At 73.5% G+C, this 45,037-nt stretch carries 38 protein-coding genes and 1 pseudogene; 14 read left to right on the top strand and 25 right to left on the bottom strand.

Annotation, left to right across the window (positions count from 1 at the left end):
* Positions 1–868 (bottom strand): acyl-CoA dehydrogenase family protein (locus tag IE249_RS18510; RefSeq protein WP_229858776.1); only part of this gene is annotated, 868 nt, incomplete at its 3' end.
* Positions 868–2,070, bottom strand: a complete 1,203-nt coding sequence (locus IE249_RS18505; protein WP_189705936.1) for an amidohydrolase family protein — start codon at positions 2,068–2,070, stop codon at positions 868–870. The genes IE249_RS18505 and IE249_RS18510, both read right to left, overlap by 1 nt.
* 206 nt (positions 2,071–2,276) lie before the next feature.
* Between IE249_RS18505 and IE249_RS18500 the strand changes: the two genes are divergently transcribed.
* Entirely contained in the window at positions 2,277–3,785 is a 1,509-nt protein-coding gene (locus IE249_RS18500; protein WP_189705935.1) for a class I adenylate-forming enzyme family protein, read from the top strand.
* Here IE249_RS18500 and IE249_RS18495 read toward each other — a convergent pair.
* Positions 3,764–4,276, bottom strand: coding sequence for an EF-hand domain-containing protein (locus IE249_RS18495; protein ID WP_189705934.1), 513 nt, complete (start codon positions 4,274–4,276; stop codon positions 3,764–3,766). The genes IE249_RS18500 and IE249_RS18495 overlap by 22 nt on opposite strands.
* Before the next feature lie 156 nt (positions 4,277–4,432).
* Positions 4,433–4,801 (bottom strand): STAS domain-containing protein, encoded by a 369-nt coding sequence (locus IE249_RS18490; protein WP_189705933.1) that lies wholly within the window; start codon positions 4,799–4,801, stop codon positions 4,433–4,435.
* A 337-nt stretch (positions 4,802–5,138) separates the two neighbouring features.
* On the opposite strand from IE249_RS18490, the gene IE249_RS18485 reads away from it, so the two are divergent.
* Both IE249_RS18485 and IE249_RS18480 read left to right on the top strand, forming a co-directional pair.
* On the top strand, positions 5,139–5,729 hold the full coding sequence (locus IE249_RS18485; protein WP_189705932.1) for a sigma-70 family RNA polymerase sigma factor: 591 nt from the start codon (positions 5,139–5,141) through the stop codon (positions 5,727–5,729).
* Positions 5,726–6,997, top strand: a complete 1,272-nt coding sequence (locus tag IE249_RS18480) for a zf-HC2 domain-containing protein (RefSeq protein ID WP_189705931.1) — start codon at positions 5,726–5,728, stop codon at positions 6,995–6,997. Before IE249_RS18485 ends, IE249_RS18480 begins: the two co-directional genes overlap by 4 nt.
* 38 nt (positions 6,998–7,035) lie before the next feature.
* Here IE249_RS18480 and purU read toward each other — a convergent pair whose 3' ends face one another.
* Both purU and IE249_RS18470 read right to left on the bottom strand, forming a co-directional pair.
* The gene (gene purU, locus IE249_RS18475) at positions 7,036–7,917 is read right to left on the bottom strand and encodes a formyltetrahydrofolate deformylase (RefSeq protein WP_189705930.1); all 882 of its coding nucleotides are present in this window, start codon (positions 7,915–7,917) and stop codon (positions 7,036–7,038) included.
* Positions 7,918–7,987: 70 nt separating this feature from the next.
* Positions 7,988–8,488: an SCO4402 family protein gene (locus IE249_RS18470; protein WP_189705929.1), complete on the bottom strand. Its 501-nt coding sequence runs from the start codon at positions 8,486–8,488 to the stop codon at positions 7,988–7,990.
* 117 nt (positions 8,489–8,605) lie between these two features.
* Here IE249_RS18470 and IE249_RS18465 point away from each other — a divergent pair, with 117 nt between their 5' ends.
* A complete protein-coding gene (locus IE249_RS18465) occupies positions 8,606–9,916 on the top strand; it encodes an ABC transporter substrate-binding protein (RefSeq protein WP_189705928.1) in 1,311 nt (436 codons plus the stop codon).
* Positions 9,917–9,919: 3 nt separating this feature from the next.
* Here the strand turns inward: IE249_RS18465 and IE249_RS18460 are convergent, their stop codons facing one another.
* A complete protein-coding gene (locus tag IE249_RS18460; protein ID WP_189705927.1) occupies positions 9,920–11,764 on the bottom strand; it encodes a hypothetical protein in 1,845 nt (614 codons plus the stop codon).
* A 178-nt stretch (positions 11,765–11,942) separates the two neighbouring features.
* Entirely contained in the window at positions 11,943–13,328 is a 1,386-nt protein-coding gene (locus IE249_RS18455) for an NsdA family TPR-like regulatory protein (protein WP_189705926.1), read from the bottom strand.
* 330 nt (positions 13,329–13,658) lie between these two features.
* On the opposite strand from IE249_RS18455, the gene IE249_RS18450 reads away from it, so the two are divergent.
* From IE249_RS18450 to IE249_RS18440, 3 genes are all read left to right on the top strand, one after another.
* Entirely contained in the window at positions 13,659–14,324 is a 666-nt protein-coding gene (locus IE249_RS18450; protein WP_189705925.1) for a bifunctional DNA primase/polymerase, read from the top strand.
* A 229-nt stretch (positions 14,325–14,553) separates the two neighbouring features.
* Positions 14,554–15,342, top strand: a complete 789-nt coding sequence (locus IE249_RS18445) for an ABC transporter ATP-binding protein (RefSeq protein ID WP_189705924.1) — start codon at positions 14,554–14,556, stop codon at positions 15,340–15,342.
* Positions 15,339–16,964, top strand: a complete 1,626-nt coding sequence (locus IE249_RS18440; RefSeq protein WP_189705923.1) for a transporter — start codon at positions 15,339–15,341, stop codon at positions 16,962–16,964. Before IE249_RS18445 ends, IE249_RS18440 begins: the two co-directional genes overlap by 4 nt.
* Positions 16,965–17,039: 75 nt before the next feature.
* Here the strand turns inward: IE249_RS18440 and IE249_RS18435 are convergent, their stop codons facing one another.
* Together IE249_RS18435 and IE249_RS18430 are read right to left on the bottom strand one after the other, a co-directional pair.
* The gene (locus IE249_RS18435) at positions 17,040–18,128 is read right to left on the bottom strand and encodes an alpha/beta fold hydrolase (RefSeq protein ID WP_189705922.1); all 1,089 of its coding nucleotides are present in this window, start codon (positions 18,126–18,128) and stop codon (positions 17,040–17,042) included.
* 623 nt (positions 18,129–18,751) lie between these two features.
* The gene (locus tag IE249_RS18430) at positions 18,752–19,444 is read right to left on the bottom strand and encodes an iron-dependent transcriptional repressor DtxR (protein WP_189705921.1); all 693 of its coding nucleotides are present in this window, start codon (positions 19,442–19,444) and stop codon (positions 18,752–18,754) included.
* A gap of 500 nt (positions 19,445–19,944) precedes the next feature.
* Between IE249_RS18430 and IE249_RS18425 the strand changes: the two are divergent.
* A pseudogene (locus tag IE249_RS18425) lies at positions 19,945–20,508 on the top strand (GNAT family N-acetyltransferase); the annotation flags it as partial.
* A 15-nt stretch (positions 20,509–20,523) separates the two neighbouring features.
* A complete protein-coding gene (locus IE249_RS18420; RefSeq protein ID WP_189706022.1) occupies positions 20,524–20,919 on the top strand; it encodes a RidA family protein in 396 nt (131 codons plus the stop codon).
* A 4-nt stretch (positions 20,920–20,923) separates the two neighbouring features.
* On the opposite strand, the gene IE249_RS18415 is transcribed toward IE249_RS18420, so the two are convergent.
* From IE249_RS18415 to pdxH, 4 genes are all read right to left on the bottom strand, one after another.
* Positions 20,924–22,372, bottom strand: a complete 1,449-nt coding sequence (locus IE249_RS18415) for a PAS domain-containing protein (RefSeq protein WP_189705920.1) — start codon at positions 22,370–22,372, stop codon at positions 20,924–20,926.
* A gap of 88 nt (positions 22,373–22,460) precedes the next feature.
* Positions 22,461–22,817 carry a GNAT family N-acetyltransferase gene (locus IE249_RS40055; RefSeq protein WP_373304412.1) on the bottom strand — a complete coding sequence of 119 codons (357 nt, stop codon included), beginning with the start codon at positions 22,815–22,817 and terminating at the stop codon, positions 22,461–22,463.
* Positions 22,763–23,518: an SIS domain-containing protein gene (locus IE249_RS18410; protein ID WP_189705919.1), complete on the bottom strand. Its 756-nt coding sequence runs from the start codon at positions 23,516–23,518 to the stop codon at positions 22,763–22,765. The genes IE249_RS40055 and IE249_RS18410 overlap by 55 nt, the downstream gene beginning before the upstream one ends.
* 173 nt (positions 23,519–23,691) lie before the next feature.
* Positions 23,692–24,369, bottom strand: a complete 678-nt coding sequence (gene pdxH, locus IE249_RS18405; RefSeq protein WP_189705918.1) for a pyridoxamine 5'-phosphate oxidase — start codon at positions 24,367–24,369, stop codon at positions 23,692–23,694.
* A gap of 306 nt (positions 24,370–24,675) precedes the next feature.
* Here pdxH and IE249_RS18400 point away from each other — a divergent pair, with 306 nt between their 5' ends.
* Positions 24,676–25,776, top strand: coding sequence for a citrate synthase 2 (locus IE249_RS18400; RefSeq protein WP_189705917.1), 1,101 nt, complete (start codon positions 24,676–24,678; stop codon positions 25,774–25,776).
* Positions 25,777–25,795: 19 nt separating this feature from the next.
* Here the strand turns inward: IE249_RS18400 and IE249_RS18395 are convergent, their stop codons facing one another.
* The 10 genes from IE249_RS18395 to IE249_RS18350 form a co-directional block, all read right to left on the bottom strand.
* Positions 25,796–26,452: a TetR/AcrR family transcriptional regulator gene (locus tag IE249_RS18395; protein ID WP_229858770.1), complete on the bottom strand. Its 657-nt coding sequence runs from the start codon at positions 26,450–26,452 to the stop codon at positions 25,796–25,798.
* Positions 26,440–27,174 carry an enoyl-CoA hydratase family protein gene (locus IE249_RS18390; RefSeq protein WP_189705915.1) on the bottom strand — a complete coding sequence of 245 codons (735 nt, stop codon included), beginning with the start codon at positions 27,172–27,174 and terminating at the stop codon, positions 26,440–26,442. Before IE249_RS18390 ends, IE249_RS18395 begins: the two co-directional genes overlap by 13 nt.
* Positions 27,171–28,772 (bottom strand): 4-coumarate--CoA ligase family protein, encoded by a 1,602-nt coding sequence (locus tag IE249_RS18385; protein ID WP_189705914.1) that lies wholly within the window; start codon positions 28,770–28,772, stop codon positions 27,171–27,173. Before IE249_RS18385 ends, IE249_RS18390 begins: the two co-directional genes overlap by 4 nt.
* 41 nt (positions 28,773–28,813) lie before the next feature.
* Entirely contained in the window at positions 28,814–29,974 is a 1,161-nt protein-coding gene (locus IE249_RS18380; RefSeq protein ID WP_189705913.1) for an acyl-CoA dehydrogenase family protein, read from the bottom strand.
* A gap of 55 nt (positions 29,975–30,029) precedes the next feature.
* Entirely contained in the window at positions 30,030–31,901 is a 1,872-nt protein-coding gene (locus IE249_RS18375) for an ATP-binding protein (protein WP_194523960.1), read from the bottom strand.
* Positions 31,902–31,912: 11 nt separating this feature from the next.
* Positions 31,913–33,511, bottom strand: coding sequence for an acyl-CoA carboxylase subunit beta (locus IE249_RS18370; RefSeq protein WP_189705912.1), 1,599 nt, complete (start codon positions 33,509–33,511; stop codon positions 31,913–31,915).
* The gene (locus IE249_RS18365) at positions 33,508–35,214 is read right to left on the bottom strand and encodes an acyclic terpene utilization AtuA family protein (RefSeq protein WP_189705911.1); all 1,707 of its coding nucleotides are present in this window, start codon (positions 35,212–35,214) and stop codon (positions 33,508–33,510) included. Before IE249_RS18365 ends, IE249_RS18370 begins: the two co-directional genes overlap by 4 nt.
* A complete protein-coding gene (locus IE249_RS18360; protein ID WP_189705910.1) occupies positions 35,211–36,026 on the bottom strand; it encodes a TIGR03084 family metal-binding protein in 816 nt (271 codons plus the stop codon). Before IE249_RS18360 ends, IE249_RS18365 begins: the two co-directional genes overlap by 4 nt.
* 104 nt (positions 36,027–36,130) lie before the next feature.
* On the bottom strand, positions 36,131–37,108 hold the full coding sequence (locus IE249_RS18355) for an EamA family transporter (RefSeq protein WP_189705909.1): 978 nt from the start codon (positions 37,106–37,108) through the stop codon (positions 36,131–36,133).
* A 244-nt stretch (positions 37,109–37,352) separates the two neighbouring features.
* The gene (locus IE249_RS18350; RefSeq protein WP_189705908.1) at positions 37,353–40,346 is read right to left on the bottom strand and encodes an FAD-binding and (Fe-S)-binding domain-containing protein; all 2,994 of its coding nucleotides are present in this window, start codon (positions 40,344–40,346) and stop codon (positions 37,353–37,355) included.
* Positions 40,347–40,491: 145 nt separating this feature from the next.
* Here IE249_RS18350 and serC point away from each other — a divergent pair, with 145 nt between their 5' ends.
* Positions 40,492–41,610 (top strand): phosphoserine transaminase, encoded by a 1,119-nt coding sequence (gene serC / locus IE249_RS18345; protein WP_189705907.1) that lies wholly within the window; start codon positions 40,492–40,494, stop codon positions 41,608–41,610.
* A 318-nt stretch (positions 41,611–41,928) separates the two neighbouring features.
* On the opposite strand, the gene IE249_RS18340 is transcribed toward serC, so the two are convergent.
* Entirely contained in the window at positions 41,929–42,984 is a 1,056-nt protein-coding gene (locus IE249_RS18340) for a WD40 repeat domain-containing protein (RefSeq protein ID WP_189705906.1), read from the bottom strand.
* An 88-nt stretch (positions 42,985–43,072) separates the two neighbouring features.
* Here IE249_RS18340 and IE249_RS18335 point away from each other — a divergent pair, with 88 nt between their 5' ends.
* The 3 genes from IE249_RS18335 to IE249_RS37705 form a co-directional block, all read left to right on the top strand.
* Positions 43,073–43,762, top strand: coding sequence for an SGNH/GDSL hydrolase family protein (locus IE249_RS18335; RefSeq protein WP_189705904.1), 690 nt, complete (start codon positions 43,073–43,075; stop codon positions 43,760–43,762).
* 87 nt (positions 43,763–43,849) lie between these two features.
* Positions 43,850–44,443 carry a Uma2 family endonuclease gene (locus tag IE249_RS18330; RefSeq protein ID WP_189705903.1) on the top strand — a complete coding sequence of 198 codons (594 nt, stop codon included), beginning with the start codon at positions 43,850–43,852 and terminating at the stop codon, positions 44,441–44,443.
* Between the two features lie 66 nt (positions 44,444–44,509).
* The coding region (locus tag IE249_RS37705; RefSeq protein ID WP_229858768.1) for an aldo/keto reductase at positions 44,510–45,037 on the top strand (528 nt) is incomplete at its 3' end.

The raw sequence follows: 45,037 nt of genomic DNA, 5'->3' as shown, positions 1-45,037 counted from the left end.
GCCGCCACAGCGCGCGGAACTCGGCGTTGAGCCTGCCGAGGCGCCGGCGCAGCGCCGGGTCGTCCCAGCGGCCGTCGGCGCGGGCCTCGCGGGCCAGTTCGCCCAGCACCCGGCGGCAGGCGACGACCTCGCCGGCGAAGGCGGTGCCGCGCTCGAAGGACAGCGTCACCATCGTCACGCGCCAGCCGTCGTTCTCCGCCCCGACCCGGTTGGCCACCGGCACGCGCACGTCGTCCAGGAACATCTCGGCGAACTCGGCGGATCCCGCGAGGGTCCGCAGCGGCCGTACGGTGACGCCCGGCGCGTCCATGGGCATGGCCAGCCAGGTGATGCCCCGGTGGCGGGGGGCGGCGGGGTCGGTGCGCACCAGCAGTTCGCACCAGTCGGCGACCTCGGCGTGCGAGGTCCACAGCTTGGTCCCGCTGACCACGTAGTCGTCGCCGTCCCGGCGGGCGCGGGTGCGCAGGGCGGCCAGGTCGGAGCCGGCCTCGGGCTCGCTGAAGCCCTGGCACCAGACCTCCTCGCCGCGCAGGATGGGCGGCAGCCAGCGCTCGCGCTGGGCGGGCGTGCCCTCGGCGGCGATGGTGGGCCCGGCGTGCAGCAGTCCCACGAAGCCCGCGCCCACGTAGGGGGCGCCCGCGCGTTCGGTCTCCTCCCAGAAGATCAGCCGCGTGGTCGGGGAGGCGTCCCAGTGCACGCCGGCGTACCCGGCGTCGTAGAGAGCGCGCTGCCATCCGAGGTCGTACGCCCGGCGCGCGGGCCAGTCGTCCGGGGAGGGCTTCGGCGGCAGGGTGGGCAGCACCTTGGCCAGCCACTCCCGCAGCCGTGCCCGGAAGTCCTCCTCCTGCGGGGTGTACGTCAGGTCCATTACCGGTCGAGGTCCAGTCCGAGCATGCGGATCGCGTTGCCCCGCATGAGTTTGTGGACGGTCTCGGCGTCCAGGCCCCGCACGTGGTCGAGGGCGACCTCCTTGGTGTGCGGGAAGGTGGAGTCGACGTGCGGATAGTCGGTCTCGAAGGTGGCGTTGTCACGGCCGACCGCGTCCAGGGACGCCACTCCGTGCTTGTCCCGGAAGAAGCAGCAGAAGATCTGCCGGTAGTAGTACATGGACGGCGGTTCGGGGATCAGGTCCCTGACCCCGCCCCAGGCGCGGTGCTCGCGCCACACGTCGTCGGCGCGTTCCAGGGCGTACGGGATCCAGCCCATCTGGCCCTCGGAGTAGGCGAGTTTCAGCCGGGGGAAGCGCACCAGGACGCCGCTGAAGAGAAAGTCCATCATCGAGGCCATCGCGTTGTTGAAGCTGAGCGAGGCCTGGACCGCGGGCGGGGCGTCGGGGGAGGCGGCCGGCATCTGGGAGCTGGACCCGATGTGCATGTTGACGACCGTGCCGGTGTCCTCGCAGGCCGCGAAGAAGGGGTCCCAGTGGCCGGAGTGGATGGACGGCAGGCCCAGGTGGGTGGGGATCTCCGAGAAGGTCACCGCGCGCACCCCGCGGGCCGCGTTGCGCCGGATCTCGGCCACCGCGAGCTCCACGTCCCACAGCGGGATCAGGCACAGCGGGATCAGCCGGCCGCCGCTGTCGCCGCACCACTCCTCGACCATCCAGTCGTTGTAGGCACGCACGCAGGCGAGCGCGACCTCCTTGTCGTGCGCCTCGGCGAAGGTCTGGCCGCAGAAGCGCGGGAAGGTCGGGAAGCACAGGCTGGCCTCGACGTGGTTGAGGTCCATGTCCTTCAGCCGCTCGGCCGGGTCCCAGCAGCCGGGGCGCATCTCGGCACGGGTGATGCCCTCCAGGGTCATCTCGTCCCGGTCGAAGCCGACGGCGGCGATGTTGCGCTTGTACGGGAACTGGAGGTCCTCGTAGATCCACCAGTCGGTGGGCGGCCCTTCGGGGTCCATGGTGATGCGGTAGCGGCCGCCGACGTAGGCGAGCTCGCCGATGCCGGCGGTGAGCGGCCTGGGGCCGCGGTCGCGGTACTTCCCGGGCAGCCAGGTCTCGAAGAGGTGCGCGGGCTCGATCACGTGGTCGTCGACGCTGATGATGCGGGGCAGTTCGGTCGCGCTCGTCATGGGTCCCCTCCGCCGGCGTGTCCTGTGACGCGTGATCTGTGACGCGTGGTCTGTGACGCGTGATCTGTGATCCCTGCCTGCGCCGTGACCTGACGGGCCGTCAGATACGGCTTGCCGAGAAGGCTAGCCCCGCACCCCTGGACCGACAAGGCGCCGGGCCCTACGCTTCCCGCACTATCTGACGCACCGTCAGCCAAGGGGGCCGGATGGACGCGACGGCGCACGAACTGAGCGGGTCCCGCACGCTGTGGGAGCTGGTGGTCCGGCGGGCCGCGCTGACCCCGGACCGGCCCGTGCTGCTGCAGGACGAGCGCGCCCTGACCTTCGGCGATCTGCGCGAGCGGGCCGAGCGGGTGGCGGCGGGTCTGTACGGCATGGGCGTGCGCCCCGGCACGGTCGTCGCCTGGCAGCTGCCCACCCGGATCGAGACCGCCCTGCTGTCCTTCGCGCTGGCCCGCCTCGGCGCCGTGCAGACCCCGCTGATCCCCTACTACCGCGAGCGCGAGGCCGGCTTCGCGCTGCGCGAGTCGAAGGCGGAGTACTTCGCGGTGCCGGGCACCTGGCGGGGATTCGACCACACCGCGATGGCCCGGCGGCTCGGCGCCAGGGGGGTCTTCGAAGCCTACGACTCGCTGCCCGACGGCGATCCCTCGGTGCTGCCGGAACCGCCCGCCGAGGGCGCCTCGGTGCGCTGGATCTACTGGACCTCCGGCACCACCTCGGCGCCCAAGGGCGTGCTGCACACCGACCGTTCACTGATCGCGGCCGGCTCCTGCCTCGCGCACGCGCTGCGCCTGACACCGGACGACGTGGGCTCGATGGCCTTCCCCTACGCCCATGTCGCCGGCCCCGACTACACGGTGATGCTGCTGCTGTACGGCTTCCCGGCGCTGATGGCGGAGCACTTCGCGCTGCCGGACGCGCTGGAGGACTACCGCAGGCACGGGGTCACGGTGGCCGGGGGCTCGACCGCGTTCTACTCGATGTTCCTGGCCGAGCAGCGCAAGCGGCCGGGGCGGAAGGTGATTCCGAGCCTGCGACTGCTCGCGGGCGGCGGGGCGCCCAAACCGCCGGAGCTCTACCACACCGTCGTACGGGAGATGGGCGTGCAGCTCACCCACGGGTACGGCATGACCGAGGTGCCGATGATCACCATGGGCTCGCCCGGCGACAGCGCGGAGAACCTGGCGGCCACGGAGGGGCGGCCGCCGCGGGAGATGGAGATACGGATCGTCGACGGGGAGGTCCGGCTGCGCGGGGAGGCCGTGTGCCAGGGCTACCTGGACCCGGCGCAGACGGCCGAGGCCTTCGACGAGGAGGGGTTCCTGCGCACCGGTGACCTCGGGCGGCTGACCCCCTCCGGACACCTGGTGCTCACCGGCCGCCGCAAGGACGTGATCATCCGCAAGGGGGAGAACATCTCGGCCCGGGAGATCGAGGACCTGCTGCACCGGCACCCCGCGGTGGGCGACGTGGCGGTCGTCGGGCTGCCGGACGCCGAGCGCGGGGAGCGGGTGTGCGCGGTGGTGGAACAGCCGCCGGGGGCCGGGGAGCTGACCCTCGCGGCCGTGACGGAGTTCCTGCGCGCGCAAGGGCTGTCCGTGCACAAGCTGCCGGAACAGCTGGAGGTGGTGGACGCCCTTCCGCGGGGCGAGACGCTGCGCAAGGTGCTCAAGTACCGGTTGCGCGAGCGTTACTCGGGGACGGTGAAGTAGCGGGCGAGGGCGGGCACGATCTCCGCCTCGCCGACCCGGCCGTCCCCGTCGGCGTCCAGCGCGGCGGCGGTGGCACGGGCGGTGTCGCCGGGCACGCCGAGCACCCGGAGCACGCGCTCGGTGTCCTCGACTGTGGCGGCGCCGTCGCCGTCCCCGTCGGCGACCGCCAGGGCGGCGTGCAGGAAGGGGCGGGCGATCTCGGCGAACCGCTCGGGGTTGTCGCGCAGCCGCTTGACCGCACCGGTCACGAACTCCTCGCGGGTGATGCGCTGGTCGCCGTCGCGGTCCGCGATCCCGGCCATGCCCTGCCAGAACGCCTCCGCGCCCGCGTAGAGGGCCTGGCCCTTGTCGGAGCGCGCGGTGACACCGAACTCCGCGAGCAGCGCCTTGGCCGCCACGCTGAAGTCCTCGCGGTCGATCCAGCCGTTGCCGTCCTGGTCGAAGGTGGCGAACCGGGCCGCGATCCTGCGCTCGTACTCGCTGCTGACCATGTCTTCTCTGGCCGCCTTAGGTGAGGGGTCGGTCTGCCAGGGAGCGTACGACGCCGGGCACGGCTCGGGGACGGGAAAACGACGCTTGTGCCAAGACCGGGGGAATTCCCGGACAAGGGTGTGGCACGGGGGCCGGTCGCCCGGTACGCGGTCCGCTCAGGCGGAGAGCGGTTCCTCGAGCACGGCGGCCGCGAGGTCGGGGTAGACGTCGAAGAGGCGGCGGACGCCGAGGGCGTTGAGGACGCGGTTGACGTGGGAGCCGTCGAGGCCGCCGCGGGCCGGGAGGATCAGGCGCAGCCGGCCCTGGCAGGAGCGGATCAGCCGGCGGGCGGCGATGAGGACGCCGACGCCGCTGGAGTCGCAGAAGAAGACCTCCGAGAGGTCCAGTACGAGATGGTGCCGGCCCTGGGCCACCACCTCGTGCACCCGCTGGCGCAGCGCCGGCGACGTCACCAGGTCCAGTTCGCCCGCGACCTGGAGCACGCTCCACTCGCCCTCTTCACCGCCGGTCACCTTGAACGCCACGGCCCGCCCTCCGCTCGCCGGAACTTCCCCGGAACCGCCCGGAAACGGAAGCAGTTCCTACGCTTCTTTCCGCGCGGCTGCCCAGCGGCCGTTCCCCCAAACGCCACGTGACAAACCGATACCGTTCATTCGAAGGCTTGTTTCGGTCACCTTCGATCGTGTTCGATCTGAGTTGACACAAAAGGGGACGCACCGGTTTCGAGGTCCACTACCACCTGTGAGGCCGCAGGGGGCGCACATTGCACCAAAGGGGCGTGCGCCGTCCGGCGTGCCGACTACATTCGACAAGACCAAGCACACACGCTGGAAAACGGGACGGACCGGCGAAGGGGGCCGCATGGCGAAGAAGGACGCACCGCCCCGCTGGGACCGCAGGATGCAGCAGCGGCTGGCGAGCGGGGAGGCGGCCGCCCTCGGCGAGCTCTACGACCGATTCGCCTCCCTCGTGCACGGCCTCGCCCACCGCGTGCTCGGCGACGAGCAGGCGGCCGACGGCATCACCCGCGAGGTCTTCGCCCACGTCTGGGAACACCCCGACGCCTACGACCCCCGGCAGGGCCCGCTGCGCTCCTGGGTGGCCGCCCTGACCCACCGCCTGGCCGTGCAGCGGCTGCGCGCCACCGTGGGCGCCGCGCAGGCCCGCGAGGGCGGCGGCTCGCCGGAGGAGCTGGAGCGCAGGGTGCGCCGCGCCTCGGCCGCCGCCCGCGCCGACTACATCGTCCACTCCATGCCAGCGCCGCTGCGCGCCGCCCTGGAACTGGCCTACTTCCAGCGCCGCGACTACCGCCAGACCGCCGTCGACCTCGGCGTCACCGACGACGAGGCCCGCCGCCGGCTCCGGCTCGGGCTGCAACTGCTGTCCACCGCCCACGACACCGGCGCCCCGGACTCCCCGGGCGCCCCGCCCGGTTACGGGGGTGCGGCATGAGCGAGGGCACCGGGCCGCCCGGGGAGGGCGGCGCCCCCGACGAGCACGGCGGACGCGCGCCGCGCATACCGATGCCCCGTACGTCCGTGGAGGACGGCGGGCAGCCGCTGCCGGAACCGGAGGAGTTGGCGGAGCTGAAGGAGCAGGGCGGACTCGTGCTGGACCACGACGTCCTGAAATCGCTCCTCGGGGCGTGGGCGCTGGCCGCCTGCTCCCCGCAGGAGACCGCGGCCGTCGAGGCGCACCTCGGCGGGTGCGGCGGCTGCGCGGACGAGGCACGGCGGCTGCGCGAGGCGGTCGGCCTGCTCCACCCGCCCGAGAGCCTGGACCTCGATCCCGGGCTGCGCACCCGCGTCCTGGACGGCTGCCTCGAGCGCCGCCCGCCCCGCGTCCCGGTGCCCGGCTGGGCGGCGCCCTACGACGCCGAGACCGCGCGGCTGGACGCGCTGCTCCAGGACTTCGGGGACTCCGAGTGGCACGCTCCGGTGCGGCTGCGGTGGTTCGAGGGCGAGGGCACGGCGAGCCGCCGCACCACCGTCGCCGGGGTCATCGCGCACCTGATGAGCGTCGACGGACTCGTCTCCGTCGCCCTCGGGCTCGACGACCCGCTCGGCGACATCCCCGCGGGCGGGCCGACCCCGGCGGCGCGCACCGAGGCGTACTGGCGCGCCTCGCACTTCCCGCCCACCCGCTCGGTGCGCACGCCGTGGCGGGAGCAGACCCACGCCCTGGTGCGGACGGTCTCGCTCACCGGCCCGGACGCGGCGCCCGCGCCCGCGGTCCCCTACGGCGGCTTCGAACTGCCGCTGCCCGACGCGATGCTCGACCGCGCCTTCGAGTGCTGGGTGCACGCCGAGGACATCGCCGACGCGGTGGACTACCCCTACCAGCCGCCCGCCCCGCGCCATCTGAACCGGATGATCGACCTCGCCGCCCGGATGCTGCCGGCCGTGCTGGCCGCGCGCCGCCAGGCCGGGCTCGCCTCCCCCGCCCGCACCCGCCACCTGGTGACCGCGGGCGAACCGGGGCGCAGCCTGCGCCTGGAGATCGAGGGCCTCGGCGGCGGCGAGTGGCTCATCCCGCTCGACTCGCCCGGCGCGGTGGGCTCCGCCGAGTACGAGGTGGCCCATGTCGCCCTGGACGGCGTGGAGTTCTGCCGCCTCGCGGCGGGCCATGTGCCCCCGGACGAGGCGGCCGCCGGGCAGGCGGGCGACCGCCAGGCCATCCGTGACGTACTGCACGCGGCCGCTTCGCTGAGCCGCATGTAGGCGGGCGCGGCGCTCTCGGCGTCGTCGCCGGGCCCGGCTCAGGCGAAGACGACCGTGCGGCGGCCGTTCAGCAGGATCCGCCGCTCGGCGTGCCACTTCACCGCGCGGGCCAGGGCCTGGCACTCGACGTCGCGGCCCACGGCGACCAGTTGGTCGGGGGTGACGTTGTGGCCCACGCGCTCGACCTCCTGCTCGATGATCGGGCCCTCGTCGAGGTCGGCGGTCACGTAGTGCGCGGTCGCGCCGATCAGCTTCACGCCCCGGGCGTGCGCCTGGTGGTACGGCTTGGCGCCCTTGAAGCTCGGCAGGAAGGAGTGGTGGATGTTGATGATCCGGCCGCTGAGCTGCTTGCACAGGTCGTCGGAGAGGACCTGCATGTAGCGGGCGAGCACGACCAGTTCGACGTTCTCCCCGCGCACGATCTCCAGCAGCCGCGCCTCGGCCTCGGCCTTGGTGTCCCGGGTCACCGGGATGTGGTGGAAGGGGATGTCGTAGGACCCCACGAGCTCGGCGAAGTCGGTGTGGTTGGACACCACGGCCGCGATCTCCACCGGCAGCGCCCCGATGCTGGCCCGGAACAGCAGGTCGTTCAGGCAGTGCCCGAACCTGCTGACCATCAGCACCACGCGCATCTTCTCGTCGGCCCGGTGGATCTGCCAGTCCATCGCGAAGGAGTCGCCGATCGCCGCGAAGCTCGCCCGCAGCTTGTCCACCGTCACCGGGGCCTCGGCCGAGAAGTGGACGCGCATGAAGAACAGACCCGTGTCGTGGTCGCCGAACTGCTGGCTGTCCTCGATGTTGCAGCCGGTCATGAACAGGTAGCTCGACACGGCGTGCACGATGCCCTGCTTGTCCGGACAGGAGAGGATCAGTACGTACTGGTCGGCCGTGGCCGCGGCTCCGGTGGACTGCTCATTCATGCAGGACAGGGTCCCACAACGGCCACCGGAGTGGGCGCCCGTCCCGCAGGACGGGACGCCGTCACCGCCGTCAGACCGAGTGCGTCATTATTCGCAGCACCTCGAGGCTGCGCGGCGGCGCGTCGGGGTCGTCGCCGTCGCTCGCCGCGAGCCGCACATGAGCGTCCCGTGCCGCCCGCACCGCCTCCGGCCAGGCGTGGTGGTCGACGTACGCGGACACCGGCGCGTCCGGGCCGACCTGGTGCATGATGCGCAGCACCCGCAGCACCGCCGTGTCGACGAGCGCCGCCTCCTGCGAGTCCCGGAAGATCGTGCCGACGTACTTCTCCGCGGACCAGTTGTCCAGCCAGGTGTCCTCGACCAGGCGGTAGACGGCGTCCGTGACGTCGCCGTACCCCTCCACGCCGGCCAGCCAGACGTCCCTCTGGAACACCGGATCCGAGAGCATGTGCAGCGCGGAGCGCACATTGCTGCGCCAGCGCCACCACGGCATGTCGTTGAGTGGCATGCCGCCCATGGTGGATGAGCGACGGCCGCGACGGGAAGAGTTCTCCACACCTTGCACGGTCACCGATCGTACGTTCCCGGCCGCGGCGGCCCCACCGGCCCCGGCAATTCACCTCCACGTCACCCGGCGTCGATCTGAGGTCACTCTCCGGTTATAGGTGTGACGGAATCGTGCATGCCCATGACCGGCAGGCGACGCACGCGCAGCACGTTCTCCCCCACTCCCGCCCGGCCCGCCAGAAGAAGGCGCCTGCGCCTGGCCTGCTCCCTGGCGGCCTGCGCGTCGCTCGCCGCGGGATGCGGTGTCATCCCCGGTGCCACGGGGGGCTCCGGGGGCGACACCGTCACCGTCATGACCTGGGCGCCGGAGAACACCCGGGCCACCAACAAGCCCGGCATGCCGGCCATGGCCAGGGCGTACGCCCGCTGGGTCAACTCCCACGGCGGCATCGCCGGCCGCAAGCTGGATGTGCTGACCTGCAACGAGAGCAACGACGGCGTGGAGGCCGCCAAGTGCGCCCGGCTCGCCGCCAAGCGGAACGTGGTCGCGGTGGTCGGCTCCTACAGCCAGTACAGCGACTCCTTCTTCCCCGCACTGGAAGGCGCGGGCATCCCCTACGTCGGCGGTTACGGCGTGACCACCGCCGAGTTCACCCGCGCGCTGTCCTACCCCGTCAACGGCGGCCAGCCCTCGCTGCTGGTCGGTCTCGGCAAGGAGCTCGCCGCGGACTGCGGCCCCGTCGTCCTCGTACGCCCCGACACCATCGCGGGCGACGAGCTGCCCGGACTGCTCAACGCCGGCCTCAAGGCCGCCGGGCACGCACCCGCCCGGGACCAGCGGGCCGCCGAGGACGCCACCGAGTACTCCGGGCAGGCCGACCGCGCGCTGCGGCAGGCCACCTCGCAGCCGGGCAAGCGGGGCTGCGTGGTCCCGGCCCTCGGGGAGCGCACCGACATCTTCATGGACTCCTTCCGCCGCGAGCGCCAGAGCTACCCGGCGGTGCGCACGGCCGCGGTGCTCGGCAGCGTCGACCAGACGGTGATCGACGCGAGCGGCGGGCAGTCGGGGCCGTACGAGGGCTCGTACATCACCGGCTGGTACCCGGTGGCGGGCGACCCGCGCTGGGACGCCATGAAGAAGGTGATCAACGAAGAGGCCTTCGGCGACAACCGCATCGACCCCGCCGACGCCGGAGTGCAGACCACGTGGATCGCCTACACCGTGCTGCGGGCGGTCCTGGAGAAGATCGGCTCCGGGGAGGTGAGCACCGACACCGTGCGGCGCACACTCAACGCCGGGCTGAGCGTCGGCACCGGGGGTCTGACCCCGCCGCTGCGCTGGCGGCTGTCGGACCTGCTCGACTCGACCGGCTTCGCCCGCCTGGTCAACGCCGACGTGACCTTGCAGGTGGTACGGCAGGGCCGGCTGGAGTCGGCCACGAAGGGCTTCGTCGACGTGACGCGGACGCTGGCGGACGCGGACGTCGACTGAGCCTCAGAGCTGGACCGGCTGACGCTGGGTGAGACCGTACTTCTGGGCGATCGCGTTCCACAGCCGGGCCGCCTTGACCTTCTGGGCGCTGGCGACACCGCTCTCGCGGTTGCCGGCCTGGGTCTCGCCGGTGATGCGGGCGTGGCCCTTCTTGCAGCCCTTCTTGCCGCCCACCTGGTCGGCCCAGGCCGCGTAGTGCCGGTCCGCCTCCGCGGAGGCCTTCCAGGCGCTGTTGAGCGCGGCGGTCAGCGCCGCGTTGTCGGGGAGCTTGTCGACGGACAGCTGTCCCAGGCGGGTCACCAGGTCGTTGCGCTGCTTGGCCGCGTCGCGCAGGTTCGAGGCGGCCTCGCCGAGGTTGTCGCAGTTCTTGACGTCGGCCACCGCCTTGATCACGGAGGCGCGGCTGCTGCCGCTGTCGGCGAGCAGCTTGTCCAGCTGGACCGCCTGCTGCCGGGCCGGGTCGGCGGCGGCGGACGCGGTGGCGCCGTCCGTGGCGGGGGCGGTCGCGGAGACGTTCTTGTTCTTGTCCCCGCTCTGGCCGTCGCCACCGCCGCCACCGCCGAGCAGGGCGCCCGCGCCGACGCCAAGCACCACGATGCCGACGCCCACGGCCGCGATCAGCGGCACCCGTGAGCCGCGGCGGCCGCCGCGGGAGCCGTCGCCGTCGTCGTCCGGGCCGCCGTAGGGACCGGCGCCCGGGCCCGCCGGTCCGGCCGGGGCGTAGGCGGGGCCGGACGGCGGCTGCTGGAAGGGGGGAATCTGCTGGGTCGACGGACCCGCGGCCGGGGCCGGGCCGCCGGCGCTGCGGAAGAGGTTGTCGAACTCGGCGGGCGTGTGACGGCCGCCGGCCTGGGCGTCCACGGGCGCGATGTACTGGGTGGCCTCGGCGTCGGGGCCCTGGGGCGCTGCGGAGGGCGGCAGCGGTCCGGCGCCACCGCCCTGGGGTATGCGGCCCAGGTAGTGAGTCGAGGGGTCGCCGGCTCCCTCAGGCGGCAGGGCGCCCGGCGCGACCGGCGGCAGGTACTGGGTGGCCCCCTCGTTGACCGGCGCGGCCGGCACGGGCGGCAGGAACTGGGTGGCCCCCTCGTCCGCCGGCGCGACGGCGACCGGCGGCAGGAACTGCGTCGCGCCCTCGTCCACACCGGGGGCGCCGTGCCCGGGGGCGCCGTGCCTGGGGGCGCCGTGCCTGGGGGCGCCGTGCCCGGCGGGGGCGTAGGGGCCGCCGGCACCGGCGGGCGGCTGAGGCAGACCCTGGCCGCCCGCGGCCGCGTGGGGGCCCTGGGGGGCGGCTTGTGCGCCGTGCGCGCCGTGGGGGCCCTGGGCGGCGTGTGCGGAGTGCGCGCGGTGTCCGGCGGCCGGGGCGTAGGGGTCGCCGCCGGCGGACGGCAGCGGGGCGCCCGGGCCGGCGGGCGCGGAGGCGTAGGCGTCCTGTCCGTAGCCGGACGGGGCGGGGGCGCCCTCCGGGGGCAGCGGGCCCGCGCCCGGGTGGGCGGCGCCGCCCTGGGCGTCCCACTGCGGCGCCTGCTGGTACGGCTCCGGGGCGCCCCAGGGCTGCTGTCCGGGCGCCGCCTGCCAGCCCTGCCCCGGCTGCGTGGGCTGGGCCTGGGCCTGCGCCTGCTGGTGGCCGGGGCCCCACGGCTGGCCCCAGGCCTGGCCCTCGGCCGGAGCCGCGGCGGGCTCCTGGCCGGCCGGCTGTGCGGGGGGCTGCGCGGCCGAGTGCGCGGGCGGGCGGCCGCCCGGTCCACCCGCCATGCCCGGGAGCAACGGCTCGCCTCCGTCGGAGGGCAGCACGATGCCTTCGCGCGCGGGCCGCGCCGAGGGCTCCTCGCCCTGTCCGCTCTGCGTCACCGGGACTCCTACGAATGGGGGACCTTCGGAATCGTCGGCTCACGCTACCGGGTCCCCGGAGCCCGGTGCCACGCAGCACAGGGCGTGACCTCTCTCCCTGTGACCGCAGTAACAAAACCCGCGCTTCACGCGCTGTATACGGGTCCGCGCCCGCCCACGGGCGCGGAGCTCCGCTCGCTCAGGCCGCCGCCTGCACCTCCAGCCGCGCCCCGAACTCCCGCACCACCGGCTCGTCCCGGAACGGTTCGAGGCGCTGCTGGAGGTCCTCCAGATACTCCGCGCCCCGGTCGGAGCGGAGCGACTCCAGCAACTCCACCGCCTTCATGCCGGTGTTGCAGGCCTGCTCGATCTCCCGCTGCTGCACCTGCGCGGTGGCGAGCAGCACATAGCCGATCGCCCGCCGCCGCGCCCGCGTGGGGGGATGCCCGGCCAGCGACTCCTGCGCCCGCCGCGCCGCCGCGTCGGCCTGCCCGAGATCCCGGTGGCAGTGCGCCAACTCGTCGGCTAGATAAGCCTGGTCGAAGTGGGCGATCCACGCGGGGTCGTCCCCCGATTCCGGTTCGGCGGCCTCCAGCGCGCTCACCGCGCGCCCGGCCGACAGCTGCGCGGCACGCGCGTCGCCCAGCAGGGCGTGCCCGCGCGCCTCCGCCGCGTGGAACATCGACTCCGCGCGCGGGGTGACCCGGCCGCGCGCCCCCTCCTGCGCCGCCCGCGCCAACTGCGCGATCTCGCGGGGGTTTCCGAGCTGGGCGGCCAGGTGGCTCATGGACGCGGCGAGCACGTAGCCGCCGTAGCCGCGGTCCCCGGCGGCCTGGGCGAGCCGCAGCGCCTGGATGTAGTACCGCTGGGCCAGACCGGGTTGGCCGGTGTCCACGGCCATGTAACCGGCGAGCTCGGTGAGTCGGGCGACCGCGGCGAACAGGTCGCGGCCCACCGCCTCCCGGTACGACCCGGCGATCAGCCCGGAGACCACGCTGTTGAGGTAGTGGACGACGACGGGGCGCACATGCCCGCTGCCGTAGGTGTGGTCCAGGTCGACCAGGGCCTGCGTCATGGCCCGTACCGCCGCCACGTCGGACTGGCCCACCCGCGGGCCGGCCGAGCGCGCGACCTGGCCGTCCGGCGCGGAGATCAGCCAGTCGCGGCTCGGCTCGACCAGCGCGGAGGCGGCGACGGAGGAGCCGGACAGGAAGTCCCGCCGGCCCACGTCGCTGCGCCACAGCTCGCAGACCTGCTCGATGGCCCCCAGTACCGTCGGAGAGAACTGCAGGCCCACGCCCGAGGCGAGGTTCTTGCCGTTGGCCATGCCGATCTCGTCGATCGTGACCGTACGGCCGAGCTTGCGGCCCAGGGCCTCGGCGATGACGGCCGGGGCCCGTCCGCGCGGCTGCTGCCCGCGCAGCCAGCGGGCCACCGACGTCTTGTCGTAGCGCAGGTCGAGGCCGTGCTCGGCGCCGCACATGTTGACCCGGCGGGCCAGCCCGGCGTTCGAGCAGCCCGCTTCCTGGATGAGCGCCTGCAGCCGTTCGTTCGGCTGCCGCGCGACGAGAGGCCTTGCGGCCATGGCGTGAACCCCCTGTGGCTGCGGTGCCTGCCCTCGCACCGGATGGACGTCTCTTGCACGGCCGGAGGCGATCGCGTCCCGGCGAACGGATCCGGCCGTGAAGATCAATGCCCCACGGACACAACGAAAATGCGAGGCTTGCGAAGATTGCCGGGATGAAGACGGATGCCCCCGGGCCGGACTGCCCAGAGAGGACTACCCACCACCGGCCGGTGATCCTCCCGCGCGCCCCCGCCCATGCACCCGTGCGCCCCGGTCGGTGATCCGATGCTCCTCCCCCGCGCGCGGCGTGTCGCGTAACCCCAGGTGGACAAGGGAGTTGAGTGGGTCGTGGAAGAGACGATCCCGGGCACCCAAGCCGCACAGATTGCCGGTCAGATCCCCAAGCAGCGCGGAGACTCCCTGCTGGAGACGGCCGTTCGCTACGCCGAGGAGCGCCACTGGGACGTGTTCCCCGGCACCTGGCTGGAGGCCGTGGACGGGGTGCAGCGCTGCTCCTGCGGCGACCGCGCGTGCGCCGCACCCGGCGCGCACCCGGCGCACGAGGACTGGGCGACCCAGGCGACCGGCAGCGCCACCGTCGCCCGGCGGATGTGGCAGAAGCAGCCCACGGCGTCGATCCTGCTGCCCACCGGCCGCACCTTCGACGCGATCTGCGTGCCGGAGACGGCCGGGTTCCTCGCGCTCGCCCGGATGGAGCGGATGGAGCTGACGCTCGGCCCGGTGACGCTCACGCCCGAGCGGCGCATGCAGTTCTTCGTGCTGCCGGGGGCGTGCGCGAAGGTGCCCGACCTGGTGCGGGGGCTCGGCTGGTCGCCGGCCTCCCTGGACCTGGTCACCCTCGGCGAGGGCGCCTACGTGGCCGCCCCACCGACCCGCTACGGCGCCCGGGGCGCCGTCCAGTGGGCCTGCCGCCCGACACCGGCAAACCGCTGGCTGCCGGACGCGGAGGAACTGATCTCCTCCCTGGCCTACGCCTGCGGCCGGGACCGGTAGCCACCGGTACGAAGTCGACAGCGGGAGGCCCGGACGGTGCCGCCGGCGGACGACCGTCGCGGCCCGGACGGGACCGGTGACGAGCGGCCGGCCCGGCCCGGGCGGTCGCAGTAGCGGGCGGTCGGGAGGTCCGGGATGCAGTGGTGGCGGGCGGCTGGGACGGCCCCGCGCCTCTCGCCGGGGACGGCCCCGCGCCTCTCGGGGCGGGCGTTCGCCGTAGGGTTCGGGCATGACGGGTGCAGGTGCGGGTTCAGCCGCCGTACGGGTGCAGGGGCTCTGGAAGCGGTTCGGGCAGCAGGTCGCGGTGGCCGGGATCGACCTCGAGCTGCCGGCCGGGAAGTTCATCGGGCTGGTGGGACCCAACGGAGCCGGGAAGACCACCACGCTCTCCATGGTGACCGGGTTGCTGCGGCCCGACCAGGGCACCGTGGAGGTCGTCGGGCACGACGTCTGGCGTGACCCGGTGGCCGTCAAGGCGCGGATCGGGGTGCTGCCGGAGGGACTCAGGCTCTTCGAGCGGCTGTCGGGGCGCGAACTGCTGTCGTACTCAGGGCGGTTGCGCGGGCTCCCCGGGGCGGAGGTGGACCGGCGGGCGACGCAGCTGCTCGACGTGCTCGACCTCGCCGGTGCCCAGCACAAGCTCGTCGTCGACTACTCCACCGGCATGCGCAAGAAGATCGGTCTGGCCACCGCGCTGCTGCACAACCCCGAAGTGCTCTTCCTGGACGAGCCGTTCGAGGGCGTCGACCCGGTGTCCGCGCAGACCATCCGGGGCGTGCTCGAGCGCTACACCGCCTCCGGCGCGACCGTCGTCTTCTCCTCCCACGTCATGGAGCTGGTCGAGTCCCTGTGCGACTGGGTGGCGGTGATGGCCGCCGGCCGCATCCGGGCCCAGGGCACGCTCGCCGAGGTGCGCGGCGAGGCGCCCACCCTCCAGCGGGCGTTCCTCGAACTCGTCGGCGCCCAGGGCCGCGACACCGCCTCCGACCTCGACTGGCTGGGGGGCGGCCCCCGATGAGCGCCGGCGCGCACACCTCTCCCGCGGCGGGCACGGCCCCGATCACCCCCGTCGTCGTACGGCTGAAGCTGTCGCTGCTGCGCAACGGGCTGAGGCAGTCCGGCGGGCGGCGGGCCGCGTACATCACCTCGGCCGTGGTCGCGCTGCTGTTCGCCGCGCTGCAACTGACCGGCTTCCTCGCGCTGCGCGGCCACGCGCACATCGCCTCCGTGTCCGTGCTGGCCGCGGCCGTGCTGGCGCTCGGCTGGGCGGTGATGCCGCTGTTCTTCCCCGGCGGGGACGAGACGCTCGACCCGACCCGTCTGGTGATGCTGCCGCTGCGGCCCCGGCCGCTGGTGCGGGCGCTGCTCGCGGCCTCGCTGGTCGGCATCGGGCCGCTGTTCACCGTGCTGCTCCTGGTGGGCTGCGTGGTCTCGGTCGCGCACGGGGCTGCCGCGTACGCCGTCGCGGTGCTCGCGCTCGCCCTCGCGCTGCTGGTGTGCGTGGCCCTGGCGCGCGCCGTGGCCGCGGCCAATATCCGGCTGCTGACCAGCCGCAAGGGGCGGGATCTGGCCGTACTCAGCGGTCTGGTGATCGCCATCGGGGCACAGTTGGTCAACTTCGGGATGCAGCGCCTCGGTTCGGCGGGGCTCGCACAGCTCGAACCTGCGAGGGAAGTGCTGCAGTGGGTGCCGCCGGCGTCCGCCGTGGCCGCGGTCGACGCCACGAGCAGGGGCTCGTACGGCATCGCGGCCGCCCAACTCGCGCTCACCGCCGCCGCACTGGTCGTCCTGCTCGGTCTCTGGGCGCGCAGCCTGACCCGTCTGATGACGTCGCCGGACGCCTCCACGCTCCAGCCGGCCGACGCCGCCGTGCGCGAGCGGAGCCGCTCGGGCGGACTCGCCCGGCTGCTCCCGGCCGGGCGCACCGGCACCGTGATGGAGCGGAGTCTGCGCTATGTGTGGCGCGACCCCAAGACCAAGGCGGCATGGGTGACCTCGCTCGCCATCGGTCTGATCGTGCCCGTGTTCAACGCCCTGCAGGGCACCGGTTCGCCCTACTTCGCCTGTTTCGCGGCGGGGATGCTCGGCATCCAGATGTACAACCAGTTCGGGCAGGACACCTCCGCCTTCTGGATGGTGGCCCTGACCGTCTCCACCCCGCGCGACGCCTACGTCGAACTGCGCGGCCGCGCCCTGGCCCTCCTCCTGATCACCCTGCCCTACGCCACCCTCGTCACCGTGGTGACAACGGCGCTGCTGGGCGGCTGGACGCGGCTTCCGGAGGTGCTGGGCCTGTCCTTCGCCCTGCTCGGCGCGATGCTCGCCACCGGCGCGTGGACCTCGGCCCGCTTCCCGTACTCCATCCCGCAGGAGGGCTACAAGAACGTGGCCCCCGGCCAGGCGGGCCTCGCCTGGATCTCCATCTTCGGCGGCATGGTCGCGGCGGCCCTGCTCTGCTCCCCGGTGATCGCCCTCCTCATCTGGGCCAACGTCAGCGCGAACGGCCACACCTGGGCCTGGCTCCTCCTCCCGACCGGCGCGGCCTACGGCGCGACCCTCACCTTCGTCGGCCTCCGCCTGGCGGCTCCCCGCACGGCAGCCCGCCTCCCGGAGATCCTCACGGCGGTGAGCAAGGGCTGAACGGGGGCACGGGAGCGCCCCCGCACCTCCACCGCCCACGCACGGCGCACGCCCCCATGGAACACGCAGTGGGCGTCAGCCCGTGAGAACGGCGTCCAGGAAGGGTTCGATGGCTGTGCGCCAGGAATCGGGCTGGTCGTAGTGGACGAGGTGGCCGGCGTCGGCCACCTCGGCGTACTGCCCGTGGGGGAGGACGCGGACCATCTCCTGGGCCTCGGCCCGGCCGAGCTCGCCGTCGAGGCCGCGGACGACCAGGGCGGGGCAGCGGACCTGGGCGAGCTCCTCCCAGTGGGCGTCGTAGACCCAGGTCTCCCGGGAGGCGAGCATCTGTCCGGGGTCGAAGACGGGACGCCAGCCGTCCGCGCCCTCGTGCATCACCTCGGCGTAGAAGGCCCCGCGGGCGGGGTTGGGCCGCTCGACCCAGGGATCGTCCTCGCCGAACCACTTGCGGACGTCGGCGAGGGTGGCGAAGGGAACCGGCCAGGCCTTGAACCAGTCCTCCCACTCGCGCTGGGAGGCCGCGCCGAGCGCGGAGGCCCGCATGTCGCAGATGATCACACCGCGCACCAGGTCGGGGCGCCGGGCTGCGAGCTGCCAGGCGGTCAGCGCGCCCATCGCGTGACCGATCACGACGGCCGGTGCGAGACCGAGCTGCTCCACGGCGGCCTCCGCGTCGTCGACGTAGGCCTCGCGGGTGTACGCGGCCTGCGGGGGCTTCTCGCTCTGCCCGTGGCCGCGCTGGTCGAGGGCGACCGCCCGGTGGCGCCCGGAGAGCCAGCGGGCGGTGGAGGCCCAGTGCGAGGCACGCCCCATCAGACCGTGCAATAACAGCACCCCGCCGCCACGGCCCGTCCCCGGTGGAGGCTGGGAAGCGGAGGTGCGGGGGGCGGAGCCGCCGCCGGGGTCCCGGGCGGAGTCCCGTGGCGGGACCTGTGTCCCGCCGAGCCGGGTGGGCGGGCTGGCGGAACCGCCGGGACCCGGGACGGCGAGAGCCGGATCGGGCGGCTCCCCGGCGTCCCGCCGGTGCGCCTGAGCCGGTACGAACGGCCGCCCGGCCGGATCGTCCGCCCCGAAGCCCTCCGGATCGGCCTTCGGGGGATCGCCGAACTCCCAGGCGGCCAGTCGCACGCCATCCGCCCCGGTCACGTCGATGCGCCGCGCCATTGGTCCTGGCACCCCCCTAGCTCCGCTCGGACCGCTCGCTTCCGTCGAGCCGGCCGGTCTCGTGAACCACGTTCCCCGTTGTGTCTGCCGCTCCGCACACTCCTGTAGCGCGGAACCCGCCGGACCCGTCACCCACAGGCTATCGAATGCACATTCGAAAACGCCGTCTCCGCCGCGAACACCCCTCGTTCGAGTGACCCCCGGCGAGGAATGATCGCCGCCGCCACGGGGAGATCTTCAACGGGAGGCGGACCGCTCGGGGAAAAGGGGTCCGAGGGGGATGACCCTGAGAGCTCGGGGCTCCGGGTCAGCACAGGGGAGGACAGGCCCCGGCGCCACACGGTGCCGGGGCCATCCCCGTCTCCACGCCGTCCGCGCCGCATCCTCCCGCCCCCTCCACGCCCTGAACGTCATATGCCTCTCGCGACAGCCTCGCATGCGGGGCGGCGAAGCGCTGCGATTCGGCGCACGGAAATTTGGTTTCACCGACCCGGCGGCGAGGCAACAACAACCCCTGTCGTCACAGCAGTTGGCCAAAATTCCGAAAAGCTCACCCGAAAGGGTGACACCGCGTCAGCTCGTACCGGGGAGGGCGACCGCCGCCCGCGCCCCGGGAAGCCGGCTCAGCGCTTGGCCACGAAGACGTGGGAGGCCACGTCCGCCGCCAGCTCCGCCGCCTCACCGCTGCTGCCGACCAGCACCCCGCCCGCCGACTCGGTCACGCTCACCACCGAACCCGGCTGCACGCCCGCGCGCCGCAGCGTGTACATCAGCTGCGCGTCCGTCTGGATCGGCTCCCCGATCCGCCGGACCACGACCGTCTTGCCGTCGGAACCCGGGTCCAGGTCGGCCAGCGACACCATCCCCTCGTCCAGGAACGGGTCCGCGCCGTCCTTCTCCCCCAGCTCCTCCAGGCCCGGGATCGGATTGCCGTACGGCGACTCGGTGGGGTGGCGCAGCAGCTCCAGCACCCGGCGCTCCACCGCCTCGCTCATCACGTGCTCCCAGCGGCAGGCCTCGGCGTGCACCTGCTCCCACTCCAGGCCGATCACGTCGACCAGCAGACACTCGGCGAGGCGGTGCTTGCGCATCACGCGCGTGGCCAGCCGGCGTCCCTCGTCCGTGAGCTCCAGGTGCCGGTCGGGGGCGACCGCCACCAGGCCGTCCCGCTCCATCCGCGCCACCGTCTGGCTCACCGTCGGCCCGCTCTGGTCGAGCCGCTCCGCGATCCGGGCGCGCATGGGGACGACGCCTTCCTCCTCCAGCTCGAGGATGGTGCGGAGATACATCTCCGTGGTGTCGATCAGTCCGGACATACGTGCCCCTCGATTACCTCTGCCGGAGGCCCACGGCTCCCCGGCGCGCGTGCGCTGGCCCTGTTCCCAATTCTGACGCATACCGCTGACAACCGAGGCGCTCCGCGAAAACGCCGAGGCCGGCCGGGCCGTACCCGAGGCCGGCGGGCCCGTACCGGCGCACGGTCCCGTACACGCAGACGACCCGCGAGCTGGGTTCCCGCTCCTTGACGGCGCGGGAGCCGGCCGGACGTACCGGCAGCTCGCGGGTCGGGTGACTGCGTTGGTTTGGGCCGGCTGCGTGCTTCTCGCACACGCTGGTCCGGCACCGCACTGGGTGTGGTGACGGGCCGCTAGCCCGCAGCCACCTCCGACGTCCGGTGTGCATACATGCTCCGAACCACCTCCCTTCCTCGGTAGGACAAACCCTAGGAAGCGGTCGGCCCCCGATCAACCACTTTTTTTCCGCTCAGCGCCCACCCGGTGCCGCCCGCCCTGTCCCCGTGGATAGCCTTCGGCCCATGAACACCGCCCTGACCAGCGAAGAAGCCACCGGACCGGTCCTCCTGGACGCGGCGGAACTCCTGTCCGATCGGGATCTGTCGGCCCGGTTCGCGCGCTCGGCCCACCGGATCCTGGCGGACCTGGTCCGCTCCGGCGCCGCCCTCGGCTGGGTCGAGCCGCCCTCCGAGGAGGAGGTGGCGGACCTGCTCGACCACGTCCTCGCGGCGGCTCGGGCCGGTGACGGCGCCCTGCGCACCGCCTGGTTCGACGGACGCCCGGCCGGTCTGGGGTACTGGCTGCGCTACGCCCGCCCCACCCACCGCCCGCACGCCGACCTGGAGAAGCTCGCGGTGGACCCCGCCTTCCAGGGCCGCGGTGTCGGCCGGGCGCTGACCGCCGCCCTGGTAGCGGACGCCCGGCGGGCCGGGATCGAGGTGCTGACCCTGGACGCGCGGGGCGACAACACCCCGGCCCTCGCCCTCTACCGTTCGCTGGGTTTCACCGAGTACGGCAGGCTGCCCGGCTTCGTCGCGGTCGGCGAGCGCCGCCACGACAAGGTCTTCTGCAAAGTGGATCTCCGCCCTACCGTTCCCCCCATGACTGAGCGACGGGCGATTCTCAGCGGGTCGGTGTTCGAGGAGCGGATCGGGTACGCGCGCGCGGTGGTCGACGGGGACTGGGTGCACGTGTCCGGCACGACCGGGTTCGACTACGCGGCCATGACCATCTCCGACGACGTGGTGGAGCAGGCGGAGCAGTGCCTGCGGAACATCGGGGCCGCGCTCGGCGAGGCCGGGTGCGGGTTCCGGGACGTGGTGCGGGTGCGCTACCTGCTGCCCGAGCGGGAGGACTTCGAGCCCTGCTGGCCGTTGCTGCGGCGGGCGTTCGGCGAGGTGCGGCCGGCGGCGACGATGATGGTGTGCGGGCTGGCCGACCCGCGGATGAGGATCGAGATCGAGGTGTACGCGCGCAGGCCGGACGCCGGCGCGTGAACTCTCACTCGCCGCCTTCCCCCAGCCGGTCCGCCAGGCCCGCCAGGTCCAGGGCGGCGGCGATGCGGACGGCGACGTCCTCGGCGTAGGAGGCGTCGGAGCGCTCGAAGGGGGCGCGGCCCGAGCCGCGCAGGAAGGTGACGACGCCGAGGGTGCGGCCGCGGCTGCGCAGGACGGCGCACAGGGCGTGCACGGCCTCGGGCGGCCACTGCCGGGCCAGGGCCCAGGCGCGCGCCTGCTCGGGCGGGACGCTGCCCGCGCCGGCCCGTACCGAGCCGATGCGGTCGACGCACTGGAGGGCTGGGTGGCCCTCGGCGTAGCGGACGGGGAGCTGGGCCCGTCCGGTGAGCAGGCTGGGGCCGGGGCCGCCGGAGGGGGTGGCCGCGAGCCGTACGAGACGGACGGCCGCCGCCGTGTCCTGGTCGTCGGAGTGCGTTCCGCCGGCGACGGTGTCGACGAGGGCGTGGTCGGCGAAGCCGGCGAGGGCGAAGTCGAGGTGGACGGTGGCGGCCTCGGCCGGGTCCTCGCACTCGGCGGCGGCGCGGGCGGCGCGGTGCAGCTGGTTGGTGCGGAAGCGCAGCAGGGAGGCCTCCTGCTCGCTCTGCTTCGCCTCGGTGACGTCGGTGAACAGCCAGGCCACGCCCAGGGGTACGGGTTCTTCGGCGAGGGGCGAGGCGAGGCGCACGAACCCGCTGCGCCAGCAGCGGCGGCGGTCGCCCTCGGGGGTGCGGACACCGACCCAGATCTCCGCGGGCGCGGGCGGGGCGCCCTCGGCGAGGACGTGGGTGAGGGCGCTCTCGAGTTCCTCGACGCCCTGGGCGAGCAGTTCACCGAGGGGGCGGCCGAGCGCGGCGGCGCGGCCGGCACCGAGGGCGCGGGCCGCGTGCGCGTTGACGACGGCGGGGCGCAGGTCGGCGTCGACGAGGACGACGCCCCAGGAGGCGTCCTCGAAGAGGGCCTCGCTCAGGGCGATGGACCGCTCGAGGTCGATCTGGGCGTGCACCTCGCTGAAGGCGCAGTAGAGCCCGGCGGGCCTGCCGTCGGGTCCGCGCACGGCGGCGGACTGGGTGCGGACGAGGACGCGGCCGCCGTCCTTGGTGAGCAGGGCGAACTCGTGCACCTGACGGCCGGGCGCGTGCATGGCGGACATCAGCCGGCGCTCGACCTCCTCGGCGTCGGCACTGCGCACGGCCCAGCCGGCGAATCCCGCGCGTCCCACGGCCTCGGCGGCGCTCCAGCCGAGGATGCGCTCGGCCTCGCGGTTCCAGTGGGTGACGACCCCGTGCGCGTCGAAGGCGCACAGGGCGGCGTCCATGCCGTCGAGGAGCGCGGCGAGCAGGTCGGCGCCGGCCGGTCCCTCGGGGCCGTGATCGCCCTTCGGACCGTCCCGCTCCGGCTCGGGCTCGTCCGGCCCCAGCTCGTCGGTCGTCCCACTACGCCGGGAAGCACTCACCTGGACCCCCTGCAGGCTGCGTCCGCACGAACGGCGCGTCGGTTCGCTCTCTGCTCCTCATTCAACTGGAACGTGATGCAGCACACACCTAGTTCCCGAACATTGGAAGAATTGTTGTACCCGCCCACAACCGCCGGCACCCTACATCCCCAGCCGCCCACTCCGCAGGGTGATCCACAGGTCGCTCTCGCCGGGCAGCACGTACCGCTCGGTCTCGGCGAAGCCGCACCTCGGCGAACCTGACGTCGTCCTGATTGGCGGCGAGCACGACGGTCTCGACCACCCCGGCCCCGAGCGCCCGCGCGTGGGCCAGCACCTTCTCGTACACCGCGGCACCGATCCCGGCACGCCGGCAAGGAGGCAGCACGCGCGCGGGGCCGTGGGCTGGGTTCAGTGGCGGTAGAAGATTCGGTCGGCGTACTCGGTGAAGATGTGGGTGTTCCATTCGTGGCCGCCGTCGACGTTGCCGGAGCGGAGGAGGGGGGGTTCGATGCCGCGGTCGGCGAGGGTGGCGGCCGTGGTGGCCATGACGGCCTGGAGCAGGGCAGCGGTGACGACGGTGGAGGCGGGGGCGAAGGGGGCGGGCACGGTGTCGAGCGCGAGCTCGGCGTCCCCGACGGCGATCTTGGAGTCGAGGACGAGGTCGCAGTGGTCCTTGAGGAAGGTCCCCGAGGCGTGCCGTGAGGTGGTCTGCGCGGCGTAGGCGACCGAGGTGACGCCGATGACGTGTACGCCGAGGGCGCGGGCGTGCAGGGCCATCTCGACGGGGAGGGCGTTACGGCCCGACAGGGAGATGATCACCAGGGCGTCGCCGGCGCGCAGGGGCGAGCTGTCCAGGACGGCGGTGGCGAGGCCGTCGACGCGTTCCAGGGCGGAGCCGAGGGTGGCGGGCACGACGTCGACGCCTACCGCACCGGGCACGGCCAGCAGGTTCATCAGGGCGAGGCCGCCCGCGCGGTAGACGAGATCCTGGGCGGCGAGCGAGGAGTGGCCGGCCCCGAAGGCGAACAGGCGGCCGCCGGCGGCGACGGTGTCGGCGAGCAGGGTGCCCGCGGCGCTGATCGGCTCGGCCTCCTCGTCGCGGACGCGCTGGAGCAGGCCGATGGCCGCGTCGAGGAACCGGCCGGCCGGCGTGCGGTCGCTCATGCGGGGTCCGTCCCTTCGGGGTGCCGATGTGTCGCGGATCACGGTGAGGTCTGGACCAGTGCCGTGTCAATACGGCACCCACGCGCGCGTGCCTCGGCGCCACAGGCGCACGCGCGCGTGCCTCCCCGTCCCCACTGCGAGCCCACGCACGCGTGGACCCGCACCGCGCCCCGTCAGGGGCTCAGTCGCTCCACGCGCCAGCCGCCGTCCGGCTCGGCGACGTAGCGCAGCCGGTCGTGCAGGCGGTTCTCGCGGCCCTGCCAGAACTCCACCGAGCTCGGCGCGACCCGGAAGCCGCCCCAGTGCGGCGGTACGGGCACCTGCTCGCCCTCGGGGTAGCGCGCGGCGAGCTCGGCGTAGGCGGCGTCGACCTCGGCGCGGGTGGCGATCACCGAGGACTGGGCGCTGGCCCACGCGCCGAGCTGGGAGCCGTGCGGGCGGGTGCGGAAATACGCGGCGGTCTCGTCGCGGCCGGTGCGGCGCGCGACGCCCTGCACGATGACCTGGCGGGCCATCGGGTGCCAGGGGAAGAGCAGCGAGACGTACGGGTTCTCGGAGAGGTCGCGGCCCTTGCGGGAGTCGTAGTTGGTGTAGAAGACGAACCCGCGCTCGTCGAAGCCCTTGAGCAGGACCGTGCGGGAGCTGGGCCGGCCCTCGGCGTCGGCGGTGGAGACGACCATGGCGTTGGGCTCGAAGAGCCGCCCCTCGGTCGCGGCCTGCTGGAACCAGGCGGCGAACTGGGCCACGGGGGTGGCGGCGAGGCCGGATTCGGCCAGGCCCTCCTCCCGGTAGTGCTTGCGCATGGAGGCGAGATCGAAGGGCGCGGTTTCTCCGGCTTCTCGGTCGGTCACGCGGTCATCTTGCCGTACGGACCACCGTCCACCGGCAGGGTGTCCTTCGTCACTGCCTGGCACTGAGTGCCGAGCACTCTCCCCAACCGTGGCACTCGGGGATATCGTGCTGCTGCCGTCCGGGTTGGGTGACAGCCGGCCGGACGGGGAATCAGAGGAGGACCGCCCCAGGACCGCGAGCCGGTGGCAGCGACCACGACCGCGGATCCACTAGGGGCGACAACCGCACCGGCATCCGCACACCCCGCCCCGCCCTTCAGCCGCCACCCCGCACCATCTGCCGCACAGACCACGAGGAGCCGCCTGATGTCCGACTTCGTACCCGGGCTCGAGGGAGTCGTCGCGTTCGAGACGGAGATCGCCGAACCGGACAAGGAGGGCGGCGCCCTGCGGTACCGGGGCGTCGACATCGAGGACCTGGTCGGTCACGTCTCCTTCGGCAACGTCTGGGGCCTGCTGGTGGACGGCGCCTTCAACCCCGGCCTGCCGCCCGCCGAGCCGTTCCCGATCCCGGTCCACTCCGGTGACATCCGCGTGGACGTGCAGTCGGCGCTGGCCATGCTGGCGCCGGTGTGGGGCCTGAAACCGCTGCTGGACATCGACGCCGGACAGGCCCGCGAGGACCTGGCGCGAGCGGCCGTCATGGCGCTGTCCTACGTCGCCCAGTCGGCGCGGGGACAGGGCCTGCCGATGGTGCCGCAGCGCGAGATCGACAAGGCGCACTCGATCACCGAGCGGTTCATGATCCGCTGGCGGGGCGAGCCCGACCCGCGGCACGTCGCGGCCGTGGACGCCTACTGGTCCTCCGCCGCCGAGCACGGCATGAACGCCTCCACGTTCACCGCCCGCGTCATCGCCTCCACCGGCGCCGACGTCGCGGCCGCGCTCTCGGGTGCGGTGGGCGCGATGTCCGGCCCGCTGCACGGCGGCGCCCCGTCCCGGGTCCTCGGCATGATCGAGGAGATCGAGCGCACCGGCGACGCGGAGGGCTACGTCCGGCAGGCGCTGGACCGCGGTGAGCGGCTGATGGGCTTCGGGCACCGGGTGTACCGGGCCGAGGACCCGCGCGCGCGGGTGCTGCGCCGCACCGCCAAGGAACTGGGCGCCCCGCGCTACGAGGTCGCCGAGGCGCTGGAGAAGGCGGCCCTGGAGGAGCTGCACAACCGCCGCCCGGACCGCGTGCTGGCCACCAACGTCGAGTTCTGGGCGGCCATCATGCTGGACTTCGCCGAGGTCCCGGCGCACATGTTCACCTCGATGTTCACCTGCGCCCGCACGGCGGGCTGGTCGGCGCACATCCTGGAGCAGAAGCGCACCGGCCGCCTGGTCCGCCCCTCCGCCCACTACGTCGGACCGGGCCCCCGCAGCCCCCGCGAGGTCCCGGGCTACGACGACATCGCCCACTGACCCACGCCCGGCGGCCCCCTCAGTCCAGGGCGTTCTCCAGGAGCTCCGCCCACTGGGCGACCACGCGTTCGCGGCGGGTGGTGTCGTCGGTGAGGAGGTTGGCGAGGCCCAGGCCGCGGGCCATGTCGAGGAAGCCCTGGACGGTCTCGCGGGTTCCGGGGCGGGACTCGTCGGCGCCGAGGAGGTCCACCGCTATCCGGTGGGTCTCCCGGCCCACGCGGGCCTCCAGCTCGGTGACGCGGGCGCGCAGCTGGTCCTCGTTGGAGGCGGCGACCCACAGATGCAGGGCGGCGCGGAAGAGGGGGCCGGTGAACAGGTCCACCAGGGCGGAGAGCACGGCCCCCCGGTCGCCCGCCGCGCCCTCGGGGAAGAGGTCCCGCAGGGCCGTGGAGCGCTCCTCGGCGACGTACTCGACGGCGGCCGTGAAGAGGTCCTCGCGCGTCGGGAAGTGGTGCTGGGCGGCGCCCCGGGAGACGCCGGCGCGCTCGGCGACGACGGACACCGTGGAGCCCGCCCAGCCGTGCTCGGCGAGGCAGGCCACGGCGGCCTGGAGGAGCCGTTGCCGGGTGGCCCGGCTGCGGTCCTGCTTGGGGACGCGGTCGGCGCGGTCGGTGCGGTCGGCCCGGTCGGCGCCGTCCGCCCGGTCCGCTCGGTCCTGTGTCGTCACACCGCCCATTGCGGATCCCGTCGTTCTAGGAAGGCCGTCATCCCCTCGCGCGCGTGCGGCGAGGCGAACAGCCGGGCCGAGAGCGCGGTCAGGTCGGCCGCGTCCCGGTCGAAGGCTTCCAGCACCCTAGCCGTGAGCAGCCGTTTCGTCTCGGCCAGGGCGTGCGGCGAGGACCGCCGCACGCCCTCCAGCATCGGTTCGAGTACGGCGTCGGCGTCGTCCCCGGCCGCCGTGAGCAGGCCGGTCCGGGCGGCCTCGGCCGCGTCGAAGCGCTCGCCGGTGAGGTAGTACCGGGCGAGCGCGCGCGGGTCCGTGCGCGGCAGCACGGTCAGGGAGATCACCGCGGGCGCGACCCCGATCCGCACCTCGGTGAACGCGAAGCTCGCCGTGTGCGAGGCGACCGCGAGGTCGCAGGCCGCGAGCAGGCCGAGCCCGCCCGCGCGGACGTGCCCGGTGACGCGCGCGAGGACCGGCTTGGGCAGTTCCACGATCTGCCGCAGCAGTGCCACGAGCGCGTCCGGGTCGGGCGGATCGCGCAGGTCGGCGCCGGCGCTGAAGGTGTTGCCGGTGTGGGTGAGGACGACCGCGCGGACGTCGTCGTCCCCGGCGCACTCGGTCAGCGCCTTCGCCAGCTCGCCGACGAGCGCCGCCGACAGGGCGTTGCGGTTGCCCGGCGAGTCGAGGGCCAGTGTCTCGACGGCACGCGCGCGCGTGCGGGTGATGTGCGTCACGGCTGCTCCTTGAGTTCGCGCTGCTGCTTCTCGCGCAGGTCCCGCAGCTCACGACGGAGGATCTTGCCGGAGGCCGCGCGGGGCACGGCGCCGAGGAAGGTGACCTGGCGGACGCGCTTGTAGGGGGCGACGCGCTCGGCGACGTACATCATGACCTCGCCCTCGGACAGGCCGTCCGCGTCGGGCTGGCGCACCACGAAGGCGTGCGGGACCTCGTTGCCGTCGTCGTTGTAGGCGCCGATGACGGCGGCGTCGGCGATGCCGGGATGCGTGAGCAGGAGCGCCTCCAGTTCGGCGGGGGCCACCTGGAAGCCCTTGTACTTGATCAGTTCCTTGACCCGGTCCACGACGAACAGCCAGCCGTCGGCGTCCACATGGCCCACGTCCCCGGTGTGCAGCCAGCCGTCGGCGTCGATCATGGCGGCGGTGGCGTCGGGCCGGCCGAGGTAGCCCTTCATGACCTGGGGGCCGCGGATGAGGATCTCGCCGGGTTCGCCCACGCCGAGGTCCTGGCCGGGGTCGGCCAGGGAGACGATGCGCATCTCGGTGCCGGCGATGAGCCTGCCGACCGTGCCGGGCGGTGCGATGTGCATGGCGTCCGGCGGCACGAGGTGGGTGCCGGGCGACAGTTCCGTCATGCCGTAGGCCTGACCGACCGGCGGCAGGCCGAGGCGGCGGGAGCAGGCGGCGGCCAGCTCGGCGTCCAGGGGCGCCGCCGCGCTGATGACGTACTTCAGCGACGACAGGTCGTACCGCGCGACGGCCGGGTGCTTGGCCAGGGCCAGCACGATCGGCGGGGCCACGTACAGGCCGGTGATGCGGTGGTCCTGGATGGCCGCGAGGAAGGTCTCCAGCTCGAAGCGGGGCAGGACGACGACGGTGGCGCCCTTGCGCAGGGGCGCGTTCATCAGCGCGGTGAGCCCGTAGATGTGGAAGAAGGGCAGCACGGCGAGGATGCGGTCGCCGGGTCCGGTGGTGATCGCCGGCTCGAGCTGGGCGAGGTTGGTGGCGATCTGCCGGTGGGTGAGCATCACGCCCTTGGGTGTGCCGGTGGTGCCCGAGGAGTACGGCAGCGCGGCGACGTCCTCGGCCGGGTCGACGTCGACGGCGGGCTCGGGCGCGGCCGAGGCGAGCATGTCGGCGAGCGAGCGGTGCCCGGGCGCGCTGTCGCAGACGAAGATCTCCTCGACGCCGCCCGCGAGTTCGGCGGCCCGCCGCGCCGCCTCCAGCAGCGGCGAGACGGTGACGATCCAGCGGGCCGCCGAGTCCTTCAGCTGTTTGCCGAACTCCTCGGCGGTGGCGAGCGGGTGCACGGTGGTGACCGAGGCGCCCGCGCGGGTGGCCGCGTAGAAGGCGATGGGGAAGGCGAGGGTGTTCGGGCTGTGCAGGGCGAGGACGTCGCCCTTGCGCACCCCGGCCTCGGCGAGCGCGGCGGCGACGCGCCGGTGGAAGCGGTCCACCTGCTCGTAGGTGAGGGTGGTGCCGTCCGTGCCGTCGATCAGCGCGGGCAGGTCGCCGAAGTCGGCGGCATGCCCCAGCACGGCGTCGTGAATGGGCAGTTCCACGGCCGGAACGTCTGCGTACTCGCTGCGGAACACGGTTCCTCCTCGCACGCCGGCCGGCAGGCCGGTACGGGTCGTCAGTACGACTTGGGCAGGCCCAGACTCTGGTGGGACACGTAGTTGAGAATCATCTCCCTGCTCACCGGAGCAATACGAGCCACGCGTGCGGCTGTTATCAATGAGGCGAGGCCGAATTCCCGCGTGAGCCCGTTCCCGCCGAGGGTGTGCACGGCCTGGTCGACCGCCTTCACACAGGCCTCGGCGGCCGCGTACTTGGCCATGTTGGCCGCCTCGCCCGCTCCCATGTCGTCGCCGGCGTCGTAGAGATGGGCCGCCTTCTGCGTCATCAGACGGGCCAGTTCCAGGTCGATGTGCGCCTGCGCGAGGGGGTGCGCGATCGCCTGGTGAGCGCCGATGGGGGTCTTCCACACGGTGCGTTCGCGCGCGTACTCCACCGCCCGGCCGAGCGCGTGACGGCCCATGCCGATCGCGAAGGCGGCCGTCATGATCCGCTCGGGGTTGAGCCCGGCGAACAGCTGGAGCAGGCCGGCGTCCTCGTCGCCGACGAGCGCGTCGGCGGGCAGCCGCACGTCGTCCAGAACCAGTTCGAACTGCTTCTCGGCGGCGTTCAGTTCCATGTCGATGGGGCGCCGCTGGAAGCCCTCGGCGTCCGGCGGGACGATGAACAGGCACGGCTTGAGGCGGCCGGTGCGGGCGTCCTCGGTGCGGCCGACGATCAGCACGGCGTCGGCGATGTCGACGCCGGAGATGAACACCTTGCGGCCGGTCAGCAGCCAGTCGGCGCCGTCGCGGCGGGCGGTGGTGGTGATGCGGTGCGAGTTGGAGCCGGCGTCGGGTTCGGTGATGCCGAAGGCCATGGTGCGGGTGCCGTCGGCGAGGCCGGGCAGCCAGGTCCGCTTCTGCTCCTCGGTGCCGAAGCGGGCGATCACGGTGCCGCAGATGGCGGGCGAGACGACCAGCATCAGCAGCGGGCAGCCGGCGGCGCCGAGCTCTTCGAGGACGATCGCGAGTTCGGTGATCCCGCCGCCTCCCCCGCCGTGTGCCTCCGGCAGGTTGACGCCGAGGTATCCGAGCTTGCCGGCCTCGGCCCACAGCTCGGTGGGGTGGCGGCCCTCGGCGACGGTCCGGGTGATGTAGTCGCGGCCGTAGCGTTTGCCGAGGGCGGCGACCGCGGATCGGAGGGCCTTGTGTTCTTCGGATTCGATGGCGGGGCTCATTACCGTCTCCCGAGTGCGAGTTGTTTGTGGTTGCTCGCGCAGTTCCCCGTGCCCCTCAGGGCGTGTCGCCGTGCACGACGGCCAGCAGGGCACCGACCTCCACCTGCTGTCCGGGGGTCGCGTGCAAGGCCGTGAGCGTCCCTGTGACGGGCGCGGAGATCCTGTGCTCCATCTTCATCGCCTCCAGCCACAGCAGCGGCTCCCCGGCCCGTACGGCGGCTCCCGCGGCGAGTCCTTCGGCGACGCGGACGACGGTGCCGGGCATGGGGGCGAGCAGCGACCCGGGGGCGCGCTGGGCGGCCGGGTCGGGGAAGCGGGGCAGCGCGGTGAGGGCGGTCGCGCCCACGTACACCTGGTCGCCGTACCGGGCGACCTCGAACCGGCGGCGTACACCGTCCACTTCGAGTACGACCGTGCGCGCGTCGACGTGCGCGACGCGCACCTCCTCGGTGTCGGCGGCCAGTCCCGCGCGGGTGTGCCGGTAGCGCGCCTCGTGCTCCTCGCCGGCCATGAGGTAGCGCTTGACCTGCGGCTGGGAGGGCAGGTTGCGCCAGCCGCCGAACCGCGAGCGGCCGTGCGCGTCGGCGAGGGCGGCGGCCAGCGGCGCGTACGGGTCGGGGGCCGGGGCGGTCAGCTCGGCGAGGTGGCGGTCGTAGAAGCCGGTGTCCATGCGGGCGGACGTGAACTCCTCGTGGCGCAGCGAGCGGACGAGCAGGTCCCGGTTGGTGACCGGGCCGTGCACGGCGGCCCGCTCCAGTGCCCCGGCGAGCCTGCGGACGGCCTCCGCGCGCGTGGGCGCGTGGGCGACGGCCTTGGCGAGCATGGGGTCGTAGTGGACGCCGATGGTGTCGCCGCCGGTGTATCCGGTGTCCAGGCGTACGCCCTCGGGAACGGTGAGGCGGTGCAGCGTGCCGGTCTGCGGGGCCCAGTCCCGCGCGGGGTCCTCGGCGTACAGGCGGGCCTCGACGGCGTGCCCGCGCGGGAGGGGCGGTTCGGGGTCGAGGGCGTGACCCTCGGCGATCCGGATCTGCAGGGCGACGAGATCGACGCCGAACACGGCCTCCGTCACCGGGTGCTCGACCTGGAGGCGGGTGTTCATCTCCAGGAACTGCGCCCTGTCCCCGGCGACCAGGAACTCGACGGTGCCCGCGCCCACGTAGTCGACGGCGCGGGCGGCCCGCACCGCCAGCTCGTCCAGCTCGCGCCTCAGCGCGTCCGGCAGTCCGGGCGCCGGGGCCTCCTCGATCACCTTCTGGTGGCGGCGCTGGAGGGAGCAGTCACGGGTGCCGAGCGCCCATACGGTGCCGTGCGTGTCGGCGAGGATCTGCACCTCGACGTGGCGGCCGCCCTCCAGGTACGGCTCGGTGAAGACCTCGCCGTCACCGAAGGCGCTCGCCGCCTCCGCGCGGGCGGCCGCCAGTTCGGCGTCCAGGTCGGCGAGCCGCCGTACGATCCGCATCCCGCGCCCGCCGCCGCCCGCGGCCGCCTTGACCAGCACGGGCAGGTCCGCCTCGGTGACCTCGCGCAGGGGCTCCACGCCCATCAGCCGCTTGGCGCGCGTCTTGGACGCCATCGCCTCGATCGCCTCGGGCGGTGGCCCGATCCAGACCAGGCCGGCGTCGAGGACGGCCCGCGCGAAGCCGGCGTTCTCGGAGAGGAAGCCGTAGCCCGGGTGGACCGCGTCCGCGCCGGCGGCGATCGCCGCCTTCACGATCAGGTCCCCGCGCAGATACGTCTCGGCGGGCGTCACCCCCGGCAGGCGTACGGCGGCGTCGGCCACGCGCGCGTGCAGCGCGTTCTCGTCGGCCTCCGAGTGCACGGCGACCGTGCGGATGCCCGCCTCGGCGCAGGTGCGGAAGACCCGGCAGGCGATCTCGCCCCGGTTGGCGACGAGCACCGTGGAAATCGTCGTATTCGTCGAAGTCACTGGGGGTTCCCTCACATCCGGAAGACGCCGAAGCCGCCGCGGGCGCCCTCGCAGGGGGCGGTGTGGACGGCCGACAGGCACAGGCCGAGCACGGTGCGGGTGTCGCGCGGGTCGATGACGCCGTCGTCGTACAGCCGCCCGGACAGGAACATCGGCAGCGACTCGGACTCGATCTGCTGCTCCACCATGGCGCGCAGCGCCGCGTCCGCCTCGTCGTCGTACGGCTGTCCCTTGGCCGCCGCCGACTGGCGGGCCACGATCGACAGCACGCCCGCGAGCTGCTGCGGCCCCATGACGGCCGACTTGGCGCTCGGCCAGGCGAACAGGAAGCGCGGGTCGTAGGCCCGCCCGCACATGCCGTAGTGCCCGGCGCCGTACGACGCGCCCATGAGCACCGACAGGTGCGGCACGCGGGAGTTGCTGACGGCGTTGATCATCATCGCGCCGTGCTTGATGATGCCGCCCTGCTCATACTCGCGGCCGACCATGTAACCGGTGGTGTTGTGCAGGAACAGCAGCGGGATGTCGCGCTGGTTGGCGAGCTGGATGAACTGGGCCGCCTTCTGCGACTCCTCGCTGAACAGCACGCCCTGGGCGTTGGCGAGGATGCCCACCGGATAGCCGTGCAGGGTGGCCCAGCCGGTGGTCAGGCTGGTGCCGTACAGCGGCTTGAACTCGTCGAAGTCGGAGGCGTCGACGATCCGGGCGATCACCTCGCGGGGGTCGAAGGGGATCTTCAGATCGCCGGGAACGATGCCCAGCAGCTCCTCGTTGTCGTATTTGGGCGGCTTCGCGAAGGGGGGATCGGGATGGGCCTTGCGGTGGTTGAGACGGGCGACGACCCGGCGTGCCTGCCTCAGCGCGTCCCGTTCGTCCACGGCGAAGTAGTCGGCGAGTCCCGACACGCGCGCGTGCATCTCCGCGCCGCCCAGGGACTCGTCGTCGCTCTCCTCCCCGGTCGCCATCTTCACCAGCGGCGGCCCGCCGAGGAACACCTTGGCGCGCTCCTTGACCATGATCACGTGGTCGGACATGCCGGGGACGTAGGCGCCGCCCGCGGTGGAGTTGCCGAAGACGACGGCGACGGTCGGGATGCCGGCCGCCGAAAGCCGGGTCAGATCGCGGAAGATGGCGCCCCCGGGGATGAAGATCTCCTTCTGGGACGGCAGATCGGCCCCTCCGGACTCCACCAGACTGATGCAGGGCAGCCGGTTGGCGAGCGCGATGTCGTTGGCCCGCAGCGCCTTCTTCAGGCTCCACGGGTTGCTGGCCCCGCCGCGCACGGTCGGGTCGTTGGCGGTGATCAGGCACTCCACGCCCTCGACGACGCCGATGCCGGTGACCAGCGAGGCGCCGACCGCGTAGTCGCTGCCCCAGGCCGCCAGCGGCGACAGCTCCAGGAAGGGCGTGTCGGGGTCGAGCAGCAGCTCGACGCGCTCGCGGGCGAGCAGCTTGCCGCGCCGCCGGTGCCGTTCGACGTACTTCGGGCCGCCGCCCGCGAGTGCCTTGGCGTGCTCGGCGTCCAGTTCGGCGAGCCGGGCGAGCATGGCCTCGCGGTTGGCCCGGTAGTCGGGGGAGCCGGTGTCCAGGGCGGAGTCAAGGACCGTCACAGGAGGGCCTCCGGGATGTCCAGGTGGCGGGAGCGCAGCCATTCGCCGAGCGCCTTGGCCTGCGGATCGAAGCGGTACTGGGCGGCGACGCCCTCGCCGAGGATCCCCCCGGCGACGAAGTTGAGCGCGCGCAGATCCGGCAGCACGTGCCGGGTGACGGGCAGCGCGCGGCTCTCGGGGATCAGCTCGCGAAAGCGGTCGGCGGTCAGCTCGTGTGCCAGCCACCGCCAGGCGTCATCCGAGCGCACCCACACGCCCACGTTGGCGTCCCCGCCCTTGTCCCCGCTGCGCGCCCCGGCGACCAGCCCGAGCGGGGCACGGCGCGTCGGCCCGGGCGGCAGCGGCGCGGGCAGCGGCGGCCCGGGCACCTCCTCCAGTACGCGCGCGTCCGGCGCCGGGGGCACGGCGATACGCCTGCCGTCGTGGAGGACGGCCACATGCTCCACCGCGTCCTGCGGGACGTAGTCGGGCTCGAAGACGCCGTAGGGCGCGCCCTTGCCGGGCGGTGCCAGGACGTGGAAGCCGGGATAGCCGGCCAGCGCCAGCTCCACCGCGGCCCCGCTGAACGCCCGCCCCACGGGTTCGGCCTCCCGGTCCCGCACGACCAGCCGGAGCAGCGCGCTCGCCCTCTCCTCGGTGTCGGCGTCGGGCCGGTCGGTGCGCACCAGGTCCCAGCGGACCTCGTCCGGGGCGGACTTGGCGGCGCCGAGCGCGTCCTGCATCTGCCGGCGCACGAGCTCGGCCTTGCGTTCGACGTCGAGCCCGGTGAGGACGAAGGTGACCTCGTTGCGGAAGCCGCCGAGGCGGTTGAGGCCGACCTTCAGGACGGGCGGCGGGGCCTCCCCGCGCACCCCTTCGATCCGCACCCGGTCGGGCCCGTCCTGGGTGAGCCGTACGGTGTCCAGCCGGGCCGTCACGTCCGGCCCCGCGTACCGGGCACCCGCCGTCTCGTACAGCAGCTGCGCGGTCACCGTGCCGGTGTCCACGACACCGCCGGTGCCGGGGTGCTTGGTGATGACCGAGGTGCCGTCGGCGTGGATCTCGGCGAGCGGGAAGCCGGGACGGCGCAGCCGGTCCAGGGCATGGTCGGCGAAGAAGGCGTAGTTGCCGCCGGTGGCCTGCGCCCCGCACTCCAGCACATGCCCGGCGACGACGGCGCCCGCGAGCCGGTCGTACTCCCCGGGCCGCCAGCCGAAGTGGGCGGCCGCGGGCCCGGTGACCAGCGCCGCGTCCGTCACCCGTCCGGTGACGACCACGTCGGCGCCCGCGCGCAGGCACTCGGCGATGCCGAAGCCGCCGAGGTAGGCGTGGGCGGCGAGGCTGTCCGGGTGGCGGGCACGGAGGTCGTCGCCCTCGACATGGGCCACGCGCACCGGGATGCCGAGCCGTCCGGCGAGTTCCCGCACCCGCTCGGCCAGCCCGGCGGGGTTGAGCCCGCCGGCGTTGGCGACGATCCGCACGCCCCGCTCGTGCGCGATGCCCAGGCACTCCTCGAGCTGGCGCAGGAAGGTGCGGGCGTATCCGGCGGCCGGGTCCTTCAGCCGGTCCCGGCCGAGGATGAGCATGGTCAGCTCGGCGAGGTAGTCGCCGGTGAGCACGTCCAGCTCGCCGCCGGTGAGCATTTCGCGCATGGCGTCGAAGCGGTCGCCGTAGAAGCCGGAGGCGTTGCCGATGCGCAGGGGGCGCGCGGGACTCCCGGTCATCGGGCCGCCTCCTGCCCGGCGCCGCCGCCCGGCTTCGGTGCGCGTCCGGTGCCGGGCGGTCCCGCGAAGGCCTGTGCGATGTCGAGCCAGCGGTCGGCGTCGGAGCCCTCGGCGCGCACGGCCAGGTCGGCGCGGTGGGCGCGCTGGGTGACCAGGAGACAGAAGTCGAGGGCGGGCCCGGTCACCCGCTGCGCCGCGTCCTCGGGGCCGTACGCCCACAGCTCCCCTGAAGGAGCGTGGACCTCCACACGGAACTCCTCGGTGGGCACGGGCAGTCCGCGGGCCTGGAAGGCGAAGTTCCGCGCCCGCACCCCGATGCGCACCACATGCCGGAGCCGGTCGGTGGGTGTGCGGACCACACCCAGCGCGTCCGCCACGTCCTGGCCGTGCGCCCAGGTCTCCATCAGGCGCCCGGTGGCCATGGAGGCGCCCGACATCGGTGGCCCGTACCAGGGGAAGCGGGCGCCGGCCGGTGCCGCGCGCAGCGCCCCGTCGAGCGCTGCGCGCCCCTCACGCCAGCGCGCCAGCAGTTCGGCGGGAGGGAGCCGGGCACCCTCGTCGGCGCCCTGGTCGACGAAGGAGTCCGGCGCGGTGATCGCCTGTTCCACCAGGGCGCCGAAGCCCTCCCGGTCGGTCACGGCGAGGAGCGCGGACCGGTCGGTCCAGGCGAGGTGGGCGATCTGGTGGGCGACGCTCCAGCCGGCGGCGGGCGTGGCCAGCGCCCACTGCCCGGCGTCCAGACCGGCCACCAGCCGGTCGAGTTCGTCGCTTTCCTCGCGCAGATCGTCGTAGACGGGCGTCGGATCGGACATGGGGGGAGCATGGCAGCGCCGTAAAAAACAATCAAGCGTGCTTGCATGAATTTATGGAGGGCGGCGTGGCGCCGGTGCGCCGCGCCCTCCGGTGAGCTCGGAGCTCAGGCGTCCACCGGCGGCAGCGGCCGCTTCCCCCGGCCCACCTGGGTGCGTACCGCGCCCATGCTGGCCGCGATGACCAGGGCGATGGCGACGGCCTGGGTCGAGGTGAGGGTTTGGCCGAGGACCAGGAAACCGGCGGTGGCGGCGATGGCCGGCTCCAGACTCATCATGACGGCGAAGGTGGAGGCGGGCAGGCGGCGCAGGGCGAGCAGTTCGAGGGTGTACGGCAGTACGGAGGACAGCACCGCCACCGCCGCGCCGAGCCCGAACGTCACCGGGTCGGCGAGTTTCACACCCGACTCCACGATGCCCAGCGGCATGAACAGCACCGCGCCGACCGCCATCGCCAGCGCCAGCCCGTCGGCCTGCGGGAAGCGCCGGCCGGTGCGCGCGCTGAAGACGATGTACGCCGCCCACATCGCGCCCGCGCCCAGCGCGAAGGCCACACCGGCGGCGTTCAGGCTGCCGAAGCCGCCGCCGCTCAGCAGGAAGACACCCGCCAGGGCGAGCCCCGCCCAGACGAGGTTGAGCGCGCGGCGGGAGGCCACGACCGACAGGGCCAGCGGGCCGAGCACCTCCAGTGTGACCGCCGGGCCGAGCGGGATGCGGGCGACGGACTGGTAGAAGAGGCCGTTCATCGCGGCCATCGCGATGCCGAAGACGACGACCGTGCCCCAGTCGGCGCGCGAGTGGCCGCGCAGCCGCGGCCTGCAGACCAGCAGCAGGACGATCGCCGCGACCAGCAACCGCAGGGTGACGACGCCCAGTGCGCCCGCCCTCGGCATCAGCGTCACGGCCAGCGCGCCGCCGAACTGCACCGACAGCCCGCCCGCCAGCACCAGGCCCACGGGCCCCAGGGAGCCGAAACGGCCCGGCCCGCCGGACGGGGGCGCGGACGCGGGCGCGGGGTCCGGTACCGCGGCGGCCGGGGCCGGCGAGGAGGGGGCGGCGGCGCGGGAGGTGCTGGGGGTGCTCACGGGGCGGTCCAGGGCTGGCTCGGGGAGTGGGTGCGGGGCGCGCGCGTCCAGCGCGGTGTACTTCTGCGTCCAGGGTAATGGACTGCCGTCAGGTGCGTGAAGCCCTTATACAACTGACTCCGACCCCGGCGGCTCAGTACGTTCCGTACCGCGACTCGTACGGGTGGCGGCCGTACCGGCCGCCCGTCCGTACCGGCCGCCCGGGGAATCGGTTCACGGCGCTGGGTGTTCCCCGGCGAAGCTGTCAGCCGCCTTGGCGCCGGGGAGGGCGCGGGTCCTCGTCGAGCGCCTGCGCCAGCACCTCCGCCAGGTGCCGCCCCCGTACGTCCGCCAGCTGCTCCAGTTGCGTACGGCAGGAGTAGCCGTCCGCGAGGATCACCGTGCCCTCGGCGGACCGGCGGACCGACGGCAGGAGCTGTTCCTCGGCGCAGGCCGTGGAGACCTCCCAGTGGCCCTTCTCGAAGCCGAAGTCGCCGGCCAGACCGCAGCAGCCGCCGGACAGCTCGCCGGTCAGGCCCGCCGCCGCGCGCAGTCGCCGGTCGGCCGCGTCGCCGAGTACGGCGTGCTGATGGCAGTGGGTCTGGCCGGCCACCGGACGGTCCAGGCGGGGCGGCCGCCAGCCGGGGGCCTGCCGCTCCAGGGTCTCGGCGAAGGTCAGGACGCGGTCGGCCAGCAGCCGTGCGCGCGGGTCGCCGGGCAGCAGGTCCGGCAGGTCGGTGCGCAGCGCGGCGGCGCAGCTCGGCTCCAGGACGACCACCGGGGCGCCCGCCTCCAGCACCGGTTCCATCAGGTCCAGGGTGCGCCGCAGCACCGCGCGGGCACGGTCGAGCTGGCCGGTGGAGACGTACGTCAGTCCGCAGCAGACCCGGCCCCGGCCGCGCAGTACGGACACCGGGTCGAGGACCCGGCTCCTGCCGTCGCCCACGGGGGGCCGGCGCAGGCGCAGGGTGGGCGGCAGCGCCACCCGCAGCCCGGCCGCCTCCAGCACCCGCACGGCCGCGCGCCCCACGGCGGGTGACAGGTGCTCGGTAAAGGTGTCGGGCCACAGAACGACCAGCCCGCCGGCGCCGCCGGTCCCGGCCCGGTGGCCGGGCTCCTCCCCGCGCGGCCCCCGCCTCCGGCGCCACCAGCGGGTGAACGGCTCCGGTGCCAGACGCGGTATCCCTCTTTCGGGTGCGATCCCGGCCAGCCGCCGGGCCGCTGCCGCGAGCGGCCGTGCGGCGCTCAGCGCGTTGACGGCCGGCGCGGTCCGGGTACGCGCCACCCACCGCAACCACACCGGGAGCCACCCCAGCGCGTAGTGCGCGGCCGGGCGGCGCCGGCCGGCGTAGTGGTGGTGCAGGAACTCCGCCTTGTACGTGGCCATGTCGACCCCGACCGGGCAGTCGGAGCGGCAGCCCTTGCAGGACAGGCACAGGTCGAGCGCGTCGCGGACCTCCGTGGACCGCCAGCCGCCGGTGATCACCTCGCCGGCGAGCATCTCGTGCAGCAGCCGGGCACGTCCGCGCGTGGAGTGCTCCTCCGCGCCGGTCACGCGGAAGGAGGGGCACATCACGCCCGCGCCCGGGGCGTGGACCGTACGGCACTTGGCCACGCCGACGCACCGGCGCACGGCCGCCGCGAAGTCCCCGCCGTCGGCCGGGTAGCCGAAGGCCACCTCGACCGGCTCGCGGGGCAGCACGGAGAAGCGCAGGTTCGAGTCGAGGGGGGCCGGGCGGACCAGCATCCCCGGATTGAGCAGGTCGTCCGGGTCCCACACCGCCTTGGCCCGCTCGAACAGGGCGACCAGCTCGGCCCCGTACATCCTCGGCAGCAGTTCGGCGCGTGCCTGCCCGTCGCCGTGCTCCCCGGAGAGCGAACCCCCGTGCGCCACCACCAGGTCCGCGAGCTCCTCGGAGAACCGCCGGAAGCGGGCGGTCCCGGCCGGGGTCAGCAGGTCGAAGTCGACGCGGACGTGGACGCAGCCGTCCCCGAAGTGCCCGTACGGCGTGCCGCGCAGCCCGTGCCCGGCCAGCAGGGCCCGGAAGTCCCGCAGATACGCGCCCAGCCGGGCCGGCGGCACCGCGCAGTCCTCCCAGCCGGGCCACGCCTCGCTGCCGTCCGGCATCCGTGTCGCCGTGCCGCTCGCGTCCTCCCGGATCCGCCACAGGGCGCGCTGCGCGACGGCGTCCGTGACCACCACCGCGTCCACGGCTTCGGCCGCCCGCACGACACCCTCCGCACGCGCGTGTGCCTCGGCCGCCGAGTCACCGCCCGCCTCGACGAACAGCCAGGCGTCCCCGCGCGGAAGCCCCGCCGAGACGGACGGCACCAGGTCCCGGGCCATCCCCTCCACCGTCAGCGGCCCGAGCGGCAGCAGTCCGGCCGCCGCCTCGGCCGCGGCGCCCTCGTCGGCGTACCCCAGCACGGCCAGGGCCCGGGCGGGAGGCGTCTCCACCAGTCGTACGACCGCCTCGGTCAGCACGCCCAGGGTGCTCTCCGAGCCGCAGAAGGACCGCGCCACGTCGGCGCCCTTCTCGGGCAGGAGGGCGTCCAGCGCGTACCCGGAGATGCGGCGGGGCAGCTCGGGGAAGCCCGTCCGCAGCCGCGCCAGCTCCCCCTCCGCCAGCGCGCGCAGCCCGTCCGGGGCCCCGGCCCACCCCTGCCCGAGCCGCAGCCGCCGACCGCGCGCGGTGACCACGGACAGCTCCCGCACGCTGTCCGCGGTGGTCCCCCAGGCGACCGAGTGGGAGCCGCAGGAGTTGTTGCCGATCATCCCGCCGAGCGTGCAGCGGCTGTGCGTGGACGGGTCGGGACCGAAGCGCAGCCCGTGCGGGGCGGCGGCCTCCTGGAGCCGGTCGAGGACCAGGCCCGGCTGGACGACGGCCGTGCGCGCGTCCGGGTCGAGGGCGAGCAGCCGGTCCATGTGCCGGGTGAAGTCCAGGACGACTCCCGTCCCGGTGGCCTGCCCCGCGATCGACGTGCCCCCGCCACGCGCCACCACCGGCACCCCGTGCGTGCGGCACACCTCCAGCACGGCCGCCACGTCGTCGGCGTCCCGCGGCGCCACCACGCCCAGCGGGACCCGCCGGTAGTTGGAGGCGTCCATGGTGACCAGCGCCCGCGCGGTGACGCCGAAGTCGACGTCACCGCCCGTCAGGGCCCGGCGAAGCTCACGCGCCAGGCCGTCGGCGTCGACGTCGGCGTCGGCGTGGCTCGCGCGGTCCGCGAGGTTCCCGTCGCTCGAGAGATCGGTCATGCGTCCAGGATGCATCCGACCACTGACAGTGACGACGGCGAGGGCAGGGCTCGTAGCTCCGGACAGGGCCGCCGTCCGGCGGGACTCGTCTCATCGGACGGGACGCGTTTCCGTCCGGTTTCGCCGAAGAGATACCCTCCGGCTCGTGGCTGAGATCCAGATTCCTGACGACATCAAGCCCGCGGACGGCCGTTTCGGCGCGGGTCCCTCCAAGGTGCGGACGGAGGCGCTGGACGCCCTCGCCGCGACGGGCAAGTCCCTGCTCGGCACGTCCCACCGCCAGGCCCCGGTCAAGAACCTGGTCGGCAAGGTGCGCGAGGGCATCGGCCAGTTGTTCCGGCTCCCCGACGGCTACGAGGTCGTGCTCGGCAACGGCGGCTCCACCGCGTTCTGGGACATCGCGACGCACGGCCTGATCGAGAACAGGTCGCAGCACCTCACCTTCGGCGAGTTCAGCTCGAAGTTCGCCAAGGCCTCCAAGCTCGCCCCGTGGCTCGCCGAGCCGGACGTCATCTCCGCCGACCCCGGCACGCACCCCGAGCCGGCCGCCCGCGAGGGCGTCGACGTGTACGCCTTCACCCACAACGAGACCTCGACCGGTGTCGCCATGCCCATCAAGCGCGTGGCCGGCGCCGACGAGGGCGCCCTGGTCCTGGTCGACGCCACCTCCGGCGCGGGCGGCCTCCCGGTCGACGTCGCCGAGACCGACGTCTACTACTTCGCCCCGCAGAAGTCCTTCGCCTCCGACGGCGGCCTGTGGATCGGCGTGTTCTCCCCGGCCGCGATCGAGCGCGCCGAGCGCGTCCACGCGTCCGGCCGCCACATCCCGGAGTTCTTCAGCCTGCCCACGGCGATCGACAACTCCCGCAAGAACCAGACGTACAACACCCCGGCGCTGGCCACCCTCTTCCTGCTCAACGAGCAGCTGGAGTGGATCAACGGCCAGGGCGGCCTGGACTGGGCCACCGCCCGCACCAAGGACTCCTCGTCGCGCCTGTACTCCTGGGCGGAGGAGTCGAAGTACGCCACCCCGTTCGTCGCCGACCCGGCCAAGCGCTCGCGGGTGATCGGCACGATCGACTTCTCCGACGAGATCGACGCCGCCGCCGTCGCCAAGGTGCTGCGCGCCAACGGCATCGTCGACACCGAGCCCTACCGCAAGCTCGGCCGCAACCAGCTCCGCATCGCGATGTTCCCGGCGATCGACCCGGCGGACGTCGAGGCGTTGACGAAGTGCGTCGACTACGTCATCGAGAAGCTGTAGTCGCCCTCTCTCCGCTCGGACGAGCGAAGTGCGGGGTGGCTGGGGGCGATTGCACCGCCCCCAGCCACCCCGCCTTCACGTCACCACGTTCGCCGCCGGTCCGTCGCGGACAACTCACCGCACCGCCACGACGACAAGACCAGGATCCGGCAATTCCGTCGGCACGGCGTCGCCGTACCCGCCGAACGGCTCGAGTGGGGCGGAGACGTGTCGCTGGGGTTCCACCTCGAACGCCCCGCCTACCTCTGCCTGGCCCTGGTGACCTGCGCTCCCAACCGCGCGCGTCCAAACCTGCCGTGCCCCTTGGGCGAGGCCCCGTCAGCCGCGGCGCCTGAGTCGCCGTAGGCCGAAGACCGCGAGGGCCGCGAGGACCACGGCCACCGCGCCCGTCTTCAGGCCGCCGTCCAGGCCGCCGCCGCGCTTCGCGCTCTCGCCGGACGCCTGGGAACCGCCGCCGCCCGAGGGCGACTTGGCGCCGCCGGCGCCGCCGGGGGCGTCCTTGGCCTGTACGGGGCTGTCGGCGCCCTCGCTGCCGTAGAGCAGCTTCCTGCCGTCGATCGTGTACGTGACCGACTCGCCCTGACCCTGGAGCGGGACGTCGAGGGTGCCCTCGCGTTTGATCCGGCCGCCGTTCCAGTCGTAGTAGATGCCGCCGAAGTAGCCGCGCACGGCGAGCTGGGTGCCGTCCGGTGAGAAGGCGGCGTCGGTGGCCCAGAGGTCGACCGGGGCGATCGGGCGGAAGATGTTGGCGCCCGTGGCGGACAGATGGGCCGGGCCCTCGAAGAGGTGTCCGCCGTTCTCGTTCTTGTCGATGATGTAGACCCGGCCGGTCTTGGGGTGCACGACCAGGGACTCGGCGTTGCGGGCGCCGTCCGAGTACTTCACCACGTACTGCGTGGCCCGGATCGTCTGGTCCTTGAGGACCTTGGGCTCGGGCAGCTTGTAGATCCAGACGTAGGGCCAGGTGCCGCCCAGGTTGTCGCCGATGTCGCCGACGTAGATCTGGTTGCCGGGGCCCATGGAGATGGCCTCGGCGTCACGGGGCTTGCCGATCCCGCTGAGGGTGACCGTGGCGACCGTCTTCCCGGTCCTGCCGTCGACGGCGTAGATCTGGGGGCCGTAGCCGCTGTCGTTGTGGGTCCAGTAGATGCCGGGGTGCAGACGGGAGGCGGCCAGGCCGCTGGACTCCTTGATCCGGGGGTCCTCGATCGTGAAGCCGCCGTCCCCGCCGACGCCGTCGGCACGGGCGCCACGGGCGGCGGAACCAGCACTCGCACCGGCAGCGGCATCGGCGCTTGCACTGGCGGTCGTGGCGGGCGCGGCGAAGGCGCTCACGAGGAGGGCCCCGGCGAGGAGGGCGAGCGGTCGGCACATCCCTCAAGCCTGCCATCCCCGGCCGGGGTTCACTCGGCGTGGTGGGCCTCACATCGCACGCGGGGCCGTGATCGTCCATCATGAGCGGATGCTCAGGTTCATGCCCGTCGGTGACTCCATGACGATCGGCAGCGCGGGCGAACACACGTGGCGCTACCGGCTGTGGCAGCACCTGCGTGACACCTACGGCGGCCCGTTCACCCTCGTCGGCCCGCGCGAGACGCTGTACGACAAGGCGACGGACGCCCCCACGTCGAACGAGTACGCCGACGCCGACCCCGCCTTCCCGCGCGCCCACCTGGCCGGCTGGGGCGAGGGCTGGGGACACATGGCCCCGCTGATCGGCGACGCGGTGCGCGAGTGCCGCGCCGACGTGCTCCTGGTCTCGCTCGGCCTGATCGACCTGGGCTTCTACACCAACGCCGAGCAGACGGCGGAGAACGTGCGCGCGTTCGTGGCGGCGGCCAGGCAGGCCAACGCGCGCGTGCGGATGGTCGTGCTCCCGGTGATACCGAACGTCCGCGCCGAGGCCGACCCGCCCTTCGCCGCCCAGGTGACCCTCTTCAACGAACTGCTGGCCAAAACGATCGCCGACCTGGACGAGCCGCGCTCCCCCCTGCTGCTGGCGTCCCCGCCGCCCACGTACGACATCCACTCGGACACCTACGACGGCACCCACCCGAACACGAGCGGCGAACACAAGATCGCCGCCACCTTCGCGGACGCCATGCACCAGGCGTGGGGATTCGGACGTCCGTACACGGCCGGAACAAACTGACCGGTTTCCGGCGCAAGCTGGTCACCGTGCGTATCGTTGTACCGCGCGGCTGCACCCGTTCGTGGACAGCCGGGGAGGAGCGCGACCGTGACCGTCCTCGAAGACAGGATCGAGATGGCCGACGCCGAGACCAACGCCGAGCGTCTGGACGAGTGGTTCGAGCGGCTCGAGCGGATGCCCGTCCCCGAAGGGTTCAGGGTCGAGATCGTCGGGGGCAACGTTTTCATGACGCCACAGCGGGACACTCACTGGCAGATCATCCGCATGTTCTTCTGGGCCATCGAGGACAGGTTCGGGAGGAAGGCCAAGATCTTCTCTGACGTCCGCATCGACTTCCCGGGCCACCAGAACGGCTTCTGCCCCGATGTCGCCCTGCTCAGGGACTCGGCCAAGAAGGACGACAGAGGCCATTGGCGCTACGAGGACGTCCAGTTCGTCGCGGAGGTGATCTCCGAGGGGACGGCCGCCAACGACTACGGCCCCAAGCGAACCGCCTACGCCGAGGCCGGAGTCCCCGTCTACGTCATCGCCGACCCCTACCAGGGCCGGTGCCACGTCTACACGGACCCGAAGGACGGCGACTACGCCGATCCGACGAAAGTCGACTTCGGCACCGACATCGACCTCACCGGCACCGTCGTCGATCTCGTCCTCAAGACCGACGAGTTCCCCCGCGACTGACCGCCGTCCCCGGCGTCGCCAAGTGCCCTTGCCTCGAGTGCGCTCCAGGACGTTGGGTTGGGGAGCATGGAGTACACACAGCTCGGACGCACGGGTCTCAAGGTCAGCAGGCTCGTTCTCGGCACGATGAACTTCGGTCCGCAGACCGACGAGGCGGACAGTCACGCGATCATGGACGCGGCGCTGGACGCCGGGATCAACTTCTTCGACACCGCCAACGTGTACGGCTGGGGCGAGAACAAGGGCCGTACCGAGTCCATCATCGGCAACTGGTTCGCCAAGGGCGGCGACCGGCGCGACAAGGTCGTCATCGCCACCAAGGTGTACGGCAACATGTCGCCGGACAACTCCTCCGTCTGGCCCAACCACGACAAGCTGTCCGCGGTGAACATCCGGCGGGCCGTGGACGCGAGCCTCAAGCGGCTGCAAACCGACCACATCGACCTCTACCAGTTCCACCACATCGACCGCGCCACCGGCTTCGACGAGATCTGGCAGGCCATCGACGTCCTGGTCCAGCAGGGCAAGATCCTCTACGTCGGCTCCTCCAACTTCCCCGGCTACAAGATCGCCCAGGCCAACGAGGCCGCCGCC

The organism is Streptomyces anandii JCM 4720, from assembly GCF_014650655.1.
GTDB classification, from domain to species: domain Bacteria; phylum Actinomycetota; class Actinomycetes; order Streptomycetales; family Streptomycetaceae; genus Streptomyces; species Streptomyces anandii.
This window is presented reverse-complemented; position numbering and strand designations above follow the sequence as displayed.

Bases quoted from the DNA above. Each gene is read 5' to 3' on its own strand.
- IE249_RS18350 (WP_189705908.1), bottom strand. From the start codon at position 40,346: ATGACCGATCTCTCGAGCGACGGGAACCTCGCGGACCGCGCGAGCCAC.
- IE249_RS18380 (WP_189705913.1), bottom strand. From the start codon at position 29,974: ATGAGCCCCGCCATCGAATCCGAAGAACACAAGGCCCTCCGATCCGCG.
- IE249_RS18485 (WP_189705932.1), top strand. From the start codon at position 5,139: ATGGCGAAGAAGGACGCACCGCCCCGCTGGGACCGCAGGATGCAGCAG.
- IE249_RS18465 (WP_189705928.1), top strand. From the start codon at position 8,606: ATGACCGGCAGGCGACGCACGCGCAGCACGTTCTCCCCCACTCCCGCC.
- IE249_RS18505 (WP_189705936.1), bottom strand. From the start codon at position 2,070: ATGACGAGCGCGACCGAACTGCCCCGCATCATCAGCGTCGACGACCAC.
- purU (WP_189705930.1), bottom strand. From the start codon at position 7,917: ATGAATGAGCAGTCCACCGGAGCCGCGGCCACGGCCGACCAGTACGTA.
- IE249_RS18365 (WP_189705911.1), bottom strand. From the start codon at position 35,214: ATGACCGGGAGTCCCGCGCGCCCCCTGCGCATCGGCAACGCCTCCGGC.
- IE249_RS18435 (WP_189705922.1), bottom strand. From the start codon at position 18,128: ATGGCGCGGCGCATCGACGTGACCGGGGCGGATGGCGTGCGACTGGCC.
- IE249_RS18400 (WP_189705917.1), top strand. From the start codon at position 24,676: ATGTCCGACTTCGTACCCGGGCTCGAGGGAGTCGTCGCGTTCGAGACG.
- IE249_RS18455 (WP_189705926.1), bottom strand. From the start codon at position 13,328: ATGGCCGCAAGGCCTCTCGTCGCGCGGCAGCCGAACGAACGGCTGCAG.
- IE249_RS18480 (WP_189705931.1), top strand. From the start codon at position 5,726: ATGAGCGAGGGCACCGGGCCGCCCGGGGAGGGCGGCGCCCCCGACGAG.
- IE249_RS40055 (WP_373304412.1), bottom strand. From the start codon at position 22,817: ATGGAACACCCACATCTTCACCGAGTACGCCGACCGAATCTTCTACCG.
- IE249_RS18495 (WP_189705934.1), bottom strand. From the start codon at position 4,276: ATGGTCAGCAGCGAGTACGAGCGCAGGATCGCGGCCCGGTTCGCCACC.
- IE249_RS18445 (WP_189705924.1), top strand. From the start codon at position 14,554: ATGACGGGTGCAGGTGCGGGTTCAGCCGCCGTACGGGTGCAGGGGCTC.
- IE249_RS18335 (WP_189705904.1), top strand. From the start codon at position 43,073: ATGCTCAGGTTCATGCCCGTCGGTGACTCCATGACGATCGGCAGCGCG.
- IE249_RS18440 (WP_189705923.1), top strand. From the start codon at position 15,339: ATGAGCGCCGGCGCGCACACCTCTCCCGCGGCGGGCACGGCCCCGATC.
- IE249_RS18360 (WP_189705910.1), bottom strand. From the start codon at position 36,026: ATGTCCGATCCGACGCCCGTCTACGACGATCTGCGCGAGGAAAGCGAC.
- IE249_RS18340 (WP_189705906.1), bottom strand. From the start codon at position 42,984: ATGTGCCGACCGCTCGCCCTCCTCGCCGGGGCCCTCCTCGTGAGCGCC.
- IE249_RS18500 (WP_189705935.1), top strand. From the start codon at position 2,277: ATGGACGCGACGGCGCACGAACTGAGCGGGTCCCGCACGCTGTGGGAG.
- IE249_RS18430 (WP_189705921.1), bottom strand. From the start codon at position 19,444: ATGTCCGGACTGATCGACACCACGGAGATGTATCTCCGCACCATCCTC.
- IE249_RS18420 (WP_189706022.1), top strand. From the start codon at position 20,524: ATGACTGAGCGACGGGCGATTCTCAGCGGGTCGGTGTTCGAGGAGCGG.
- IE249_RS18410 (WP_189705919.1), bottom strand. From the start codon at position 23,518: ATGAGCGACCGCACGCCGGCCGGCCGGTTCCTCGACGCGGCCATCGGC.
- IE249_RS18395 (WP_229858770.1), bottom strand. From the start codon at position 26,452: ATGGGCGGTGTGACGACACAGGACCGAGCGGACCGGGCGGACGGCGCC.